The following is a 56,046-nucleotide window of genomic DNA, read 5'->3' on the forward strand; positions in this document are numbered from 1 at the left end:
CGCGCAAAGTTCTTGAACATTTCGTATTACGTGGATGAGGTCGAGGAAGTCCGTCAGCAGCTGGGCCTGGACCAGTTTTACCTGCTGGGCCAAAGCTGGGGCGGGGTGCTGGCCATCGAATACGCGCTGAAGTACGGCGCGCACTTGAAAGGCCTGATCCTCAGCTCGATGATCGACAACCTTGACGAGTACATCGATAACATCAACGCGATTCGCGAGAAAATGTTTTCGCCGGCACAGGTGGCCTACATGAAGCACATTGAAGCCGAGCACGCCTTTGATGACCCGAAGTACCAGCAGCTGGTCGCCGAGCTGGGGGAGCACTACCTGCACCACGCCGCGGATCCGCAGCCGCGCCACCTGATCTCGACCATGGCCACACCGGTTTACAACTACTTCCAAGGCGACAACGAGTTCGTGATGGTAGGCGCTCTGAAGGATTGGGACCGGCGCGCGGACATCGGCAAAATCACCGTGCCGACGTACCTGACCTTTGGCGGCCATGAGACCATGCCGCTGGCCGCCGCGCAGCGCATGCAAAAGTCCATTCCGCACGCGACGCTGCACATCACGCCCAACGCCGGCCACGGCCAGATGCTCGACAACCCGGTCGATTACTTCCAGCACCTGGGTGAGTGGCTGGCAGCGCAGAATCGCTAACTCGGCTGGGTGAAATAGTCAGCCGTTAGCGGTTACATTTGCCGGCGAGATTGGTATGATGGACTCAGGAGGCGATGCACATGTTCAAGGACACGAAGGCACTCGTGAAACAAATTGCAGATACCGCGTCAGAACCGTTGCACACGTTTGATAACACGATCAAAGAGAATCCTGATCTGGTGATCCCGCTGGCCGTTATTCATGTGGTGCCGATCGCACTGATGATCATCGGCACCACCCAAGTGATCCTGGGCCACCAGAAGCTGAAGGCGGAAAAAGAGCGCACGAAGCAGGCCAAGCTGCGGGCAATGATGCCGCATCACGGCCCGCACTGCGGCCGCCATCACGGCCCGAAACCGCCGATGAAATTGATGGCGGCGCACCACGAGCTGCCAACCGAATAGTGATTCAAAGCCGTCAATTTGGCGGCTTTTTTGTGGCGTCAAGCAACGCAGACAAATTGCCAAGCCGGCCATTTTGCGCGACAATAAATCTACTATTACAATTTTGGGCGGAGGTACATCATGGCAACAATATACGTACGCAAAGGCACAGCAGCAGACATTCCGGCAATCATGGGCATTATTGAGGACGCACGCGCATTTCTGCACGCCCAGCACATCAACCAGTGGCAGGGGACTTATCCGGATAAGCCAGCAGTTGAAGCTGACATCGAAAAAGAGACCAACCGCCTGCTGATCGTCGATGGGGCGGTGGCCGGCAACGCCAGCTTGCTGGAAGGGCCGGACCCCTTCTACGGTAAAATCGATGGTGACGGTTGGCAGGGGAACGCGCCGTACATGATGATCCACCGCTTCGCTGTCTCCGCGAAAATTCGCGGCCAGCACCTGAGCAAGCTCTTCATGTCGAACCTGATCACCGAAGCATACGGCCGCGGGTTCCGCGACCTGCGTATTGACACGCACGCCCAGAATCAGATCATGCAGCACGTCATCTTGGGCAACGGCTTCACGTACCGGGGCATCGTGTATCTGGATGAGCCGGTCCCGGAGCGCAACGCCTACCAGCTGCTGCTGCAGTAAGGAGGACATATGGCCTATTTGGGCACTTTGGCGCTGATTTTGCTCGCCACTCTGGTGCTGAGTCATTTTAGTTTACAAATCGGGATTCCCGCGGTGATCGGCGAACTGCTGGCCGGCATCCTTTTTGGTCCCGCGGTGCTCGACTGGCTCCATCCCAGCACCATGATCACCGAGTTTTCGGAGATCGGGGTGGTGCTTTTGATGTTCATCGCCGGGCTGGAAAGCGACCTGACGCTGCTGAAAAAGTATTTTCGGCCAGGGGTGCTGGTCGCGGTGATCGGCGTCATCGTGCCGGTGGTGACGATTTTTGCCTTTGCCGAGCTGTGGGGCTTTTCGTTTGTGGCCGCCGCGTTTCTGGGCATTACCTACGCCGCGACGTCGGTATCCATTTCCGTCGAGGTGCTCAAGGAGCTTAACGCCTTGGATAGCAAAAGCGGCGCGACCATCCTGGGCGCCGCAGTGGTCGATGACATTTTGACGGTGATCATCCTGAGCGTGGCCGTCAGCGTGTTCGGCACCGGCAGTGCAACGAGCACGGCGCCGCTGTGGCTGACCCTGCTGGAAGAGGTCGCGTACTTTGGCCTGATTTTCCTGGTGGTTAAGTGGCTCGCGCCGTTTGTCATGCACATGGCCGAGCGGCTGCTGCCAAGTTCCTCGGTGACGATCGGGTCACTGCTGCTGTGCCTGGGGATGGCGTACTTGGCCGACCTGTTCGGCCTGTCAGCGGTGATCGGCGCGTTCTTTGCTGGAGTGGCCGTCAGCGAAACCAAGTACCGCGCAGAGGTGGACAAGGCGCTTGAGTCAATTGGCTACGCGGTGTTCATTCCTGTGTTCTTTGTCTCGATCGGCATGAACATGCGCCTGGACAGTATCGGCCGCGACTTCTGGTTCATCGTCATCATGACGGTGCTGGCGCTGCTCACCAAGTGGATCGGCTGCGGTGCCGGGGCTAAGCTGTCGGGAATGTCTTGGCACGAGGCCAACATCATCGGCGCCGGCATGGTCAGCCGCGGCGAAATGGCACTGATCGTCGCCCAGATCGGGTTTGATGCGAACCTGCTGCACCGTGATTTTTATTCCAGCGTCATCATTGTGATTATTTTGACCACGCTGATCGCTCCGTTCATGTTGAAGGACGCCCTGAACCGCCACCGCGCACTGGAGGAGAAAGCTTGAAGACTCTGTTTTTTGACCTAGATGGCACCATCGCCGATTCCCAAGAGGGAATCATCAACAGCATTCACTACATGATCCAAAAGCAGCACCTGCCGCTGCTCGATGATGACACCTACCGGCAGTTCATCGGTCCGTCGCTTGGCAGCAGCCTTAACAAGTATTACCCGGCGCTGTCCGAGGCCGAGGTCGACCAAACCATTCAGTACTACCACGAGTTCTACCTGGCCACGGGAATCTTCCAGCAGAGCCTGTATCCCGGCATTCTAGAGGCCCTGGACCGGCTGATGCGGGCGGGGTATTCGCTGAACATCGCCTCAGCCAAGCCCGAACCGATGGTGGTTCAAATTGCCGAGCGCTTCGGGCTGAACCGCTACTTCACCGGGCTCTACGGCGCCACCATGGACGAGCGGGTGCGCTCGTCGAAAACGGCGGTGCTGGAATACGCGCTGAAAGAAAGCGGCGCCGACCCGCAGCAGGCGCTGATGATCGGCGACCGCGACACCGACATGATCGGCGGGGCGAACAACCACGTCAAGACCCTCGGGGTTACGTACGGCTTCGGCGATGCGGCCGAGCTGGCCAAGGCGCACGCCACGGCCGTCATCGACGCGCCGGGAGAGTTGCCGCGCGGCGTCGCGTCATTGTTGTAAAAAGTGAGCAACCGCGTCTGGTGAGCGATCGCCAGGCGCGGTTTTATGCCTAAAAAGTGAATTTTGCCTCAGTTATGCGACATTTTCATGACAATAATACAAATTTTCCATGATTCGTAACGTGGCTGTGGTATCCCTGTGACCTTCAATCGTTAACATGGTGAGTGTTGAATTGATACTGGACAAAACTTAGGAGTGAATAATTATCAAAAACTCACATTTAGCATGGCTCTTCACAACGGCAGCAGCCTTAAGCACGGCAGTGGTCATGGGTCACACCACCACCACGACCGATGCTGCTACCACAGACGAGTACGTGGTTAAAGCGGGTGATACTCTGTCTGCGATTGCCGCAGCTATCAACACGAACGCCGACAAGCTGGCCGTTGCCAACAACTTGGCCAATAAGAATCTCATCCACGTCGGGCAGATTCTGAAGGTGACTGAAGCAGCTGCTAAGCCTGCCGCCCCGACGACTTACACCGTCAAAGCTGGCGATACGCTTTCAGACATTGCCAAGACCACCGGCGTCAGCCAGGCGACCCTGGCTTCTCTGAACAACATTACTAACCCTAACCTGATCGCGGTTGGCCAGGTCCTGAAGCTCACCGGCTCCGCCGCACCGGCCACCACGCCTACCCAAACCGCAGCGCAGACTAGCGCTCAGCCGCAGGCCCGCAGCTACACGGCGCCGAAGAGTTACAGCGCGCCGCGGACCACGACCAGCTACACCAGCAGCGCCTCTGGCAATGAGGCCGCCGCGAAGGCTGCCATCGCCCAGCGCGAATCAGGCGGTTCCTACAGCGCCCGCAACAGCCAGTACATCGGCAAGTACCAACTGACCAATTCCTATCTGCACGGCGATTACTCCGCCGCCAACCAGGAACGCGTCGCCGATCAGTACGTCTCCAGCCGCTACGGCAGCTGGTCCAAGGCCCTGGCGCACTCGAACGCATACGGCTGGTACTAAACTTAAACACGCATCCGCTTTGACACCGCCACCGCATTTTGGCCGCGGTGTTTTTTTATGCCCTTGCGCAAAAAGGCCCCGCCGGTGAGCGGGGCCGCAGGCAGGGCAATCAGCGCGGGGTTTGTGCCTGGTGAAGTTGATCTTCAGCGTCTTGCAACATATTTAGCAGGGCCAGCAGCTTATCCTTGCCAAGGATCTGAACCCATTGGTCAAAGGCGGCGTTCGAGGCTTTGATGGCCTCAGCCTCGACGCGCTTACCGAGCGGGGTGAGCTGCAGCAAGCGGCGCCGGCGGTCGTCCTTGGCCGTCGTCTGGGACACGTAACCCAAGTCGCGCAGCACACGCAGCTGGCGGGCAATCGCGGGTTTAGTGACCTTGCGGCGCTTGACGATGTCAGTCAGCGTGGTGGCCTCATTACTGGCGAGGTCGGTCATTATCTGGTATTGTTCAAACGATAGCTTAAAGTCTTCCAGCGGGCGGGAAAGATCTGCTTCAACGTGTTTGATCAGGCTGAAATAGATATCGATAAAGCCAGCGCGTAACGCTTTTTCGTTCATGGGTCGGTGCCTCCTCCGTATCATTACCATAAGTCTAACCTATATTGCATTGCGCGCCAACCATTAACGCCTGAAAATTTAATTGATTGGAGAACCTCATGAAACGCAAATGGACAATTCTGTTGAGCGGCCTCGGGATGGTCATCGTGGCGGCCATCGCCGGCGCGTCCTTGTACTTCTACAATTATGCTTTTGTGCCGAGCCACAAGACCTTCCTCAGCAGCACGACCGAGCCGGCGGTCCGCAAAGCGCAGGCCTGGCTGAAAACAGTGCCCAAGGAGACCTGGCACGAGCAGGCGGCCGGGGCCAACTTGCGGCTGGTCGCCGACTGGGTGCCGGCTTCGCATGACACCCCCAAAACGATCGTGGTCGCGCATGGCTACATGAACACCAAAGAAGACATGGCCCGGCAAATCAAATTTTTCCACGAGGCCGGCTTTAACGTCCTAGCCCCGGATGACCGCGGCCACGGCCAGTCCCAAGGCAACTACATTGGCTACGGCTACGCGGACCGGTTGGATTACCTCAAGTGGCTTCAACAAGTGATCCGGCGCGTCGGGCCCACCAGTCAGATTGGGTTGTATGGCGTCTCGATGGGCGGGGCCACAGTGATGTACCTGAGCGGCGAAAAACTGCCCAAGCAGGTGGTTTCGATTGTTGAGGACTGCGGCTACACCAGCATCATGGATGAACTGGCCGCCCAGGGCCAGGCGTTGTTTTCATTGCCGCGTTACCCGCTGATCCCGGCGGTGGCCCTGACGGCCAGCCTCAAGGCCCACTACAACGTGTTTGCCGCGTCGACGATTGTTGCGCTGAATCACAACACCAGACCGCTCCTGTTCATCCACGGGGCCAAGGACGCCTTTGTGCCAACCAGCATGGTGCACCGCGAGTACGCCGCAGACCACAGCGAAAAAAAGCTCTGGATTGTGCCCAAAGCCGGGCATGCCCAGAGTCTTAAGCTGCAGCCAAACCGTTACCAACACCGCGTGGTAGGCTGGTTCAACGCCCACTGGCGTTAGGCCTGGTTGACTTTCACCAAAATGTCGTAAATGCGGCTGGCGTCTTTGGCTGTGCCGCGCAGCTCGTAGTCAGCCAAAAATGGCACATTGAATTCCTTGCAGTATTCCTTGGCCGTCAGGCAGTACTGCTCGTTGAAGTTGCGGTTGCCGGAGCCGATGATGCCGCGGCACCATTCGGCGTTGCCGGGTTCGCGCAGGTAGTCGCCCATCGCGGTGGTCATCAGCTCGTGAAAGCCGTTGTCGATGCCGTTGCCGCCGTCCAGGTAAGTGGGGATCATGACGAAATACGGCGCAGTCTCGCCTTCGTTTTGGGTGGCATCCGACACCTCTTCCAGATGAATCAGCGGCTGCTCGACGTTTGCCTGGTGCTGGGCCTTGGCGTATTCAGCGAGGTGCTCGGCGAACGCGCGGGTGTTGCCTGAGATGGATATGTATAACAAATTGATCACGGTGAGGGCTCCTTTTCTGACAGGTTCTGGGTCTAATGTAACACGAACCACCCGCAACCGGTAGTAGCGTTTTTGCGATGAGCCACTACATATGGTCCGACATTGGTCGGCGAACTTCGGTATAATAGCCGTGGAGGAAAACTTATGGCAAGGACTCGATACACGGCGGTCAGCCGCGGCTGGCTGATGGTTTTTGGCTTAATCTACTGCGTGATCCTGGTCATTTTTGGCGTGGGCTTCGGGTTCGCAATCACGTTTGGCAACACGGATCAAATGATCCAGACGGTCACCAACCCTCAGAGTTTGACCAACCTGCAGCAAACGTTGAACAACAGCGCCTTGCGCCAGACAGCCAAGGCCGGTGTGACGCTGCCGCCAACGACTGAGCTCATTGACCCGCAGGCGCTCAGACGCGGGGTGGCGACCGGCATTGCCATCAGCGCCAATTTTGGCGACGTGCCGCAGCGAAGCAAGTGGGTCGACCAAGCTTACATCAGCAAAACCGACCCCAGCCACATGACGTTGAAGCCGCTGCTGAAGCCGCTGAATTCGCGGCTGGCGGCTGCCGCCAAGGCCATTGACCCCAATTACTCCGGTGAGGTGCGCGTGTCGGTCGAAAAGGCCATCGCGGCACACTACAACGAGGTGATCCTGGACACCATGATGCTGCACGGCATCGGCATCGCCTACCCGATGATGGTGCTGATCTGCCAGACGGCCGCGATCGTCGGCGCCATCCTTGGTGTCATCGTGCTGGCCGTGATGCGCGTTTGCGCGCACTCCTGGGAGCGGTGGCTGCGCGTGACCGGCCGGCTCACTTACAGCATCGCGATTCTCGCCGGCCTGGGCGCGCTGGTCGTGTCGATTCCAGCGCTGGCGCAGTACATCAGGCTCGGCGGGGTCAGCCAGATCGTGGTCGAGCAGATCCAGGCCGCCGTCACGCCCACCTGGCGCATTGTGGCCGGGTTGATTTTGCTGATTGGCATCGGCATGTCGGTCGCGGCCGCCGTGATGCGGATGCAGGCCCGCAAGCAGGCGGAGAAAGTGGCGGCGCAGCTGGAAAATGCCGTTGACACGATGAAGAAAAGAAATTAGGATAGCCACATAGTTGATTTTCATTCACGTGCTTTGCGGAGAAGAGTAACCGAAATCAAGCGCTAAAGAGAACCCGGCTGGTGAGAAAGGGCGCGCAACGAGTCGGTGAAGATGAGCTCCAAATAGCTGTTCAGCGGTTCACGCCGCTGGACCGGGCGCAACCGTTACCTTGCCGGGTATCAACTGGTACTCAAGAGGCGGAGCATTCCGCAAACAAGGGTGGCACCGCGCGCAAACGCCCCTTGGCTTAGGTTAACGGCTAAGCCAAGGGGCGTTTTTTTCTCGCAATGTGTGAAGATCAACTCACCGGCTCTGCGTCGGCATCAGTTTCGGCAGTTTGGCATTTAAATTTTTTAGGAGGCACTAGCTATGGCTAAAGTTGAAAGTTTCACATTGGATCACACGAAAGTTAAGGCACCATACGTCCGGTTGATCACTGAGGAACACGGGCAAAAAGGGGACACCATTTCCAATTACGATCTGCGCCTGGTGCAGCCAAACACGGCCGCGATTGACACCGCGGGTCTGCACACCATCGAGCACTTGCTGGCCAGCCTGCTGCGCGACCGCATGGATGGCGTCATCGACTGCTCACCGTTCGGCTGCCGCACCGGGTTCCATTTGATCACCTGGGGCGAGCACAGCACGACCGAAGTGGCCAAGGCGCTGAAGTCGAGTCTTGAAGCCATCGCCAATGACATCACCTGGGATGACGTGCCAGGCACGACCATCAAGTCCTGCGGCAACTACAAGGACCACAGCCTCTTTTCCGCCAAGGAATGGGCGAAGCTGATTCTCAGCCGCGGCATCTCCGATGATCCGTTCGAGCGTCACGAGGTTTAACCGTTAGCTGCTTCATTCAGGCGTCACCGTTCGCGGTGGCGTTTTTTTGTGCGCAGGAACGAAAGTGCTTAATTATTTGACAAAAATGAGCAAAAGATTAGTTATCCGTTGTATAATGAGAAAAATTCTTATTATTGGGTGCCGGGTCAACGGGGGACGTGCGATGGCAAACAACGTGGGGCTGGAATGGAAAAGACAACCTTGGCAGCTGGGGCTGGTCGGCCTGTTGCTGGGCTTTTTGGTGTTGATCGTGCCGCTGATTCACTGGCAGCCGGCGCCGCTCTTGCTTCGCGATGCGAGCTGGCCTCAGCTTTCAGTTGGCGGCGGGATCGCGGTGTTATTGGGCTGGACAGCCGGGCTGTTAGGGCTGTGCTGGCTGCGGTTAAAGTGGCATCCAAGGGGGCAGGACCAGTGAAACGACAAATTCGCTTCGAGTGGCTGCGCGTGGTGCGCGACTGGGGCTGGCTGGGCTTCGCGCTCGTGTTCGCCTTGCTTCTCATGTGGCCCAACACCGCGCGCCTGGCGCCGAGCAGCGGTTACGACGCGGAAGTGCCGGCACTCCAAGAACTGATGAAGGCGGATGCTAAGCTTCAGAAGAAGGCTCCGGACAAAGCCGATGCAAAAGGGGCCCGGCCGAATCAGGAGGACCTGCGCAAGGAACAAGACCAGCTATACGATCTGACCTCGGCCATTGAGAATCAGGCGTCGCCATGGCGCCTCACCCAGCTGATGTACCGCCTGCGCCGCTCGATGGTGGCGCAGATCAACGCCGGCCGGGTCTATGTGGATAGTGGCGGCACACCGATGGACGTACTGCCGGTCCGAGAAGACGATGTGGTGCTAAAAATCTTGATCGAGCGCCATCAGGTCTTTATGCCGCCGGCCGCGACTAATCTGCCGGCTAGCCTGGCCCTTGCGCGCACGCTCCAACGCGGGGTGCCCGCACTTTGGCTACTGCTGTTTGTCGCGGTGTGGAGCAGCTATTACCTGATTTGGGATAAGCGAAGCCGCGTCGGCGAGTTCACGGCGCTGGTGCCGGTGCGGCAGGGGACAATCCTTTTGGCCAAGCAGCTCGTGTTTTGGGTGATTGCTGCTGCCACCACGATTGCGGTGTTCGCACTGGCACTGGTGATTCCTGTGCTCACCAGTGGCTTTGGGGATGCGCGCTATCCGCTGGCCTTCGCGCCGGCGGGTCAGGCCATCCAAGTCATGACGGCCGGCCGGTTCGTGCTGTTGTTTCTGCTCAACATCTTGGCGCTGTTAGCCTTTATGGCGGCCGTCAACAGTTTGCTGCAGCAGTTTATCCGCAATTACTTCGTGGTGTTACTGCTGCTCGCGGCGCTGTGCGTGTTTGGTCCAACACTTCAGCTTGGTCCGTGGGCACCGTTTCCGTACCTGGACCCTGCAGCGACTCTGCTGCCCCAAGGGACCTTAGGGATTCTTGCGCCGGGCTGGGGACCGGTGATACTGGCCGGCTGGGCCGCAGCGCTAGGCAGTTTAAGCCTGATCATTGCGGCGTGCCGGCAACGACTATAAAAGGAGAACGCGATGAAACAACAAAAATGGGAGTGGCTGCTCGCCCTTAAGCGGCCGGTGATCTGGCTGATTCCGCTGGTGATCACAACGCTGTTCATACTGCCGATGCTGCGTGGGCGGATGGTGGCCCGGGGCACTACCGCCGCCGTCCTGCGCGACGATGCCAGCACTGTCATGGAATCGCGTGATTTAGCAACGATCCGGCGCGTGATCAAAGCCGGCCCCAAGGCCCAACCCACGGTCATGACCTACCAGCAGGCCAAGAAGCTCTTGCCGCTGGCAAAAAAAGTGACCGCGGCGGTCAACGCGGGTGATCGAGTCGCGTATCCCAAGGCGGTGACCGCCTTTTTTTCCGCTACTGACATGCGCGCCCCCAAGTACGAGTACCTCGCGGCGCATCACGTGCCGTTCTATGATTTTGTTGATACGCAGACGCCGTTCACCAATTATCTGCTGAACCAAGTGATGTATTTTGGGAACACCACGTACGTCGTGCTGGCGCTTGCGGTGCTGGTCGCTTTCTTGACCACCATGGGACGCGGCAAACGTGATGAGTTTGCCGCTCTCCTGCCAATGCGGGCGAATCAGGTACTGCTCAATCAGCAGGTGGTCATCGGCCTGACCACGTTTGGCATGGTGCTGTTGGCATTGATACTGATGGCGGTGCCTGTCATCGTACGCGGCGGAATGGGCTCGTGGCAGACCGCATTCTTCTCGGGCTCTGGGGTCGACTTTAAAGCTGATACGCGTGCCATCATCGTGCCAGTGCTCAAGGCGCTGGCCTTCTACCTGCTGGGGCTGCTTGCAGTGAGCTTGATGCTGACGGGGCTGGCGCTGCTGCTCAAGCAGTGGCACGCCAATTTGATCACCACAGCGCTTGCCTTGGCCGCCGTGGTCATGCTGCCGAGCCGGGCCGTCTTGCAGTGGCTGCCGTCGCTTGCAGGAGTCTTGCAGGTCTTGCCTGGCAGTCACACGGACATCAGTATGATGCTGATGATGAGTCAGGAGACCTATCCTGCCGGGCCATTCGGCGGCCAGGGTTTGCTCGGACTAACGGTGTTATTTGCCTGGGCGGCGGTCTTCCTGATTGCCGGCCACGTTGTCGTCCACCGGCGCCAGGCCGCGTGAAAGGAGTGAGTCTCTTGCTTGAAGTGAAAAACCTTTCCTTTAATTATGGTAAGCAGCCGATTCTTGATGACCTGAGTTTTACGATCGAGGCAGGCACCATCGTCGGGCTCGTGGCCCCAAACGGTACCGGCAAAAGTACGCTGCTGCGCAATGTGACCGGGTTGCTGCGCGCCAAGCACGGCACCGTGAGCCTGCTAGGCCACGATTCCTGGCACGACCGGCAAGCATTTTTAAAGCATCTCTTTTTCCTTGAAGATTCTGCGCGGCTGTACGAGGGTCTCAATCCCAACGAGCTGTTCGGTTACGTGAAGGACGTGTGGGGCGGGCCGCTGTCAGTCGACCGCGTCGTCAAGGTGCTGCGCATGGAGAAGTACCGCAAAAAGCGGGTTGCCAGCATGTCGCTGGGGATGAAGCAGCACGTGCTGCTGGGGATGTACCTGATTTCGGGAGCGGACCTGCTCTTGTTTGATGAGCCCCTGAACGGGCTTGACCCGACCAGCATTGAGCTGTTCACGCGCATCTTTTCGCAGCTGAAGGATCAGGGCAAAAGCATTTTGATGTCGTCGCATCAGCTGGGCAATGTCACGACCATGGCTGATTCCGTCATGTTCTTGAGGGAGGGACACTTGCAAACTTATCAGACAGCGGCCATCGACCTGCAGCAGAAGTACGATGAATTGTATGCCGTGGATGAGACGCTGCTAGAACCCTAGGCCATACGAAAAGCCCGGCAAGGCGCCGGGCTTTTATGATACGGCGGTCAATTTTCTTCAGCGCGACCGAGGAACTTGTCGAGCGCCACCGGGACACCGTCGTGGTCCAGGTCAGCGGTGTGAAACTTGGTGGCGGCCTTCACCTGGTCGTTGGCGTTCCCCATCGCGATGCCGTAGTGAACAGTTTGCAGCATTTCGAGGTCATTGGAGCCGTCGCCGAATGCCATGGTGCGTGCCAGCGGCTGGATAAGCTCGCGGCACACCCGGAGGATCGCCGTCGCCTTGTTGACGCCATGGGCTGTGATCTCAATGTTGTTGATGTAAGAACTAGAGGCGTCAACGTCAGCAAGCTCGTTCATTTCGACGCGAGCGCGGGCGACTTTTTCCAGGTCCGGGTCGATGGCGATGGCATTGATGATCTTGCCGCTGTTGGCCCGCAACTGCTCAAGCGTGTCAATGGCGACATACTTGCTCGGGTCCTCGCCGGCGATGCGGTTCTTGCCATCGCCGGAGACTTCCTCAGGCAGCGGCGTGAGGTAGAGCACTTTGTCCAAGGTGAAAAAATACTGCGGGAGCTGATACTTTTTGGCGACGCGCCAAATGCCTTCCAGCGCGTTGGTGGAGAGGTGCTGCGCCGCGATTTTGCCGCCGATGCGGGTGACCGTGCCGTTGGAGCAGATAATGTCCAGGTCCGGGCCGATGCGGTCGGCCATCATGCTGGCGGAAAACAGCGGCCGGCCCGAGGCGATGAAGAAGCGGTGGCCCTGTGCGCGGTACTTGGCGATCGTCTCAACGACGCGCTTGGTGGGATACTGGCTTTCGCCGACCAGGGTGCCGTCGATATCCATAAAGACAGTGTATGGTGACATGAGTGACCTTCCTTTAGCAGTTGTTGTGGGAACAAATCTAAGCGGTTTCATTATACCAAATTCCGTCTCTAATTGATGAGGCCAGACACAAAAACAGTCTCACACAACCGTGAGTTTCACGATCGCATGAGGCTGTTTTATAACGTAAACTGACTAATTCAGCGGCACGTCTTCACTCTTGACCTTGCCCTTGACGCCCAGTGAAATGACGAAGGCGACGATGGCGATGATCAGAACGAAACCGAAGCCGAGGTGAGCGCCTGTGGTCAAACCGGCAACGCCAGCCTGGCTGGCACTCCCCAAAGCGAGCATCGAAGTGGCAATGGCAGTTGCCACGGCGCCAACGATTTGCTGCAGGGTGTTCAAGATAGCACTGCCATCAGCACTCTGTGAGCCAGGCAGCGAATTGAGACCGTAAGTCTGAGCAGGTGACATCGCCAGTGGCGCACCGATCATTAAGATGATGTGGCCGGCGATGACTTGTGCCAGGCTGCTGTGGGCGTTCGTCGACATCAAGATTACGACGCCGATTGCGGCCACGATGAAGCCTGCGCGGGTGAGCCACTTGGCCCCGAAGCGATCGTACAAGCGACCGGCAACGGCAGAGACTGCGGCGTTGACAATCCCGCCTGGCAACATGGCCAGCCCGGTCATGGCAACCGGCAGACCCATCACGTTTTGCAGGTATTGTGGCAGTAAGTACATTGAAGCGAGAATGACGCCGAAGTCAAGCATGACCAGCAAGGTACCGGTGGTGAAAGCGCGGTTTTTGAACGCTTTCAGGTTCAGCATTGGCGCGCTTTGGCTCAGCTGACGGCCGGCGTACAAGGCCAAGGCCGCGATGCCGACGACCAGTGCGAGAATCACGCGCACTGAAAGCCAGCCGGCGTCACTGGCCATCGAGGTGCCGATGACGATACCGCCAAAGCCGATGGTGGAAAGGGCAATCGATGCCCAGTCGATTGGGATACTTTTCTGTTCAAACGCGTTGTCCAGCGCGATGGCAGTGAGAATGAACGCAACCGCCAAAAACGGCACGAGCAGCCAGAAAATGGCGTGCCAGGAAGCAACCCCCAGCAGGATCCCGGTGATGGTCGGGCCGATGGCAGGGGCGAACATGATGACCAAAGCGGCCAGCCCCATCACCGTGCCCAGACGGTAAGGCGGAAAAATCTGCATGGCGACCGCGAACATCAGCGGCAGGACCAGCCCGGTGCCGATTCCCTGCAGCATCCGGCCGAACAGCAGGACGGGGAAGGCCGGCGCCATGGCGGCGATCACAGCGCCAATTAGGAAGGCACCGAGGCCGAACAGGACGATTTTCTTGGTGTCAAACCGCTTGGTCAGCATACTGGACAGCGGCATGCAGATGCCGATTACCAGCATGTAGCCGGTGACAAGCCATTGCACGGTGCCCTGGGTGACGTGCAGTGACGCCATCAAAGACGGCAGTGCGATATTCAGCGCAGTTTCTGAGAACATGCCGACGAACGCGCCGATCATGAGGCCCAGCATCGCAATTGCGGGATGGGCGATTTGCACACGCGCTTTTGGCAAACTTTCTGACATTTCCATAAAATAAAAACTCCTTACCAATTAGATTGCCCTTACCAAACCGACAAAAAAATCCCCACAGCGAAGGCCATGGGGACTTGGCAGCACCATAATAGGCGGAATGGCGCTGCGATTTGTTCTGTTCTGGGGCCGAAGCCCAACGTCTGGTTATATTACACGCTCACCCGGGCCAAAGTCAATTGTTTTCTGAAAATGAGGCGAACCAGCCACCGCCGCGATGGCCCTGATTTGAACCCACCAACGGATTACGCTAAAAAGTTTTGCGTGTGTTTTAGTAAATGTTTTAGCCGCTTCCGGATTTAAACGAATCTCATTGGAATGCTGATATGACAGCCATCATATTCGTGACCGCCGACTAGGAATATTTTTTGAACCACCTAGAAATATCTACGAAAACGCTGAATGCGCTTTACTTTTTACCGGTATTCAGTAAAATTGGAGAAAGAGAGGAGGCGTGTGCATGGCAACACTTAAAGATGTGGCCGCAGCCGCCCAAGTATCGATTACGACTGCCAGTCGCGTGCTGAACCGCGACGAGAGCTTTTCCGTCACGGATCAGACCCGGCAAAATGTCCTGAAGGCCGCGGCCACGTTGGGCTATGCGCGGCCCACGGTCCGCCATAAGAATAGCGGGACGGTCGTGCTGTATCAGTGGTACCCAGACGCCAAGGGCATGAGTACCGATTACTACAGCACGATTCGCCAGGCCGTGGAGCAGGAGCTTAGCGCCGTCGATCTCGGGGTCGTGCGCTTTTTCCCAGGCGACACGATGCCGTCCTTGGCCCGGTATGATGGCGTATTGGCCCTTGGCAAGTTTAGCCCCAGTCAGCTGGCCAAGCTCACCTCGCGCGACCAGCCGCTGATTGTCATCGACCAGGACGTGCTTTCGCGGCAGCTGTCCTGCGTCGTCCCAGATTTTGAAGGGGGCGTGGCGCAGGTGGTCGCCCACATGAAGCAAACCGGGGTCAAGCACCCGCTGTTTTTGGCAGGCCAGGAACACGCCAGCGACGGCTTTGCCTTGGCGGACCCGCGCACCCGCTTCTTCCCGCAACTGGCGGCAGAGGCGGGGCTGAGCCTTGCGACCACGCTGACCTCAGATTTCACCATGAACGACGCGTACAAGGTCATGGCGCAGTTTTTGGATCAGCCAAAAGCGTGCGACTTTGACGCTATTTTTTCCGCCAACGACGAAATGGGCATTGGCGCGCTCAAGGCCTTGCAGGAGCGCGGCATCAAGGTGCCCGAGCAGGTTGCCGTGTACGGCTTCAACGACCTGAACATGGGCCGGTTCGTCAGCCCGGCGCTGACGTCGGTGCGTGTGCGCAGCCAAGAGCTCGGCGCCGCGGCGGTGCAGCTGCTGCAGGCCAAGCTCGATGGAACCTTGGCGTTCCCGCTGCGCATCACGCCGGAAAGCGAACTGATCCTGCGGGGCAGCACCAATTAATTAGTTAATTAACTTTAAGGAGGAAACAACGATGAATGTAGAGGAATTGAAGGCAAAATTTGCGGCAGTGTTCGGCGAGCCGGCTGCAGCGGCGTACTTTGCGCCCGGCCGGATCAACTTGATCGGCGAGCACACTGACTACAACGGCGGCCATGTTTTCCCTTGCGCGATCAGCCTGGGGACGTACGCGGCGGTCGCCCCAAACGACGCGAAGGCGCTGCGGCTGTACTCGGGCAACTTTGACGAGGTGGGGATCGTTGAGGTGCCGCTGAGCGACCTGGCCACGCCTGCAGACAAAAAGTGGACCGACTACTTCAAGGGCATGGCCCAGCTGTTGCAAAAGGACTATCCTGCCTTCACCCAAGGCCTGGACGTCTACATCTTCGGCAATCTGCCAAACGGCGCCGGCCTGTCGAGTTCGGCTTCTTTGGAGCTGCTCGCCGGGACGATTCTCAAGGACCAGTACGGCCTGAAGGAGTCCATGCTGGATCTGATCAAGCTGGGCCAGAAAGTCGAAAATGGTTACATCGGCGTCAACTCTGGCATCATGGACCAGTTCGCGATCGGCATGGGCAAGGCCAACCACGCGACCCTGCTGGACACGAACACGCTGGAGTACGAATCCGTGCCGCTGGATCTGCAAGACAACGTGATTCTGATCATGAACACCAACAAGCGCCGCGAGCTAGCGGACTCCAAGTACAACGAGCGCCGCAGCGAATGCGAAGAGGCGCTGCGCCGCTTGCAAACCAAGCTGGATATCAAGACGCTCGGCGATTTGAACGAGGATCAGTTCGACCAGGCCAGCTATCTGATTTACGACGGCACGCTGATCCGCCGCGCCCGTCACGCCGTGTTTGAAAACCAGCGCACCATCAAGGCCGCGGCCCAGCTCAAGGCCGGCGACCTGGTCGGCTTTGGCCACCTGGTTTCCGCTTCCGGTGTCAGCTTGGCGTATGATTATGAAGTGACTGGCCCAGAGCTCGATACGCTGGTTAAAGAAGCGGTCAAGCAGCCCGGCGTCTTGGGGGCCCGCATGACCGGCGCCGGTTTTGGCGGATGCGCAATCGCGCTGGTGGCCAAGGACCACGTCGAGGCGGTCAAGGCCGCAGTCGGCGCCAAATATGAAGAAACCATCGGCTATGCACCATCGTTTTACGTCGCAGAGATTGCCGATGGGCCAAAGCGGCTCGACTAGTTTTCAGGTTCACACAGTGCGGATATCAGAAAGGAAGTTTTGTTGATGACAATTGCAGTTTTAGGTGGGGCCGGTTATATCGGCTCGCACACCGTGGCACAGCTGGTCAAGGCCGGCGAGGACGTCGTAGTGCTGGACAACTTGATTACGGGCCACCGTCAGGCCGTGGACCCGAAGGCACGCTTCTACCAAGGCGACATTCGCGACTACAAGTTCCTGAGCAGCGTGTTTTCGCAGGAAAAAATCGAGGGAATCATTCACTTTGCGGCGTTTTCCATCGTGCCGGAATCGATGAAGGATCCGCTCAAGTACTTCGATAACAACACGGGTGGCCTGATCACGCTGCTGGAAGCTATGCACCAATTCGGCATCAACAAGATCGTCTTTTCTTCGACCGCCGCCACGTACGGCGAGCCCAAGTCGATTCCGATCAAGGAAACCGACCCGCAGGTGCCAACCAACCCGTATGGCGAGTCCAAGCTGGCCATGGAAAAAATCATGCACTGGAGCGACGTCGCGTACGGCATCAAGTTCGTCGCGCTGCGCTACTTCAACGTCGCCGGTGCGATGCCGGATGGCAGCATCGGTGAGGACCACCACCCGGAGACTCACCTGATCCCGATCATTTTGCAGGTCGCCGCGGGAACGCGCACCGGGCTGCAGATCTTCGGCGACGATTACCCGACCAAGGATGGCACCAACGTCCGCGATTACGTCCACGTGGTCGACTTGGCTGATGCGCACATTCTCGCGCTCAAGTATCTGCGTGAAGGCCACGACTCCAACGCCTTCAACCTGGGCTCCGCGACTGGTTTCTCGAACCTGGAAATCCTGAACGCGGCCCGCAAGGTCACCGGCAAGGAGATTCCGGCCAAAATTGGGCCACGCCGCGCCGGCGACCCGAGCACACTGATCGCCGCTTCGGACAAGGCTCGCGAGATTTTGGGCTGGCAGCCAAAGTACGACGACGTGGAGAAGGTCATCGAAACCGCCTGGAACTGGCACGAAAGTCACCCGAAAGGTTACGGTGACCGGGCATGACAGCAGTCGAGCGGCAAGTCGATTACATTCTGGAGCTGAACACTGGGTATTCGGAAATGGATCGGGGCTATTTAGTGAATCGCATCCTGAACCTGGTCGGGGATGCCGCACGAGACCTACCTGAACAGGCGGCGCCGCTGGCCAACCTGGATCAGCTGGTTGACGCCGCGGTGCAAAACGGCAAGATTGAAGACCGCCTGAGCGCCCGGCAGATCCTTGAGGCCGAGCTGATGGCTTTGGCCACGCCGACCCCGAGTCAGGCCAATGCCGTCTTTTGGCAGAAGTACCAGGCCTCGCCGAAAGCGGCGACAGACTGGTTCTACGGGTTGTCCCGGGCGAACAACTACATTCAGACTCGCGCGATTGCCAAGAATATTGGCTTCACCACCAAGACCGACTACGGCGACCTGGAGATCACCATCAACTTGTCTAAGCCGGAAAAAGATCCCAAGGACATTGCCGCGGCCGCGCATGCCAGCGCTGATGCGACGTATCCGGCCTGCCAGCTCTGCATGGAAAACGAGGGGTACGCCGGCCGCAGCGACTATCCGGCGCGCGGCAACCATCGCATCATCCGCTTCAGCCTGGGCGGCCGCACCTGGGGCTTCCAGTATTCGCCGTACGCGTATTTTGGCGAGCACGCGATCTTCCTGGACAGCGTCCACGAACCGATGAAAATCACCCGTACCACGTTCACGAATCTGCTCGAGATATTGACGCTGTTCCCGGATTATTTTGTCGGCAGCAACGCCGACCTGCCGATCGTCGGCGGCTCGATGCTGGCGCACGAACACTACCAAGGCGGCAAACACGTCTTTGCGATGAACAAGGCTGAAGTCGAGAAGGCGTTTAAGCTGGCGCAGTGGCCGAGCGTTTCCGCCGGGATCGTGAAGTGGCCGATGAGCGTGATTCGCCTCGAGTCGGCCGACAAAGAGGCGCTGGTCGAAGCGGCTGAGCACGTGCGCGCAGCCTGGGCCGAATACACCGATGAATCAGTTGATGTGCGGGCGCACACCGATGGGGTGCGCCACCACACCGTGACGCCGATAGCCACTCGCGATGGTGAGACGTTCCGGTTGGATCTGGTGCTGCGCGACAATCAGACCTCTGCCGCATTTCCCGACGGCATTTACCACCCACACCAGGACGTGCAGCACATCAAACGCGAAAATATTGGCCTGATCGAAGTCATGGGTCTGGCCATTTTGCCGGCGCGGCTCAAAACCGAGTTGGTTGAAGTGAAAAAGTACCTGCTGGGGCAGCCCAACCAGATTGCGGCCAGTCATAAGCCGTGGGCGGATCAGCTCAAGCAGCAGGAGACCTGGACGCTGGCCAACGCCGATGCCCAGCTGAACGATGCGGTGGGCCACGTGTTCGCCCGCGTGCTCGAAGACGCCGGCGTGTTCAAGCGCGATGACAACGGGCGCGCCGCGTTTGGTCGGTTCATCGCTAGCCTTTAAGGAGGAATCTCATGACCATTAAGCTGCAAAAGTATGGCACCTTGCGCGGCGAGCCCTTGTACGAGTTCACGCTGACCAATCAGGCGGGGATGGCCGTGCACCTGCTCAATTACGGCGCGACCTTGGCCCGCGTGGTCGTGCCGACCGCCCGCGGCCCGCTGGATCAGATCCTGACGCTGCCGAGCGTTGCCGACTACGCCAAGGAACGCAACTTTTTAGGCGGCACGGTCGGCCGCGTGGTCGGTCGGCTGCCGGGTCATGTCTGGCACCGCGAAGGCCGCGACGTGACGCTGCTGCCTGGTGAAGGCGATAACGCGATTCACGGCGGCCCGGAAGGCTCGGACACGCAGGTGTTTACCGCCACTTACCGGGAAGGCGACACGGAAGATCAGGTGACCTTCACCTTCGTCGATCCGGCCGGCCACAACCGCTTCCCGGGTAGCGTCAAAACGACCGTGACCTACACGCTGCACGCGAGCAATACGCTGACCTATGCGCTGCATGCCGTGACCGACGAGGAGACGCTGTACAACCCGACGAATCATGTTTACTTCGCGCCGGATGGGCTGGAAGCCGGCATTGCCGACACCACCGTGACCCTTGCGGCCGATTACTACGCGCCGCTCGATGAGCACCACCTGCCAAGCGGCGGCTGGGCGAGCGTGGCCGGCACGCCGTTTGATTTCCGCAGCGGCGCCAAGCTCGGCGACCGGATGCCGCAAGTCCTGGCTGGCCAGGGCTTCGACCACCCGTTTTTGATTAAAAAGGCGCAGGCCGTGCTGCTGACCGGTAAGTCTGGCCGCAAAATGGCCTTGACCACCACGGCGCCGGCAATTGTCATGTACACCGCCAACCACTTTGACCACACCGGCGTCCCGCACAACATTGGGGCGCACAGTGGGGTCGCGCTTGAGGCGCAGATCGCCCCGCCAAGCGGCCTTGACTGGTCCAGCATCACGCTGATGCCGGGCGAGCCGTACGACCTGGAAACCAGTTGGCGCTTTTTTGAATAATGGTGTCACCCCTTCGCCGCAACGGAGGGGTTTTCTTGACTGTTAAAAAGTCATTTTTTACCATGGGGAATCACTGCGAAAAATTCATAATTTAAACCTAATTGGCCGATAATCTAATCTCTGTCGTGAAGACGAAATCATTCAGATTGGAGCATCGACCATGAACTTTATTAAACGTGCGTGGCTTAACCTGATTGCCAGAAAGAGCCGCAGCCTGTTGCTGATTTTGGTGACCGGCGCCATCATGCTCTTCGTTATGGCAGGCCTGTTGATCAAATCGGCGGCGGGTCAAGCCGTTGCGAACGCCAAAGCCAGCGTCGGGGCCACCATCACCCTGACCGCCAACCGGCAGGCGGCTTTCAAAAAAATGCGCAGCAGCAGCGCTCCCAGCGGTCAGCCAGGGAAGCGGCCCAGCCTGACGCTGACCCCGGTCAAGCTGAGTACGGCTAAGCAGATTGCGAAACTGAACAACGTTTCCGGTTACAGCATCGCCGTGTCGGCAGCGGCCAACGCCAAAAGCTTTGACGCTATCAGCACCACTTCTTCCAGCAGCCAGGGGCCGGGCGGCATGGCGGCCAGCACCGGTGACATCAGCATCTCTGGGGTGTCGAGCACCAGCAGTAGCAGCAGTTTTGCCGATGGGACGGATAAGATTACGCAAGGGCGGGGCCTGAAGACCAGCGACATTGGCACCAATCACGTGGTGATCGAAAGTGAGCTCGCCACGCAAAACAGCCTTAAGGTCGGCGACGCAATCACGGTCAAGGCGACGAGTGGAACCAAGAAGACGCATAGCCTGAAAATCGTCGGCATCTATAAGGCGAAGAGTACCGCCACGGCGGGCATGGGTCCCGGCGCCAGCGACCCGGCCAACACCATCTTTACGAGTTACACGCTGGCCAATACGCTTAAAGGCAGTAAGTACCAAGGCACGGCGGATTCGGTGGTCTTCACTGTCAGCGCCCCGAGTCAGGTCGCCGCAGTCAAGAAGCAGGCGAGCAAGCTGGTCTCCAGCAAGTACAGTTTGAGCCTGGATGACCAGAACTATCAGATGGTCAAATCCTCAATGAGCAGCGTGACGAGTTTTGCGGACAAGGTCTTGTGGCTCGTCGCGATCGCCGGGACCATCATCCTGGCCTTGATCGTGATTTTGATGATTCGCGAGCGCCGTTACGAGATTGGGATTTTAATGGCGATGGGCGAAAGTCGCTTTAAGATCATTGCCCAGTTCTTCGTTGAACTGTTTGTCGTGCTCCTGGTCGGCGTTGGCATTGCGGCCGCTGGCGGCGCGTTCGTTGGTAACAAGTTGGCCGCCCAAGTGACGGCCAGCGCCTCGAGCACCAGCACCGGCCAAACCGCGAGCCAAATGCTCGGCGGCAAGGGCGGCGCGCCGAGTGGGCAAGCACCAGCTGGCGGTCCTAGCGGCCAAATGCTTGGGAGTGCACGGACTGGTGCGGCCACGCAGCAAAAGCAGACCAAACTGGCGGTCAAGGTGACGGCCAAAGACGTCGCGCTGCTGTTCGGGCTAGGGCTTGCCATCATTTTATTGGCGATTCTGGCTGCGGCTGCGGGCATCTTACGGCTTCAGCCCAAGATGATTCTGATCCAATAGACTGGAGGGTCAACGATGTTAGAAACTGAGAAGATGACTTACTGGTATACGACCGCATCGGACTACTTGTTCAAGGACGTCGACCTGCGGTTTGAGCCCGGGCGCTCTTACGCCATTGTCGGGCAGTCTGGCACTGGCAAAACCACCATGGTGTCGCTGCTGGCGGGACTGGACGCACCCAAGGCCGGGAAGATCAAGATTGCCGGTCAGGACATTGCCAAAATGGGTCTGGGCACTTATCGCAGGCGGCAGGTCAGTGTCGTGTTTCAAGCGTTCAATCTCTTCACCTACATGTCGGCGCTGGAGAATCTGATGACCGCGATGGCCATCACGAAGTCCAAACGCCGCGGTGATCAGAAATTTGCGCGGGACATGCTGCGCAGGCTGGGCCTCACGGATGAACAGATGAGCCAGAATGTCCAGCGCCTCTCGGGCGGTCAGCAGCAGCGCGTGGCCATCGCCCGCACGATGGTTTGCGATGCGCCGCTGGTGGTCGCCGATGAGCCCACTGGCAACTTGGACGAGGCCAACACGGATGAGGTGATTGCCTTGTTCAACCAAATCGCCCATGAGCAGGGCAAGTGCGTGATCATTGTCACCCATGAGCCCAGCGTGGCCGAGCAGTGCGATGGCGTGCTGCGCCTGGCTCAGCGGACCTTCAGGTGGGAGAAAACGCCCACCGCCGCAGACGTGTGACGGGTGAACATAGGAATTAACCTGACAAAAAAGCTCAACCCGCTGAGGTTGAGCTTTTTCGCTAGATTTACTTGCGCTCGCTGACGCGCCAGGATTGCGGAATGGCGAAGTCGTAGGTGGTGTTCAGCACCTGGCCATTTTGGCCGGAGCCGGCGAAGAGGAAGGCAGCAAAGGTGTCCTTGTAGCGCAGCTCGGTGCGCTTGATGGTCACATGCGCTTGCTGAGAGTTGGTGCGGTGCAGCTTCACGTCAGTATTGATGCCGGGCTTTGCCACGGCAACTTTTTTGCTGAGCAGATTTTTGCGATAGACCACCGCGAGGTTTTGCTTGGCGGTGCCAATCGGGGCGGTCATGATCGTGTGATCAGCCGCACCAACAATTTCAGTGGTTTGAGTGAGCACCTTGGTGGTCATGCCGAAGCGCGAGGCGTCGTTGGCCGCAATGGCGCCGACGCTGGCAATCAGCAAGACGCCGAGCACCGCAATCCAGACCCGGCGGCGCAGGGATTTTTGCCCCAGCACGGCGACGAGAAACAGCGCAAACGCGGCTATCACTAAGATAACGAGAATCATGAGCGGTCGCCTCCTTGATCAATCGTATCGTTGGTTAGGCGCAAGCTAAGCAGAAACCCGATGGCGGCAAAAATCAGCGACACCACGAAGGCGGCGCGGTAGCCGGCCACGGTCGCGGTTTGCATCTGGCGCGCAAAGGCAATTGGGTTGCTTTTGGCTAAGCCGGCGGCTGGCGTCTGGCCCTTAGTGACCGAGGCCAGCACAGAAACCAGAATTGCGGTGCCAATTGACGCGGCGATTTGGCGGACGGTGTTGTTGACGGCGGTGCCGTGATTAATGAGGTTGTCCGGTAGGGCGTTCATGCCGCTGGTGGTGACAGGCATGGTGACCATGGTAATACCGAACATCCGGACCGTGTACAGCACCGTCACAAACAGGATCGGCGTGTCAGGGGTCAGGGTGATCAGCGGGAACGTCCCGACCAAAAGCAGGAACAGGCCGGTCGTGGCCAGCCGCTTGGCGCCCATCCGGTCAAAAATCCGGCCGGTGATCGGCGACATGATCCCCATCATGATGGCCCCAGGCAGGAGGATCAGCCCGGAGTGGAAGGCGCTTTGGCCGCGAATCGTCTGGATGTACATCGGCAGGACCATTTCCACGCCGACCATCGACATGAAGGCGACGGCCGTCAGGATCACGGACAGGGTGTAGGTTTTGCTGGTGAACCCGCGCAGCTCGAGCAGCGGTTTGTCCAGGTGCAGCTGGCGGTAAACAAAGGCCGCCACGACCACAATGCCGAGGACTAAGCTGCCGATGACGATCGGCGAGCCCCAGCCGGCATCGCCGACGCTGGAGAAGCCGTACAGCAGCGAGCCAAACCCGATGGTGGACTCAACGACGGACAGCACGTCGATCTTGGGATTCGTCGTGGTCAGCACCTTGCGCATCGAATACGAGGATAGGATGAGCACCAGCGCGGCGATCGGCAGAATGACGGAAAACAGCGAGCGCCACGAGTGGTTAAGCAGGATCCAGCCAGACAGGGTCGGCCCGACCGCCGGTGCCAGGCCGATGACGATGCCGGCTAGGCCCATCGCCGAGCCCCGCTTGTTGGGCGGGAAGACCGAGTACATCACGGTCTGGAAGGTCGGCGCGGACATGCCGACGCCCATCGCTTGAATCAGCCGCCCTGCCAGCAGCATGGGGAAGCTGATGGCAAAGCGCGAGATCAACGTCCCGACGAAAAAGATCGAAATGGCGGTCATGTAAAGGTATTTGACGTTAAATTTACTGAGCAACCACGCTGAGACCGGGATCATGATCCCCATCACCAGCATGAAGCCCGTGGTCAGCCACTGAACCGCCGAAGCGTTGATGTGAAAAGTCTTCATCAGCGTCGGAAAGGCCGTAGTCAGGATGGTTTGCGTTAAGAACGTGGTGAACGTCCCAATCAGCATTGTGACCACGAGCAAGTTGCGGTTGTACGGCTTGCCGTTGACATCTGTGGGCTGTGTCATGAAATTTTCATTCCCTTCGATAATTAAAATTGCAAATAATAATTCTATCACTAATTTCTGGTAAGTGCCACCGCTTGATGGGGCCTAAATCAGCCCTGTGCCTGCGGGCCGTTGCGCTGCGCAGGCAAAAAAATAGACCTGCAAGCAGGCCTAGGTTATTTTCTGAAATTTAGACAGGCACTTCTTCATCCTCGCCGTCGCCGTCCACGTCCATGGCCTTCGGAATCTCCGGACCCACCGTGACGTTGAACCAGTTGGCAAAGCCGCGGCTGTAATCCGTCACGGTCAGGTTGAAGCGGTCGAGCACCACCGAATCGTTGAGCTTGAGGTCAGGGTAATCTTCCATCAAAAAGCCGGCGATGGTGACGATGTTGGCATTTTCGAACTGCTTGAGGTCGACGTGGAAGAAGCGCTCGAAGTCGTACAGCGTGGTTTTCCCCGAGACCTTGAAGACGTTCGGCTGGGCGGTTTTAATAATGTACTCGTCGGACACGTCGTCGATTTCGTCCTTGACGGTCCCAAACAGCTCCTCGTAAATGTCCTTGTCAGTGACAATCCCGCTGGTGCCGCCGTATTCGTCGACGACCACGACAATCGGCGTCTGCTTTTTGATCATCTGCTGCAGAATCGAGTTGATCGGCGTGGCTTCAGGCACCGTGACCATGGCCCGCAGGAGCTTGGACACATGGACCGAATCGTCGACCTGGGCTTGCTTGACCAGGTCATAAATGTAGACATAGCCCAGCACCTTGTCCTTGTCGCCGTCAGCCACGACTGGGAAGCGCGAGTAGCCTTCCTGCAGGTAGTCGCGAATGACTTCGTGGACCGTGGCGTTGATGTCGATGACCACCAGACTGGTGCGGTCGACCATGATGTCATGGGCGGTTTTGTCGTTGAGGTCAAAGGCCCGCTGCATGTAGGTGACATCGTTTTGCTCCATGTCGCCGTTATCGATGGCGGCCTTGGACAGATTCAAAATCTCGGCCTGGCTGAAGGCCTCGTTGCTTTCGTCGGCCGGCTGCATGCCCATCAGGCGCACTAAGCCGTTAGCGCTGACGTTCAGCAGCCACACGAACGGGTAGAACAAGCTGTGAAAATAGTGCAGCGGGGTGACAACGACCATCAGCACCTTGATTGGGATGTCGATCGCGATGTTTTTCGGCACGATTTCGGTGATGACGACTTCCAGGTAGGTCAAGACGATGACCCCAAGGACGGCCCCGATGGCGTGCAGACTCCCGTTGGGCAGCTGCAGGTGTGTCATCTGCATCACGTCGATCAGCAGGAAGGTGACAAAATCTTCGCCGATCCAGCCCAAGATGATCCCGCAGACCGACGTGCCCACCTGTGTCGTGGACAAATATTCGTTCAGCCGCTGGACCATGCGCAGCGCCCGCTGAAGCTTCTTGCGGTTGCCCTGGCCCTTATCGATCATGTCCTCCAGCGCGCTGGGGCGGCTTTGCACCAAGGCAAACTCCGCCGCCACAAAAAAGATGGCAAAAATGAACGTAATGACTAACACAACTAGACTAGAGGCAACTTGGCCACTATCCATTGATTCGATTCCTCATTTCTTGGTATTCTATGAAGCTATTGTAGCATTATACACGTACCAGTGAGTTATGCTAGGAAAAGAGGGGAGTGATTCATCATGGATCAAATCGAAATGCTGCGCCGCAGTCTGGCCGCCTATCAGCAAGATCCGCGCAAGCCGCACAGCCAGCTGATCAGTGCCCGCTTGCCGCAGACGCCGGCCATAGGCAATACGTCGGCGCAGTGGACCGTCGTCAACGAGGATGTCGTCAAGACTATGGCGCGCTTGCCCGGCCGCATCGGCGTGATGAACTTCGCCAGCCCAACGACCCCTGGCGGCGGGGTGGAGTATGGCGCCCGCGCCCAGGAGGAAAGCATCGCCAAGTGCACCTATTTGCTGCCGGCGCTGCGGCAGTTTGAGGCGACCTACTATCAGCCCAATCGGCGCGATCCCAATTCCGGCCTGTTCAGCAGCGCGCTGATTTACTCGGCCGAGGTGCGGCAGGTGTTTGACGAAACCGGCCGCGAGCTGTCAGACCATTTTGTGGACGTCGCGACTGTCGCTGCGCCCAACCGCAGTGCGTACCCGGCACTGACCGAGGCGGCAACCGGCCCTGACATCACCCTGAAAATCAGTCAGACGCTGCGCGCGTTCAAGCAGCACGGCGCCGATCACCTGATCCTGGGCGCGTTTGGCGGTGGTGTCTTCGGCAATCCACTGAAGCAGGTCGCGCAGATTTTTCGCCAGCAGCTGCTGCGCCCAGAGTTCAACGGCGCGTTTCCGGTCATCGTGTTTGCGATTTACGATCCCGACGGCGGCCGGGTGCAGACCTTTGAGAATGCGTTAAGTGGGCGCTCAAACTAAAAAAGTTTCCTGCGTGCGACTGCTTGCAGGAAACTTTTTTGGTTGGTTTACTGGCCGCGATTACGCCGCCGTTTGGGCGCCGGCGGCGTGATTTTCGCCCGGTGCGCCACCACGACGAACAGTTTGGTGCCAGCGGGCTGCTGGCTCGGCGCAAAGCATTCGCTGACGGCAATCAGACTGGACAGATTCGCCTTGACCTGACTGGCATCGGCGGCGCCGGTGACGGCCAGCACCATTTCGCCGCTTGGCCGCAGCAGCTTAGCCAGCTGGTGCGTGCCTCGGCGCAGGTCCTCAGCCGGGTAGGCAAACGGCCCAATGACCAGGTCGTAAGGGCCGGTCAAGAGGTCGAAGCGGCGATCTGGCATGATGCGGTAGCGCAACCGATCCGAACTGGCCACGTCGCGCGCGGCACTGATGGCGTAACGGTCACGGTCGACGCCCAGCACGGCGATCGCGCCGGCGTTGATCGCGCCGCGGCAGAAGGCACCGTCGCCGGAATGAATGGCCAAAACGCGCTTGCCGGAAAGGTCTGGTGCCTTTTGTGTCAACACCTGCCACAGGGGCTGGTTGCTGCTGGTCGGCAAATCGCCGCCAGCTGGTTTCATCGTGGGATAGGGTTCCATTTTTGCACAACCTTTCGCCATTATTATAGAAGAACCGGCCCCTGGGCGCCAGACCGGCCGCTAGAGATAGCTCAGGTCATTGCGGGTCAAGTCGGCGTAGCTTTCGCGTCGCACGACCAGCTTGGCTTGGCCATTTTCGGCGAAGACGACCGCCGGGCGCGGGTTGCGGTTGTAATTGGACGCCATCGAGTAGCCGTACGCGCCGGTGGCGAGCACCGCGACCACCGCGCCGGCTTCAAGGTGCGGCAGCTTCGCTTGGTCAATCAAAATATCGCCGGACTCGCAGTATTTGCCGACCAGACGGACCGTTTCGGTGCTTGCCGCGTGCGGGTCGGCCGCCGCGACCGCCTCGTAGTCGGCCTGGTACAGCGCGGGCCGAATGTTGTCGCCCATACCACCGTCCACGGCGACAAACGGGGCAAGCCCAGGCACGTCCTTGCGGCTGCCGACGGTGTAGAGCTGGTAGCCGGCAGGGCCGACAATCGAGCGGCCGGGTTCGATCCAAATGGCCGGGGGGTCAAACGGCAGGTCAGCGGCTGCGATCGCATCGAGAATCGCGGCAACAAACGCTTCCGCTGGCAGCGGGTCGTCTGCATCGGTATAGGCAATGCCAAAGCCGCCGCCGAGGTTGAGCACCGTGGGGGTGAAGGCCAGGCTGTCGTGCCAGTCCGTCAAGATGGCGAGCAGGCGCTGCGCCGCGGCCACAAAGCCTTTGACCTCAAAAATCTGGCTCCCGATGTGGGCGTGGATACCCAACAGGTGCAGCTGCGGGTTGGCCAGCGCGCGGGTCGCTGCGGCCTTGGCCTGCCCGGAGTCGACATCAAAGCCGAACTTGCTGTCGGTTTGGCCGGTTTGATCATACGCGTGGGTGTGAGCGGAAATGCCCGGGGTTACCCGCAACAGGATATTCTGAACGCGGCCTGCCTGCTGCTTGAGCAGACTCTCAAGCAGGTCCAACTCGTGAAAATTATCCACGATGATGGTGCCGACATGGGCGTCAAGCGCCTGCGCCAGTTCCGCTTCGCTTTTGTTATTGCCGTGAAAAGAGACATGGGCCATCGGAAACTGCGCGGCCTGGGCCGTGTACAGCTCGCCGCCGGACACGACGTCGACATGGGCGTTTTCCTGGGCCGCGACCTGGTACATGGCGACCGTCGCGAAGGCCTTGCTGGCGTAGCTGACCGCATATTTGGCGCCATGGTCCTCAAAGACCTTGGCAAACGCGCGAAACTGCGCCCGAATCTGCCCGACGTCATACACGTACGCCGGCGTGCCGAACTGCTGCGCCAGCGTCAGCGCATCACAGCCGCCGATGGTTAAGTGGCCTGCCGCATTGGTTTCAATCTTCATGGTAATGCCTCCCGAGGTGAGTTTAAGCAAAGTCTAGCCTTTGCCGGCCGGCCGGTCAATCATCGATGGCGAGGGGCGGCCGCTTGTGCTACAATTTAGCCACTATTTACTGGGAGGCTTTTGGATGGCTGAATTAAGACGCGTGCACGGCTCGGAGAACACTTTTTTTCTCATGGATCAAACCACGCTTGATCACAAATTGTCTCATCAGGAGCTGGTGGCGCTGACCAAACGGCTCAGCAGCCGGGACAGTGGGCTGCTCGGCGGGGCCGACGGCATGCTGATCGTCGACGACGCGCCAGGCGCTGTGGGCCGCATGACCGTCATTAACGCGGATGGCAGTCTGGCCAAGATGTGCGGCAACGGCCTGCGCACGGTGGCCCGCTACCTGAGCGAGAAAACCGGGCAACAGCAGTTCACCGTCCAAACTGAGGAGGCGCCACTGCGCGTGCGTCACGTGGCCGATTTTGCCGCCGGCGTGCCAGGCTATTCGGTTGAGATCTCACCGGTCAGCTTTGATGCTGCTGCCTTGCCGTTTGCGGCGCTGGACACGGCGAAGATCGTCGATCAGGTGCTGCCGGCGCTGGACCCGGCGCTGCGTTTCACGGCGGTCGCAGTCCCGAACCCGCATCTGATCGCCTTTGTTTCGGAGGCCGAGCTGAACGGCGAGAAAATCGGCGCACTGGGCCGCAAGCTCAACGCGGCCAACCCGTACTTCCCAGAAGGCGTCAACGTGACGTTTGCCGCCATTGAAGGACCCCACACGCTGTTTGCCCGCACTTACGAGCGGGGCGTCGGCTTCACCAACGCGTGCGGCACGGGGATGGCGGCCACGAGCCTGGCGTTTGTGCTGACGCATCCCGAAGCCGCAGCGCTGGACCAGCTCAACACGGTTTACAACCCGGGCGGCGTGGTTCAAACCAACGTGCACGGCAGCGGCGGTGACTACTGGATCGAGCTGATCGGCAACGCCACGACGACGCACTTGATCGACGTGCCAGAAGCCCAGCTGCACGAAGGTCAATTTACCGGTGCGCAAATCGCCGACACCGGTGAGGAAGCGGCCTACCAGCAGTTTGTGGGCACCTTGCCGTACCGCGACGTGATTGCCGCCATTTAATCTGCAGTCGAAAAAACGACCCGGTTCAGGTGTTCATGCCTGAACCGGGTCGTTTGCGTTTGGTTAATCCACAAAGACGAGCTGGAATTCGTTCTTCTTAGTGTCAATGTTGACGGCAACGTGGCGGTTGAGGTCCTGCACCATGTTGCGCGCAAAGTTCATCTTATCTTCGAAGTCCTTGTAGGCCTTGGTTTCCGGAATACTACTGTAATCGAAGTTTTCGCCGATGAAGGCGGGGTCGGTGACGAAGCGCAGATTGTTCTGGTCGTGCCGGCTGCCTGGCTTCAGCACGCTGTCAATGTAGTGGAAAAGCGTCGTCGGCGCAAAGTTGAGCGGCTTGTCGAGCTCCGTTTGAATGGTGAAGTTCGGCGCATCGTCAACCAGTGAGTCGTTCACCTGCACCTGGGTCAATCCTTGGTATAGTTTCATAAGCGCACACTCCTTTCCGCTTTGACTTTATTATAACGCAGATGCGCTTGAGCGGGTTTGTCCATCACTTGAGGTAAAGCGCGCGTAAATCGCGCCGCTGCGCATCGCTGAGTTGCAGTTCAGTTTTGAGGTAATTGGGCAGGTTCCCGTACTCGCGGTCAATGGTGTAAAGCGCCGAGTCCAGATACTCGTTGGCCACGCCGCCCAGCGACCGGTAGGAGGCCTGAAGGGCCGGCGAGCCGCCGGCCTCGATCACTTCGTCGACCATGCGCTGGCCTTCTGCTACCAGGTAGAGGTTTGAGGCCAGGTAGTCCTGGCGAATGGTGATCGGATCAACGCCCAGCGCCGTCAGCAGGTACACCGCGCCCATGCCAGTGCGGTCCTTACCGGCACTGCAGTGAAACAACGTCGCCCCGTCATCATCCGCGGCCAGCAGCACGTCGAAAAACTGGCGGTACGCCTTTTTTGCGCTGGGCTGGACGACGATGTCGGCGTAGGTGCTGACCATGCTGCGAAAGCCGGCCAAGGGGTCCTTGGCGAGCTCCGTGTGCCGCTCTTGTTCCGCATCGGCTGTGACTTTGGTCTCATCGGTGGGAAACACGGGGTCAAACACGTCCCGGGCCGCAGCCGGGACCCGGTCCGGGGCGTCGGCGCGTTCCTGCGGTGAGCGGAAGTCAACTGCGGTTTGCAGCCCGTAATCGGCCAAGTACTGCAGATCGGCGGCGGACAGCTCGTTCAGCCGGCCTGACCGAAGCAGCCGGTGGTCTTGCACCGTTTGCCCGGCCTTAGTGCGATAGCCGCCCAGGTCGCGAAAGTTGAAACCGTGGTGGATGGGAAGAACAATGGGTGTCACGATAATACCTCCTCAGTGGATTCGGTTTCAGTATACCGGAGGCGGACAAAAGAAAAAAGCCGCCTCAAAGGCGACTCTTTCACCGAAGCTAGTCCTGTTCTGCGGCACTGCCGATAATTAAACCAGCGGTGAAGGACGCCACGAGGTCTTTTTTGGCCTGCGGCAAGCGGGAGCCGTTGTAGGTCAGGATCGTGTTGTCTGCAAGCAGATCTTCAACACGGATCACATTGTACTCATCAAGGTCGATCGCATCCCGATCGGTCGCATACTTGTCCGGGTAGGCAAGCGCGAGAATGTTGTTCGGGTCGGTGTTGTAGTATTCCGCAAGCTTGCGGATACTGCGTTCACTGGGGATCGTTTGATCGTTTTCCCACTTGGTAAAGCTGGCCGGGGAGGTGTGCGTGGCCTTAGCGACTTCAACGATGGACTCGCCGCGGCCCTTGCGAATCTGACGCAAGGCACTGCCAACTGTTTCTGTCATGTTTTCACCACATTCCTATAAATTAGAATAACTAAACCAATTGAAATCGGTTCACCGTTTAATTTAGCTTTTTTGCTTGGTAAATGCAATTATTAGTGGGCAATTTTATCGATATTTTTATTGTCAACATTCAATAGAAACCCTTTGAAAATCTGAACTGCCGCGTTAGACGTTTTTTTATTCCCAAAAAAGCTTATTCGGGCTGCGACGGAGCGGCCCGATCATGATGCTTCTGCTTGTTTTTGGCCGGCTGATGATTTACGCTTGAGAAAAGAGAGGGTGTGATCACATGGATCAAGAATATACCACGATACTGGTTCCAGTTGATGGCTCCGATGAGGCTGAGCTGGCATTCAGCAAGGCGGTCAAGGTCGCACAGACCAACCACGCCCACCTGGACATCTTGAACGTCCTGGATACAAAGCAATTTATTGGTGGCTATGGCGGCATGATCTCTGGCGATGCGATTTACCAGCTGACCCAAGATGCCGAGAAGTATTTGGATGGCTTGCAGACCCGCGCTGAACAGGCTGGTTTGACCGACGTCGCGATTCACGTGCGCTTCGGCAACCCGAAGAATGTCATCGCGACCGACTTTCCGCACGACCACAAGACGGACCTGATCATGATCGGGGCCACCGGGCTCAATGCGGTCGAGCGTGTGCTGGTCGGCTCGGTCACCGAGTACGTCAACCGCACCGCGCCGTGCGATGTACTGATCGTCAAAACTGAAGCTTAAAGTTTTTGCAAGGGCTCGCTGCGGCGGGCTCTTTTTTCGTGCCAAAGAGCACAAGCCGCTGCCTTGACGACAGGCCGCGTCCTTTTTAAAGTAGGGGGCAAGAAAACTGAACTTTGGCGGCGTAATCTATCCGCGGAGGTGCTAAGATGGAAGAATCAGTTTGGTGGGCCAAAAGCCCGGTGTTAAAAGACTATCACGATCATGAATGGGGCGTGCCCAAGCATGATGATCGCCAGCTGTTCGAGCTGCTGAGCCTGGAAAGTCTGCAAATCGGACTGAACTGGGAGCTGGTGCTGAACAAGCGGGCCGCGTTCAACGAGGTGTTTCACGATTTTGAGATTGACGCTGTTGCGCGCATGACAGATGCGGACATTGAGCCGCTCATGGCAGACGCGCGGCTCATCCGCAATCGGCGTAAGCTCGCGTCGATTCCGCACAATGCCCGCGCGGTTCAACAGATCCAGCAAGCCTTCGGCAGTTTTGCGGCGTACGTGTGGCATTTTACCGCGGGTGAGCAGCTGGTTAACAAGCCGCGCCGCTGGGCCGACGTGCCGGCGTACACGGACCTGTCGACCGCGGTCGCCAAGGACATGAAAAAGCGCGGCATCACCATGATTGGGCCGACTTCGGCATACAGCTTCCTGCAAGGGGCTGGCGTGATCGATGACCATTTGGCCTGACTGAAAAAATTTATTGCTGGTAGGACAATCATGCACAATAAACGGTTACTTGGGTTAGGACTGGCGATTTTCGGCTCGTGCCTGTGGGGCGTGTCGGGGCCGGCCAGTGAAGTGCTTTTTCAACAGGGAACCGACGTGGCCTGGCTGATTTCGGCCAAGATGCTGATCGCCGGTATTTTGACGATGGCATTTGCCTGGATGCGTGAGGGCAAGCAAATTTTTGCCCCGTGGCACAATAAACATGACGCCTGGCAAATGACGATTTTTATCCTGTTTGGGATGATCACGATGCAATTCATTTACTTTAAGGCCGTGGAGGTCGCTAACGCCCCGACCGCGACGACGCTGCAGTACCTGTCGCCAGTGGTGATTTTGCTGATCTTGGCGGTTCAAACGCGCCAGCTGCCGCGGCGGATCGATGTGCTGGTGATCGCCCTGGCGATGTTTGGCACGCTGCTGGTGGTCACCAAAGGGCATCTGACGACGCTGGCAATTTCGCCCAGCGCGCTTCTTTGGGGGCTGGGCGCGGCACTGGCCGCCGCACTGTACACACTGCTGCCGGCGGGACTGCTTGCGCATTACTCCCCGCTGGTCGTGGTTGGTTGGGCGCAGCTGATCGGCGGGCTGCTCATGACCGTGTATCGGCCGCTGTGGGTCGGCGTGCCGCACCTCAACTCGCTGGGCTGGGGCGCGTTCGGATTCGTCGTGATTTTCGGCACGCTGATTGCCTACCTGTCGTACTTGGCCAGCCTGCGCTACATTTCGGCGACGGCGGCCGGGCTGCTGGACGCCTTTGAGCCGATTGGCGCTACAATCACCTCGGTCCTGTTTTTACACCTGCACCTGGGGCCCGCCGAGCTGCTTGGCACCGCGGTGATCATTGGGACAGTATTTTTGATGGCGGCCACTGGTCCCAAAGCGCCCAAAACCGCGAAGACGCGGCGCACGCCGGCCTGACGAGATGAGTTAATAAAAAGATCACGCAGCCAGGCCGCGTGATCATCACCCCTTATTTGGTGTGGGGACTGTGTTCATGTAATTTGACGAGATTCGGTAAGCGGGTTTGATGCTGGTTGGATGTCAGCGCCAAGATGTAGCCATTTTTCACGCGCAGTTTGTACGTGATCCGGGGCTTTAGACGCAAGGGCCGGCCTTCCGCATCAAACACCGGCAGTGGCCGTTTTTTGATGTCAGGCATAATCATCCCTCCTTAGTTCTATTATAGCAGGGGTGGCAAGTCACCTAACCTTGGGCTGAAGCTTTGACCATGGTACAATGTTTTTGATGTTTTGACTCTGCCGGAAATTATCGGCACAAACACGTGGAGGTCATAATGGATCAATTTGGAATCAGTGAACTGGCGGACTGGCTGGAGGCCAATAACGATCAACTGCTCGATAAGGCAGAGTTGATGCCCACGGACAAAGTGTTGGCCGCCGTGGACTACCTCAAGGTACTGGCCCAGCCGGCCGCGGCATACTTGCCGATGAAGCAGGGCACGTTTGACCGGGAAGAATCCGATCACAAGCTGAACCTAATGGCCGACGACCAGCCGCTGTCGCAGGTGGAAGACCGGATCATGGTCAACCACGTCGATGGTTCCATCACCAAGGATGAGCTGAATTTCACCTACAACCATGAGCCGGTGTTTGAAGACGGCTACCAGGCCAAAAAGGACCTGAACATTGTGAAGTTCGGCCTTGAGGTCATCGGCGCTGTGGCCACCTCTGGTCACTTGGAAACCGTGACCGCTGCGCTGTCCAAGGATGCCGCTGTGACGCTGATTGTCGCGGCTGCGCGCTTCCGGCAGTGGCAGGAAGCCAAGTAGCCTTCAGGCGGGATCGGGCATCAACCAGTCGGAATCCATCAGTTGATGCAGGCGCGTCGACACTGGGACCCACAAACGAGCTTTGAGAATAGCGCTGATGGCCTGCCAAAATGCGGGGTCGTCGCGCTGTTTTTCGTTGGTCTCAACCGTCAGCGTCTTCCCGGTCTCGGTGCGGGCGATGATCTGCGGGTACTTGATGGTTTCGAGCTGAGCGGCAACAACGTGGGTTTGATTCAGTTCCATGACGATCTCCCTTTCTTGATGCGATAAGTTCAGGATAGCGGGGAGATGTGCACTTTTCTCAGCGAGATTGTGAAGGTTGTGCGCTTTTACACATAAGAAAAGGTGACGGTGATACGGTATACTGAAGGCACTAAGATTCTAGGGAGGACAATTATGGTCGCAGTTGCTCGGTTGACCGCTTCAGATGAGGCCGCGTACTACGCGCTGGCCCGTTACGCCTTTAATTTGCCGCAAAGTGAAAGCCGTGATCGCGCTTTTGCCAGCCTGTACGCGCATTCCCAGGCCTGGGGCAGCGGGGAGCCGCTGGAAAGCGGAGTCTTGGGGACGCATTTTGAAGTCGACTTTGCCGGAACCACGTACAAAATGAGTGGTATCGGCTACGTGGCCTCGTACCCCGAAACCGCCGGTAATGGCGGGATCAGTGCCATCATGAAGGAAGCCTTCAAGGACATGCGCGCTGCCGGCGAGACCTTATCCTACCTGGCGCCGTTTGCCAGCACGTTTTATCGCCGGTTCGGCTATGAAGGGGCCTTCGACCAGGTCGATCATGTGCTGCCGGCCGCCGCGTTTCCCAAGGTGCCGCAGCGCAGCAATGAGGTCACCGTGCACCGCGTGCCGTTTCGCGCGGCGATCGCGGCTATGCGGGAGGTTTACGATCGCAGTTCAGATGCGACGCGCGGCGGGCTGCGGCGAGCGGACTGGTGGTGGCAAAACCTGGCCGACCATTATCCGGACCGCGAAGTGGCCGTGGCCACGCTGGGGGAGCGGCCGACCGGCTACGTGATCTACCAGCGCGAGGCGGCCACGTTTCGTATCATCGAGCAGTTCCACGATGACTTGGACACGCTGCTGGCGCTGGCCCGCTTTATCGGCGGCCATCGCACCGCGTACCAGCGGTTTGTTTACACTACTGGCAACCCGGAGTCGCTGCACGACTTGCTGCCGGATCCCAGTGTGCTAACCACTTCGGTGCACGCCTATATGATGGCACGAATCGTCGACGTGGCGGACTTCATGCGCCGCTATCCGTACCAGGTGACCGACCTGGCGCCGGTCTTGATCGGCATCACAGACGATTACATTCCGGAAAATGCCGGGGTCTGGCGCCTGGCGCTCGACGACGGCCAGGCGACGTTTGAAAAGGCGACGGGCAAGCCGCAGATTGCCTTGTCGATCCAGCAGCTGGTCAAGGCAACCTTCGGGGTGCGGCCGCTTCAGGACGCTTATAACCTGGGCCTGATCGATGGTGATCCGTTCACCATCACCAGCGTGGGGGCGGCCTTCATCACTCGCCAAGCCCAGCTGTATGATTACTTCTAAGCACACTGACAGACCGCTGCACTCAGGCGGTCTTTTTTGCGGCTTCATCGCATTCTCATTAGATTTTGAGGGCTGATTCACCGAATTCTCCACTCGGTTTTCGTACACTGAAAAGACGAGTCTGGTCTTTGACCAACAAGTAGGGGGAATTCTCATGGAAGAAAGCAAAAAACTGCGCTGGTACAACGTTGCCTTGATCGCATTTGTCGCCGTTTGGGGCCTCGGCAACGTGGTCAACAACTACGCCCAGCAAGGCCTGTCAGTGATCACCTCATGGATTTTGATCATGCTGCTGTACTTTGTACCATATGCGCTGATTGTCGGCCAGCTGGGCTCGGCGTTCAAGAACGAAAGCGGCGGCGTGTCCAGCTGGATCAAGCGGACGTCAACCAAGCGGCTGGCGTATTACGCCGCCTGGACCTACTGGGTGGTGCATGTGCCGTACCTGGCGCAAAAACCGCAGGGTATCCTGATTTCTTTAAGTTGGCTGTTTAAGGGTAACGGGAAATTCGTCAACGAGGTTTCGTCGATGACGGTGTCGTTGATCTGCCTCGTGCTGTTTCTGGCGTTCTTGTGGCTGTCGTCGCGCGGACTGGCGACGCTGAATCGCATCGGGTCGGTCGCCGGGACGGCCATGTTTATCATGTCGCTGCTGTTTATCATCCTCGCGGTGTCCGCGCCGTTCATGGTGAAGGGGACGCCAATTGCGACGCCGCACATGGACCGGCTGAGCACGTACCTGCCAAACTTCAACCTAAACTACTTCACCACGCTGTCCATGCTGGTGTTTGCCGTCGGCGGCGCGGAAAAAATCTCGCCGTACGTCAACAGCACCAAGCACGCGGCCAAGGAGTTCCCGCTGGGCATGCTGGTGCTCGCCGGCATGGTCGCCTTGTGCGCGATTCTCGGGAGCTTTGGGATGGGGATGCTGTTCAACTCGCGCCACATTCCCCAGGACTTGATGGCTAACGGTGCCTACCTGGCCTTTGCCAAGCTTGGCGGTTACTACCATGTTGGCAACCTGTTCGTGATTCTATACGCCTTGGCGCAAACCATGGCCCAGATCTCGGCGCTGGCCTTTTCCATCGACGCGCCGCTGAAAATCTTGCTGGGCGATGCCGACCCCGAATTCGTGCCGCGCGAGTTGCGCAAGCTGAACCAAAACGGGACGCCGGTGAAGGGCTACTGGCTGACCGGGGTGCTGGTGAGCGTGCTGATCGTGGTGCCGGCTTTGGGCATCGGCAACATGAACATGCTTTACAACTGGCTGCTCAACCTGAATTCGGTTGTGATGCCGCTGCGCTACCTTTGGGTGTTCCTGGCATACATTCTATTGAACAAGCATCTCGACCGGTTTAAATCAGACTACGAATTCGTCAAGAATCCCAAGGTGGGGATGGTCATCGGCGGCTGGTGCTTCTTTTTCACCGCTTTTGCCTGCGTGATGGGCATGATGCCAAAAATCTCGTTTGAAGCGGATCCTGGCACCTGGTGGTTTCAGATGGGCCTAAACGTCGTCACGCCGCTACTGTTCTTGGCGCTTGGCCTGATCCTGCCTGCCATCGCGCGGCGGCAGCAGCCGACACATTAACCGAAGGACTTAGGACGCAAAATGTGCCACCCTCAAGCATTCTGAGGGTGGCACATTTTTATGGCTGGTGGCGTTATAGGTATCGCCGATAATCCTTCTCCAGCCGCGCGTGCAGCACGGCTTTTTGCGTTTCAGTGCAAAATGACGCGTCGACCGCAGTGTGGTTAAAGGCCAAGAGATCGGCAATCGTGACGCCAAAGTTTTGAATAAATAGCCAGTACTCGCGGGTCAGCGTGGTGTTGGAGACGGTGCGGTTATCGGTGTTGATGGTGATCTTGGCGCCAGCGTCGTGCAGCGCGCGGTAGGGGAACTCCTTAAGACTGCGTGCGGCCTTAGTTTGCAGATTCGAGGTCAGGCAAAGCTCGGCCGTGGCTCCGGCGTTCACGAACTGGTGGATCAAGGCCGGCTGATCGTAAATTGCCGTGACATGCCCGATTCGTTTGATGCCCAATTGCAGGGCCTTTTCGATGTTTGCTGGCTCATGGCACTCACCGGCGTGCAAGGTCAGCGGCACGCCCAGCTGCTGGGCGCGCTTGATGGCGGGCTGGATCGCAACTGGCGGAAAGGCGCCTTCGTTGCCAGCAAAATCGCCGCCGACTAGGCCGTGGGAAAGCAGCGGCGCGGTTTGCTCAAACATGCGCTCACTGGTGCCGACCGGCAGCTGGCGCATGCCACACACCAACGCGCGGGCGATGATATCGAACTGACTCATCCCGCGGTGCAGGCCGGCAATCACGGCGGTCGTCGCCTCAGCAACAGTCAGCCCTTGGTCGGTCGACTGGTCTGGGGCAAAACGCACCTCAATGTAGCGGACGTTTTCAGCAGCTGCCTGGGCCACCACTTCGTACGCCGCCATTTCTAGCGCTTCTTGCGTTTGCAACAGCGGCCGGATGAAGTCGAACGTTTTCAGGTAGTCCATCAAATTCTCGCTCTCTGGCGGGGCGGTCACCAGTTTTCGCAGAGCCGAATCGCTTGCCGGCACGGGCACGCGGCTAAGCTTTGCCAGCTTGCGGATCATCTCCAGGCTCAGTGAGCCGTCCAGGTGACAATGCAGCTCGATTTTTCCGATATGGTGCAGCACTTTTTCGTCCATGATCGCCCTCCTTAGCTAACTGAAGTGTAACATAATGGGCCGGTCGGTAATCGGTTTCAACGCGCATTTGTTAGTCTGCTACAATAGAATTATCTCAACAGGAAAGCAGGGATCGCGATGCGCATGGTGGATCTGATTGCGAAGAAACGCGACGGGCAGACATTGACCAAAGAGGAAATCAACTGGATGATCACGGGATACGTCAAAGATGAGATCCCCGACTATCAGATGAGTGCCTTTTTAATGGCGACCTATTTCAAGGGCATGGGAGAGGCCGAGCAGGCTGACTTGGCCATGGCGATGCTCAACTCGGGGGACCGGCTGGATCTGTCCGACATCCCCGGCATCAAGGTCGATAAGCACTCGACCGGTGGGGTCGGCGACAAGATCAGCATTCCCCTGACGCCGCTGGTGGCCTGCCTGGGCGTGCCAGTGCCAATGATCTCGGGCCGCGGCCTTGGCCACACCGGCGGGACACTTGATAAGCTGGAAAGCATTCCCGGTTTTCGCGTTGACCTCTCCGAGCAGGAATTTAAGACGCAGGTGGCCAGCATTCACCAGGCCATTGTCTCGGCGTCCGGTGACCTGGCCCCGGCGGACCGGCGCCTTTACGCCCTGCGCGACGTGACCGCCACTGTGGAGTCAATCCCACTGATTGCCAGCTCGATCATGTCCAAAAAAATCGCCTCCGGCACCAGTGCATTGGTGTTCGACGTCAAAGTCGGCAATGGCGCCTTCATGAAAACCGAGGCGGACGCAGAAAAGTTGGCGCAGGCACTGGTGACTATCGCCAAGCAGGCGGGGGTTAAGAGTGTGGCGCTACTTACCAACATGGACCAGCCGCTTGGCATCACGATCGGCAACTCGCTTGAAATCGCTGAAAGTATCGCCATTTTGCGCAATCGCGGGCCGAAAGATGTCCGTGACCTCACTGTGACGCTGGCCGCCCACATGCTGGTGCTCGGCGGCAAGACGCAAAGCCTTGAGCAGGCAATCGGCATGGCAGAAGACGCCCTTTGCGACGGCCGGGCACTGAACGCATTCAAGCAATTGATCAAGGCGCAAGGTGGTGACCCAGCGGTGGTGGATGACCCAAGACGGTTGCCACAGGCCAAGTACCGGGTCGACGTGAAAGCGACGCAAGCTGGCGTAGTGACCGGTATCGACACCAATGCACTGGGGCTAGCCGCGATGCAGCTGGGCGGCGGGCGCGCCAAAAAAGGCGACCAGCTCGACCTCGCAGTGGGGCTGGTGCTCCATAAAAAGCTGGGGACGCCAGTGTCTGTTGGCGATACGCTGGTGACGCTGCATGCGGATAGCCAGGAGACCGCCGCCATCGAGCAGGCCGTTCATCAGGCGTTCACAATCGGTCAATCGGCCCCGGCCAAATTTCAGCTGATCAAAAAAGTGATTCAAGGATAAGCTCAACGCGGTTTCCGGCGGGGAAACCGTGTTTTTTTATCGGCCTGGTGCTAAACTAGAATCGTACTAGTGTAAGTGCTTTTTTCGACGTGGGGGACGTCGCAAATTTCGGTGCCAAAGCGGCACCGCAAGGAGGTTATGGCGATGATTGCAGGGTTATCTGTTCTTGGTCTTGCACGGTTCCAATTTGCCATGACGACTGTTTTCCACTTTTTCTTCGTTCCATTCTCCATCGGGATGGCGCTGGTCACCGCGATTATGGAGACCATGTACGTCCGGACGAAGGACGAGATGTATAAGAAAATGACGAAGTTTTGGGGCAGGATCTTCCTGTTGAGCTTCGCCGTTGGGGTCGTCACCGGTATTATTCAGGAATTCCAGTTCGGGATGAACTGGTCGAATTACTCCCGGTTCATGGGAGATATTTTTGGGGCACCACTGGCGATCGAAGCGCTGCTGGCATTCTTCATGGAGTCGACGTTTATCGGCCTGTGGATGTTCACCTGGGACCGCTTCAAGCCGGCTGACCACGCCGCGTTGATTTGGTTTGTGTGGCTGGGCACGACGCTGTCGGCGATCTGGATCCTCAGCGCGAACTCGTTCATGCAGCACCCGACCGGGTTTGCCATCAATGAGGCGACCGGGCGCGTCAAGCTGGTCAACTTCATGGCGGTGATCGGCAATCCGCAGCTCTGGGTCGAATTCCCGCATGTGGTCTTCGGGGCCTTTGTTACCGCGGCGTTTGCCGTGGCTGGCATGTCGGCCTGGCGGATTCTCAAGCATGACCACGTGGACTTTTACAAGAAGTCCATGCGCATTGGCCTCACGGTTGGGCTGATCGCGTCGATCGGCGTCGTCTTTGTCGGCGACTTGCAGACGCGATTCATGATGAATGACCAGCCGATGAAGTTCGCGGCAACTGAAGGAATTTACAAGGATACCAAGAGCCCGGCCTCGTGGGCGGTGGTTGAACTGATCAACACCAAGGATCACACGGTCAAGGGCAACATTGAAATTCCTTACCTGCTGAGCCTGCTGTCTTATCACAGGACGACCGGCGCGGTTAAAGGCATGGATACTGTCAACAAGGAACTAGAAAAGAAGTACGGGGCCGACAAGAACTATTACGTGCCGGTGAAGACGCTGTTTTGGTCCTTCCGGGTCATGGCCGGGATTGGCACTGGCCTGATCATCGGATCTGCCGCCGTGCTGTGGTTCTCCCGCAAGAAGAAGGACACGATTGAAAATAAGCGGTGGCTGCTGTATGTGACCGGCTTTGCGCTTTGGATGCCGTTTATTGCCAACACTGCCGGCTGGTTCATCACCGAACTGGGCCGGTATCCGTGGGTCGTGTACGGGTTGTACACGATCGCCGATGCGGTTTCGCCAACCACTACGGTCGGCCAGCTGCTGTTCACGAACATTGTGTACTTCCTGATCTTCACCCTGCTGGGCGGCGTGATGATTTACTATAGTCACCGCGTGCTCGTCAATGGGCCAGACGGACCGCTGGACACCAATTATGGGGTTGCCAAGGATCCGTTTGCTAAGGAGGCGTTCGCAAAATGAGCGGCTTACAAATTCTCTGGTTCTTACTGCTTGCCGTCCTGTTCATCGGCTTCTTCTTCCTGGAAGGGTTTGACTTCGGGGTCGGTATGGCCTCACGCCTGCTTGCCCACAACGAGGACGAGCGCACCCAGCTGGTCGCCACCATTGGGCCGCACTGGGACGGCAACGAAGTCTGGCTGATCACGGCCGGCGGGGCAATGTTTGCCTCTTATCCGCTGTGGTACGCCAGCCTGTTCTCTGGGTTTTACATCATGTTCTTCCTGGTGCTGTTTGGCCTGATCATTCGCGGCGTGTCGTTTGAATTCGCCGCCCACGCGGAAACCGCGCGCGGTCGCAGCATCTGGCGCTGGGCACTGTTTTGCGGCTCAGTGATCCCGCCGTTCATCCTCGGGATGATTTTCACCGCGATCATGCAGCCGCTGCCAATCGACGCGCAGGGCAACGTTTTTGCGACCCTGGGCAATCAGATCAACCTGCTGACGATCGTCGGCGGGGTGGCGGTCACCTTGATGTGCTTCATGCACGGGTTGAACTTCATCCGGCTGAAGACCACCGGCCCGCTGCGGGCCCGTGCGCGTCAGTACAACCAGGTGCTTTCCTGGGTGCTGTACGCCGGGGAAGTCGTCTTCGCGCTGTTGGTGTTCTTCTTCACTGACTTCTTCGCGAAGCGGCCAATTTCCACCACGCTGATCATTTTGCTGATTGTATGCGTGGCGGTGATCCAGCACTTCGGGGTGCTCAAGGACAACGAACTGGTGTCGTTCATCGGCTCTGGCCTGGGGCTTGCTCTGGTGGTCGGGCTGATTTTCAACGGCCTGTTCCCACGGGTGATGATCGCGCAAAATGCGGCCCACTCAATCATGATCGCCGACGCGTCGGCCAGTCCGTTGACGCTTGAAATCATGACCGGCGTCACCTGTGTGCTGCTGCCGATCGCGCTGGCGTACTTCATCTGGAGCTACGTCGTGTTCCACAAACGCGTCGCGCCAAAAGGCAATGCCTGATTTCTGAGACAACAAAGGAGTAACAGTATGATCGACAAACGACTTATGCGTTTGCCGGGAATGCGGACGATTATGACAATGCTTGCCGGGCTCGCGCTCGTGCAAGCATTTGTCATTTTAGGCCAAGGTCATTTTCTGGCCGCCGGCATCGTGCACGCCTGGCAGCGCAAACCACTTTCTGGGCTCTGGCTGTTCGTGATCGGCTTTGCCGCAGCCTACACGCTGCGCCAGCTGATCACCTGGCTGCGCAATGTGATTGCCGAACGCTTCGCCCGCAAAACTGCCGGCGCTTTGCAGCAGCAGCTGCTGGCCAAGGTGTATGCCTTGGGTCCGCAGCTGGCCGCCAGCGAAGGCACCGGCAACCTGGTGACGATGGCGCTGGATGGTATCCCAGAAACGCAGAATTACATTGAATTGATTTTGAACAAGATTCTCAACATGATGATCATTCCTTGGGTGTTGCTGGTGTACATCTTCATGCAGCAGCACCTGGCCGGGATCGCCCTGCTGATCATGTTTCCTGTGATTATTTTATTCATGATCATCCTGGGGTATGCGGCCCGGGACGAATCCGAAAAGCAGTACGCCGGTTTTCAGTCGATGTCGAACCAGTTCATCGACTCGCTGCGCGGGCTCAAGACACTGCAGCTGATGGGCATCTCCAAGCAGTACGCGGATAACGTTTATCAGGTCTCCGAACGTTACCGCAAGCAAACCATGAACGTGCTGAAAATTGCGATGCTGTCGAGTTTTGCAATGGACTTTTTCGCGACGCTGTCTATCGCGGTCGTCGCCGTGTTCATGGGCATTGATCTGCTGAACGGCAGTCTGGCCCTGTACCCGGCGATGGTCGCCTTGATCCTCGCGCCTGAGTACTTCATGCCGATCCGCGAGTTCGGCAATGACTATCACGCCACGCTCAACGGCAAAAATGCGATGAACGCGGTGCTGACGGTACTGGCCCAGCCGGTGCCGACGCCAGTTGAAGGACTGCCAGAGCTGACCGGGTGGGATCAGGACGCAACGCTTTCTGCCGAGCACCTGAATTTCACCTACCCGGGGCGCGAAACCGGCGTGTCTGACGCCAGTTTTACGCTGCACGGTGGCCAAAAGGTGGCCATCATCGGGCCCAGCGGCTCGGGCAAATCCACGCTGCTGAACCTGATTGGCGGCTTCCTGCAGCCGGATGCCGGTACCACGCCATTTACCGCCAATGGTCACGCGTTGCCGCACATGGCGCAGCCGGCCTGGCAGGATCACCTGTCCTATATTCCGCAGGCGCCTTACATTTTTGCGACGTCGATTGCCGACAACGTCCGCTTTTATCGGCCGGACGCGACCGCTGATGAGGTGGCCGAAGCCGTTGCCCAAGCTGGGTTAACTGACTGGATCAAAACGCTGCCCGACGGGCTGGACACGCGCATTGGGGAAGGCGGCCGCGGCATTTCCGGCGGTCAGGCCCAGCGGATCGCGCTGGGCCGCACGCTGCTGGATGCTAAGCGGCAGGTCTGGCTGTTTGATGAACCGACCGCGCACTTGGATATTGAAACCGAGGCGGCGCTTAAGGCCACGCTGGTGCCACTGTTCAAAGACCGGCTGGTGATTTTTGCCACGCACCGGCTGCACTGGCTGAATCAGATGGACTGGGTCATCGTGATGGCGGAAGGCCGGATCGTGGCGCAAGGCACGCCGGCCGACTTGCAGGCCCACTCAAAGCCTTATCAGGAGCTGGTCGCGGAAATGCGAGGTGAGTTCAATGTTCAAGCATGATACCTGGGTCAAACCAGACCTCAAACGCTACAAAAACCTGCTGTTTTGGTCGCTGGCCCTTGGGGTGCTGACCTATTTCTGCGCAGGGGCCTTGATGTTCACCTCGGGCTATTTGATCGACTTTGCGGCCACAATGCCGCTGTTTGCCGCGATCTATGTACCAGTCGTTTTGACCCGTGCGTTTGGGATCGGCCGGCCGGTGTTCCAGTACCTGGAACGCCTGACGTCGCACAACTGGGTGCTGAAAATCACCAGTCACATGCGCCGCAAGCTTTATCAGGTGCTGGAAACCGATGCCGCGTTCGTCCAGGAGCATCACCAAACCGGTGACATTCTGAGTCTGCTCAGCGACGATATCGGGCACATTCAAAACATGTACCTGCGCGCGATTTTTCCCACCGTAGTTGCCGGCGGTTTGACGCTGCTGATCACGCTAGGGTTGGGCATCTTCGACTGGCGTTTTGCCCTGTGGGTCCTGCTGCTGCTGTTGGTGCAGATCGTCCTGATCCCCTGGTGGGGGCTGTTAATTGAAACTAAGCGCAAGCTGCGGCAAAAGGAACTGAATCAAAAAGCCTATGTCGATCTGACCGATGCCGTGCTGGGCCTGTCCGATTGGGCCATCACCCACCGCCAAGAGCAGTTTGTCGACCAGGCCACGACGACTACGGCACAGCTGGCTGCTTCCACGCACCGGTCGAAAATGTTTGAGTGGGCGCGGGATTTTGTCGCGAACCTGTTTTTCGGCGCAGTGCCGGCCAGTTTGATGGTGTGGGCGAGCTGGTACTTTGCCGGCACGCAGCTGACTGCCGACTGGATTGGCTCGTTTGTCCTCGTGATGTTCCCACTTTCTATGGCCTTCTCCAATGTGGCGCAAGGCATCGGCGAGTGGCCAACCTATAAAACGGCGCTTTCCCACCTCAACCAACTGAAGCCGACGACGCGTGCCTTGCCTGAGCAGCTCGCCGCGCCGGCCACGGTGGGCGCTTTGACTGTGCAGGACTTGGCCTTCCAGTATGATGCCGAAAGCGAAGTCCTGATCGATCACCTGAACCTGATGCTCAAGGCCGGTCAGAAACTGGCAATCTTGGGTCCCAGCGGCATGGGCAAAACCACGCTGCTCCAACTGATCTTGGGCGACCTCACGCCGACCCGCGGTACCGTGACCCTCGACGGCGTCAATGTGCTGCAGTATCAGGACCAACGCACCAGGCTGTTCGCGGTGCTGGATCAGAGTCCATTTTTGTTCAACACGTCGATTCTCAACAACGTGCGACTCGGCAATGAAGCGGCCAGCGATGAAGACGTTCAGCGGGTGCTCAGGGAAGTGCAGCTGGACGAGCTGATCGCCGGTTTGCCAAAAGGCATGGACACGCCAGTCGAAGAGGCGGGCTTTGGCTTTTCCGGTGGCGAGCGGCAGCGGCTGTCGCTGGCGCGCATCCTGCTTCAAGACGCGTCAATCGTGCTGCTGGATGAGCCCACGGTCGGGCTGGATCCAATTACCGAACAGGCGCTGCTGGACACCATGTTCCGCGTTTTGGCGGGAAAGACTGTCCTGTGGGTGACCCATCACCTGCAGGGGGTCAGCCAGTGCGACCAGGTTATTTTCCTAGAAGATGGGAAGCTGACCATGGCTGGCAGCCCGGCTGATCTGATGGCCAACAATGAGCGGTACCGGCGGCTTTACGCGCTGGATGCCGGTCAGGCCTAATAATAGACTGCGACATCAAGCGGGTTTAGCCCAAAACACAAGGGCCTCTGTGCCACGATTCGTTTTTAGAATCGCGGTGCGGAGGCTCTTGTGTTTTGGGCGGTGCTTGATGGAACGCGACCAGGCCAGTATGGTGTGCGCTCGTTTTGATTGATTTCAAAGTTAGTTACTCCGTGTCAGGAGGTGCTGCGTCAGGTGGTGAAGTTCGTCCCGTTTGGAACCGGCGGGGAAGGCATTTAATGCTGCCAGGGCCTTATCAGTGTACGCGGTTGCCAGCCGTTCAGCCTCAGGAATGCCGGTAACACTGATCAGCGCAGCTGCCGCGGATAAGGTCTTTGGGTCCTCAGTCCTGCGCTCAAGCAGCGCCGCTAAGGTCCCGTCATCTTCGCGCAGCGCGTACAGTACCGGCAGGGTATAGATGCCATTTTGCAGGTCTTCCAGGCGCGGTTTTTGCATTTTCTCCGGTCGGCCCGTAAAGTCCAAGAGGTCGTCAATCATTTGAAAAGCCATCCCAACGCACCGGCCGTACCGGTAGGCGGCGGTTTGCTCGGCGGCTGAGGCCCCGGACAAGGTGGCGCCTTGATAGGCTGCGAGTCCAAACAAGGCGGCGGTTTTGCCGCTGATTTGCCGGAGATACTGGTGAACCGTCAGCTTGGTGCCGCGGCTGACGGCGTTTTGGTCGAGCTCCCCCATAAAAATCCGATGCATGATGCGCGCGTTGGTCCCCACATTTGCCACCGTGGGAGCCGCCTCGGCGAGCAGTTCGAAGTACACGGAAAATAGAAAATCGCCGGCGTAAATTGCGGCTTTGTTGCCATCAGTGGCCGTAAGTGTCGGCAGGCCGCGGCGGATGGCTGACGTGTCCAGCACGTCGTCATGCTCAAGGGTCGCCAAATGAAGAGCCTCGATCGCCGCCCCGGCGGAGATCAAAGACGGATTGTCAATGTTATGGAAACGCGCTAGCATAAACATAAGCCCACTACGAAGCATTTTGCCCCCAGCTGCCACCTGTGCCTGCACGCGGGCATTAACTGTCGGCACGCGCAGACGCGTGCGGTCTGCTAGGCGGGTCTGCACCAGGGTGAGTTTTTGATAGACTTCGGGGTATTGCTGCCACTGCGGCTGGACCATAACGTTGACCTCCACTTGTACGTCAACTCTACCCCAGCATCTTTAACAGTGTCAACGCAAAGACCGAGGATTAGGGGGAAAGCCTGTGAAGGCGAAAGTGTTTTTTGAATTAGTCGAAATTAAAGCTAAAACCGCGTCCGTATTTCCTTTCCTGATGGGGACACTGTACGCCTGGTACCATTATCACACGCTCCATCTACCTGAGCTGATCGTGTTTTTTATTGCGATGCTGCTGTTCAACATGGCCGTGGACGCGAATGATAACTACCAGGACTACCGGCGGGCCCAGCGTGTGGAGGCCGAGGCGTTTCGGCAAAAGACCAACATCATCGGCCGCGAGCACCTGAATCCAAGCGCCATCGGTTGGCTGATTGTGGCCATGATGGCCGCCAGTGCCGTTTTGGGGCTGTGGATGGTGAGCCGCACCGGCTGGCCGCTGCTGTGTCTGGGCCTGTTCAGCTTTGCTGTCGGGTACTGTTACGCCGGCGGCCCGCGGCCAATTTCCACCACGCCGACGGGGGAATTTTTCTCCGGCTTCACCATGGGGTTCGTGATCTTCCTGATTGCCGTCTATGTCAACGCGTTTTCGGTCGCAGCGTTTAACTGGGCGTTCATCTGGCCGGTCCTGCTGGCTTCCGGGCTGGCGCAAGGCGCGATTGCGGCGCTGCTGTTGGCCAACAACATCGCCGACGAGGAAGAGGACAAGCAGCTCAACCGGCGGACCATCGTGTACTACTTGGGGCGCCGGCGCAGCCTGATTTTCTTCGCCGGGCTCTACACGGTCGGTTTTTTGGCGCTCATTGTCGCTGTGTGGCTGCAGATTCTGCCGAAGCTGTCGCTGCTGACTTTGGTGACCATTCCAATCGTGGTCAAAAATGTGCGCACGTTTGCCAAACGCCCAGTGAAAACCGAGACGTTCCCGCTTGCGATTAAGAGCTTGTTTCTCACTACGCTGGCCCAGGTCGTGTTCATGGGCCTGGCTGTGTGGCTTAATTTCTGATAGAACACCAGTGGTGCCAATTGGGCATCGTCAGGAGGGCATCTATGCTGCTGCGTCCAAATATTTCTATTCGCCGCTTTGCCAAGGCGGATCTGACCAAGTTTGCCGAGTGGGTACGGCCCCAGCTGCCGGCTTCGGCCCTGAATTTTGCGGTGATCACGGACACCCATGACCGCACCGCCTTTTCGCGGACGTATTACGGGCCCAATGGCTACTGGCACGTGCAGGAGCAGCATTGGCTGGCAGGAGAGCTGCCGGTGTCCTGGCGCATTCACCTGGGCGACCTGGTGGACGGCTCGGAGCCGGCGTTCATGACCATGTGGCGGCTGCGCAACATCGCCGCGGATTTCAAGGCGGATGATCTGCCGTTTGTGATTGCCAAGGGCAACCACGACGACAACGATAAGTACGCCGAAAAAAATCGCCGGTTTGCGGGCAGTTTTCACCCCTGGGTGTTTAACGACACCGTGTTTCGGCCGATGACCCAGCAGGTCGGCGGGCCTTCAGTGACGCGCCACGGACTGTCCTTTTTCGATAGTGGGACCGTGCGGGTGATCGTGCTGAACACCTCTGATGTCCCGGTGCGCTGGATCGGCGGCCGCCGCAACTACGACCTGAAAAAAACGCTGGCGGTCACCGCCGAGCAGCTGCAGGAGCTCTGCGATGCGCTGGCTGGTGCAGGCACCCGCGACGTCTTGATCATGGCCCACGCGCCGGCGATGGTGCGCAGCGGCAAGCCCGGACTAAAGTTCAACGGGCGGCCGCTGCACGAGGTGCTGCGGGCCTTTAACGAGAAGTATGCCGGCCGGGTGGAATGCGGGACGCATCCCGATTTCGGCGGGAGCGCCCGGTTTGATTTTTCTCAGACTTCCGGCACCATCATCGGCTACCTGGCCGGCCACTGGCACACCGAAGAGGATTACCGCGTCAACGGGATTCACTACAGCCTGCTGAACTGCTCCGCGCTGATGGGCCGGCTGCACGGGTTGACCACCAATTACAATCGCAAGTGGAATCGCCTCATCAATACGCCCAGTGAGTATGCCGGGTACGTGGTGTCCATCGATCCAAACCGGCGGATGTTGCGGGAATTTGGCTACGGCGCAGCCAGTCCGCTACGGCAGTTTAAGTATTAAAAGACGACCTGATTTTTCTTTTAAAAATAACGGCGTAAGCGCTTGCACCATTCTGCGGACCATGGTATATTATAGATGGAGTTAAGGGAGGTCACTCGGAGAGATCCAAGAACTTGATCCACCAAGACCTGCTCGAAAGTGCCGGTTGTCCAACACATGATTAGAGCTAAGGCACAACTGATTCTGTGCCACCAAGTGAACTACCTGATAGAACCAGAAAGTTGTCAGTTTAATGGAGGTGTGAGTCTGCTAAAGAGACTCAATAATCCAAGCGGAATGACGACGAGATAAAGGTGCATATCGGTTGAATAAAGTAACAACACACAACGCCAAGTTATCTGGCAGCACCAAAGTACTTCAAGTTGTCTAACCGTACAAGTGAATAAGAGATATTAGAGGTGTCGCAGTATCCAAGTTTCTAGTAAGCAACTTCGCAATACCGAGGATCACCTTAACTCTTAAAGGGCTTCGAATCGTGATTAGTGCAAGATCCGATTTGAAGCCTATTTTTTTGCGCTTTTGCGCGTGTTCAGGGGCCCGGCGGCTATGCTATGATGTGGCCAAAGAAGGTGGTTGCACATGCAGCAGGAACTGGAACAAAAACTGACGCAGTCTGATCCGCTGACTTTTACTGATGCCGAAGTGACTTGGCTGCTGGCCCATGTCGGCGACCTAGACGGGCATGTGCGCGACGAGGTGACTTTCACCCTGATGGCCCGCGGACGGCTGGCCAGCGGGTTCACGCTCGCCCAGAAGGCGCAGATCAACCGGACAGTGGTTGCGGCAAAACCAATTTTGCAAGGCATCGATCAGCCGCAAAATGACCAGGTCTTTTTGCGCAGTTTTGCCGCGTTGCTTGGCAGCTTGATTCTGCGGGCGGATGCCGAGACGCCATTTCTGAGCCGCGATGATCGCGGGCTGTGGTTCCAGTGGGCGCTTGAGTACCTGTACCGGGAGCACGACTGGCGCGGTTATGTTCAGGGCCGCGGCTGGGCGCATGCGCTGGCCGAGGGTCGCGTGGCGGCGTTTTTGCCGGCCTGGCCGCCGGGTATCGCCTCAGCGCCTGGCATCGGGTGGTTCAAACGCTGTATTTTCTGGCGCCAGCCGTGCGCGATGCTTGTCAGCCGTTGATCACGCGCTACTTCCGCGAAACTGGCTGTCTGGATCGGTGACTGGCCGCGACAGGCAAATCAACGCCTAAAGTCCAAGACTGCGGTATAATCAATGGGAAAGCTGTTACCCGCGGCGCGCCGCGGTCAGACATAGGAGGCATGCACATGGCAACTGAACAGGATTTTGAAGTTGAGTCGATGCATTATAACCGCCTGCTGCTCGCGGTCGACGATGATGACGATGATTCTTCCCACAAGGCGTTTAACTACGCGGCCACACTGGCCAAAATCTACAACATCCCGTTGGGCATTGTTTCGGTTCTGGAAACTGGCGATTTGAACATTTACCAATCGCTTTCTCCGGACCTGTTGGCCGACCGGCGCAGCCAAATGGCCGCCCACCTGAACACCTACGTTGAAAAGGCGGAGGCTTTTGGCGCCCAGGACGTCCAACCGCTGATTGGCGAGGGCAAGCCGGCCGCTGTGATTCTCGACGAGATCGTGCCGGCCTTCAAGCCGGACCTGATTATTTTAGGCTCGCACGAACGGCGCGGGCGCTCGCGCCTGGGGCACGTCGCCGCGGAAATCGCGCGCGAAGCCGACGCCTCGGTCATCATCGTTCGTTAAGCCAAAGCCGGCAGTGATTGTCGGCTTTTTTGTCTGGAGGATAGCGTGAAATATTCAAATGTGGTCATCGGGCACGTGATCAAACGGATCAGCCGCTTTACCGTCACGGTGCAGTTGGCCGACGAACCAGTTGCCGCGCACCTCAGCAACACTGGCCGAAACAAGGAGCTGCTGCTGCCCGGCGCGCCGATCAGCGTTCGCAAGGCGGATAACCCCGCTCGCAAAACGCCGTACGACATCATCGCAGTCCAGCGCGACGGCCGGTGGATCAACATTGACAGTCTTGCGCCCAACCGCGTGGTCAATGCGGCACTAACTGATGGCAGCTTGGTGCTGCCCACCTGCGAAGAGCCTTACCAGGTGCGACCAGAGACGACCTACCTTGACAGTCGGTTGGATTTTGCCGGGCAGGACGCGGCCAGCCATGACTGGTTTGTCGAGGTCAAAGGTGTGACGTTGGCCAATGGGGAACGGGCCGCGTTTCCCGATGCCCCGACCACGCGCGGGCTCAAGCATGTCCACACGCTGACGCACGCGGCGCAAAGCGGCTACCGTGCGTTTCTGGTATTTGTGGTGCAGCTGCCTGGCATCGCCAGCATGACGATTTTCAAAGCGCGATTTCCAGAGCTGGCACCGGCGATCACCGCGGCCAAGGCGGCTGGCGTCCAGATTATCGCGCTCACGTGCCGCACGGGACCGGATGAAATCACGTTGGACCAGCCGATTTTGTTTGACGAGCGGCTGCCGTTTGAAGAAATCCAGTTGGACTAAAAAAGCTCGCTGCCGCTGTCTCAATTTGCTGAGACCAGCGGCAGCGAGCTTTTTTATGCTTCTCGTTTGCCTGGCATGGTCAGACCTAATAGCAGGCCGACGGCGCCGACGAGCGCAAAGGCGAAGAAAGTGGCGGTGAAGCCGGCATTTTGACTGCCGGTGGCCGTCTGCACGGTGCTTAAGATCATGGTGGCGACGGCGACCCCGGTGGAGCCCAGCAGCTGGCGAATGGTGGTGGTGACCGCAGTCCCATCGGAGATCAGCGCCTTGGGCAAGGCGTTCGCGCCGGCCGTGACCGCCGGCATCATCACAAATGCGTTACCGGCTTCGGTGAACATCGCGCCGATGATGGCGACGATCAGCGGCATGCGGCCGACAAGCAGACCCAGCAGCACAAACCCGATGACGATCAGACTCATGCCGATCGTGACGACGCGGCGCGGGCCAATTTTATCCAGCAGGGCCCCGGCGCGGGGGTTCAGCAGGCTGAGCAGCACCGCCGCCGGCACCAGGGACAGGCCGGAGATCAGCGGTGAGACTTTCAGGACATCTTGGAAGTACAGCGGCATGACGATGGTGGTGACAATCAGTGCGATGTAGGAAATGCCGGTCATCAACACCGCCTTTGTGAACAGCGAGGTCTTGAACACCTGCAGCTCGAGCAGCGGCTTTTTCATTTTTAGCTGGCGCGTGGTGAACCAGACCGCAGCCAGTACCGAAATGATCAAGATAGTCCACAGCGCGGTGTTCATGCCCGCGTGAGTGGCTTCAGACAGCACGTACAGCAAAGCAGGGAAGCTGGCAGCGAGGATGACCGACAGCCAGTCAAGCGCGGACAGCGCCTTGGGCATGACGTCCGTGATCGTGACGGTGGACGCCGCCAGGACTGCTAGGGCGACAATCAGAAACAGGGCAAACAGCGCCTGCCACGGGAAGAAGCTGAGCAGCACGCCCGAGATGATCGGCCCAACCGCCAAGGCGGAGCCCATTACCAGCCCCGCCAGGCCCATGGTCCGCCCGCGCGCGGCCCGCGGCGTGATCGTCAGCAGCACGGTTTGGTAGCTGGGGAAGATGATTCCGACCGCGAGGGCCTCGAGCAGCCGACCGACCATCAGCACCGTGAAGCTCGGGGCCCAGATGCAAAAGACCGTGCCCATGGCGAACAAAGCAACGATGCTTTGAAACAGTTTTTTAAACCCGACATTGTTCAAAAGCCATGGAGAAACGGGAATCATCAGGCTCATCACCAGCATGAACCCGGTGGTCAGCCAGGAAACAGTACTGGCACTGAGCCCAAAGCTTTTCATGAACGTCGGATACGCGGTGCTTAGTGAGGACTGCGAAATCGACATGGAGAACGTGCCAGTCAGCAGCGTGGCGATAAATGCGGTGTGTTTGGAACGACTGATTGATGATTGCGACTGTGACAAAAAACTCATCCTCTCTAATGGCAGGCTTGGGGGCTTATTAGGCAACCCTTAACCTCTGTCCCAATTATAAACGTTCCAATTTATGGCGCAAGTCGCTCCGTTGTGCTCAATTAATTTACGGGTTATAATTAGCACAAGATTCAGATTTAGCGCGTTTACAGGAGGTAGCAAGATGGCGAAAGCCCGGAAGCACTCGAAGAAAAGTTCAAGGGCCAAGACCTGGGCCTGGCGGGTGTTTTTGACGCTCGGTCTCGTGGTCGGGTTAGCACTGGTTTTTAATGAACAAATCAAGCTGTTTGTTGTCGATTGGATGAGTCGGTCGACTTTGAGTACGCTCGATCAAAAGGTCGTCGCTAAGAACAATAAGAAGAAGGCCACCTATGATTTCTCTAAAGTTAACGACCTCGATTTAGGGACTGTGGGCAATGCGGCCATGAACACTAAGAACGCGATCGGCATGATCGCGATTCCAAAGGTGTCCCTGCACCTGCCGATTATGAAGGGGCTGGCCAACGATAACCTCTCAGTTGGGGCTGCAACCATGACGGCGGACCAGAAGATGGGCGAGGGGAATTACGCCTTGGCAGGGCATGACACCTCCCACAAAGGCGTGCTCTTTTCCCCGCTGGGTTACGTGAAAGCTGGCGACAACGTCTACCTCACTGACATGAAAAATGTGTATCGATACAAGGTGACCCTGAAGAAAAACGTTGATCAGTACGAAGTCCACTGGGTCGATCCGGTCCCGAACCAAAAGTTGATCACCCTGATCACCTGTGAAGTGAACACAGCGACGCGTGCTGATCGCATTATGGTGCGTGGTGAGTTGACAAAAGTTTCGAAGGCCACGAACAAGCGGCTTAAAGTGTTTAAAGCAGATAAGTGATGCAGGTTCAGGCGTCGCCCGAGGGGGGCGGCGCCTTTGTTCATCTGGGGTATAATGATAGCTGACGGGAGGGGTTTGATGACCAAGTACGAACGGTTTGTGGCCAATGTGAAACTGCGCCGCTGGGTGGTGCTGGCCAGCCTGGTAATCATTTTGTGGCTGGTGCGCGCGGTGATGAGCACGATTTTGTTGACGTTCATTTTCTCATTTTTGGTGACGCGGCTGATCAAGGTCATCAGACGCCATGTGCACCTGCCGGCGATGGTAGTCGTTGTGCCCTTGTACCTGCTGATTATCGCCGGGATGGCGTATGCGGTGATCCACTACGTTCCGGCGGTGGTTAATCAAACCATTCACCTGGTCAACTCGGTGAGCGACTTTTACAACAGCAAGGCCTTTGCGAACAATCAGGCCATGCAGTGGGTCGTGCAGGCCGCCAACCAGATGAATTTGAACGATCAGATCAAGACTTCGGTGACTGCGCTGTTGCAGTACGCTGGCAGCTTGACGGCCATGGGCGTGACGCTGGTTTTATCGCTGATCCTCAGCTTCTTTTTCTCGATGGAAATCGATGAGCTGAGACACTTTGGCCACAACTTCACTAATTCCACGTTTGGCTGGTATTTTCAGGACGTCGCGTACTTTGCAAACAAATTCATTGCGTCGTTCGGAGTCGTGATCGAGGCGCAGCTCTTTATTGCGCTGGTCAACACGACCATTACCACCATCACGCTGATCTTCCTGAAAATGCCTAACATTCCCAGCTTGGCCGTCATGGTCTTCCTGCTGTCGCTGGTGCCGGTCGCCGGGGCCTTGATCTCGGTCGTGCCGCTGGCCATCATCGCCTACACGGTCAGCGGTTTGCGGGGCGTGATCACGATCATCGCCATGATCATTGTGATTCACCTGCTGGAAACCTACGTCCTGAACCCGAAATTCATGAGCAGCCGGACCA

57 protein-coding genes (2 of these 57 only partly in view) are annotated in these 56,046 nt (G+C 58.1%); 40 read left to right on the forward strand and 17 right to left on the reverse strand.

The window, feature by feature from the left end; genetic code table 11:
* From JUF21_RS03375 to JUF21_RS03400, 6 genes are all read left to right on the forward strand, one after another.
* Positions 1-660 carry the 3' portion of a proline iminopeptidase-family hydrolase gene (locus tag JUF21_RS03375; protein WP_125756088.1) on the forward strand. It extends 240 nt beyond the left edge of the window, so the window shows 660 of its 900 coding nt (coding positions 241-900); its start codon lies off the left edge, out of view; the stop codon is at positions 658-660.
* Positions 661-740: 80 nt separating this feature from the next.
* Positions 741-1,064 carry a hypothetical protein gene (locus tag JUF21_RS03380; protein ID WP_203623542.1) on the forward strand — a complete coding sequence of 108 codons (324 nt, stop codon included), beginning with the start codon at positions 741-743 and terminating at the stop codon, positions 1,062-1,064.
* A gap of 120 nt (positions 1,065-1,184) precedes the next feature.
* The gene (locus JUF21_RS03385) at positions 1,185-1,703 is read left to right on the forward strand and encodes a GNAT family N-acetyltransferase (RefSeq protein WP_203623541.1); all 519 of its coding nucleotides are present in this window, start codon (positions 1,185-1,187) and stop codon (positions 1,701-1,703) included.
* A gap of 9 nt (positions 1,704-1,712) precedes the next feature.
* On the forward strand, positions 1,713-2,879 hold the full coding sequence (locus tag JUF21_RS03390; RefSeq protein ID WP_125756082.1) for a cation:proton antiporter: 1,167 nt from the start codon (positions 1,713-1,715) through the stop codon (positions 2,877-2,879).
* Complete coding sequence (locus tag JUF21_RS03395; protein ID WP_125756080.1) at positions 2,876-3,529, forward strand: HAD hydrolase-like protein; 654 nt, start codon at positions 2,876-2,878, stop codon at positions 3,527-3,529. The genes JUF21_RS03390 and JUF21_RS03395 overlap by 4 nt, the downstream gene beginning before the upstream one ends.
* A 268-nt stretch (positions 3,530-3,797) precedes the next feature.
* On the forward strand, positions 3,798-4,499 hold the full coding sequence (locus JUF21_RS03400; RefSeq protein ID WP_239061424.1) for a LysM domain-containing protein: 702 nt from the start codon (positions 3,798-3,800) through the stop codon (positions 4,497-4,499).
* A gap of 109 nt (positions 4,500-4,608) precedes the next feature.
* Here JUF21_RS03400 and JUF21_RS03405 read toward each other — a convergent pair whose 3' ends face one another.
* Positions 4,609-5,055, reverse strand: a complete 447-nt coding sequence (locus tag JUF21_RS03405) for a MarR family winged helix-turn-helix transcriptional regulator (protein ID WP_203663093.1) — start codon at positions 5,053-5,055, stop codon at positions 4,609-4,611.
* A 98-nt stretch (positions 5,056-5,153) separates the two neighbouring features.
* On the opposite strand from JUF21_RS03405, the gene JUF21_RS03410 reads away from it, so the two are divergent.
* Complete coding sequence (locus JUF21_RS03410) at positions 5,154-6,077, forward strand: alpha/beta hydrolase (RefSeq protein WP_203623540.1); 924 nt, start codon at positions 5,154-5,156, stop codon at positions 6,075-6,077.
* On the opposite strand, the gene nrdI is transcribed toward JUF21_RS03410, so the two are convergent.
* Positions 6,074-6,526: a class Ib ribonucleoside-diphosphate reductase assembly flavoprotein NrdI gene (gene nrdI / locus JUF21_RS03415; protein ID WP_191988014.1), complete on the reverse strand. Its 453-nt coding sequence runs from the start codon at positions 6,524-6,526 to the stop codon at positions 6,074-6,076. The two genes, JUF21_RS03410 and nrdI, sit on opposite strands and share 4 nt — an antisense overlap.
* 144 nt (positions 6,527-6,670) lie before the next feature.
* On the opposite strand from nrdI, the gene JUF21_RS03420 reads away from it, so the two are divergent.
* The 6 genes from JUF21_RS03420 (at position 6,671) to JUF21_RS03445 (ending at position 11,841) form a co-directional block, all read left to right on the forward strand.
* Positions 6,671-7,621 (forward strand): hypothetical protein, encoded by a 951-nt coding sequence (locus JUF21_RS03420; RefSeq protein WP_203663095.1) that lies wholly within the window; start codon positions 6,671-6,673, stop codon positions 7,619-7,621.
* A 369-nt stretch (positions 7,622-7,990) separates the two neighbouring features.
* A complete protein-coding gene (locus JUF21_RS03425; RefSeq protein ID WP_125756070.1) occupies positions 7,991-8,464 on the forward strand; it encodes an S-ribosylhomocysteine lyase in 474 nt (157 codons plus the stop codon).
* Between the two features lie 163 nt (positions 8,465-8,627).
* Positions 8,628-8,879: a hypothetical protein gene (locus JUF21_RS03430; protein ID WP_203623539.1), complete on the forward strand. Its 252-nt coding sequence runs from the start codon at positions 8,628-8,630 to the stop codon at positions 8,877-8,879.
* Positions 8,876-10,000: a hypothetical protein gene (locus JUF21_RS03435; RefSeq protein WP_203623538.1), complete on the forward strand. Its 1,125-nt coding sequence runs from the start codon at positions 8,876-8,878 to the stop codon at positions 9,998-10,000. Before JUF21_RS03430 ends, JUF21_RS03435 begins: the two co-directional genes overlap by 4 nt.
* A 12-nt stretch (positions 10,001-10,012) precedes the next feature.
* Positions 10,013-11,128 (forward strand): hypothetical protein, encoded by a 1,116-nt coding sequence (locus JUF21_RS03440; protein ID WP_203623537.1) that lies wholly within the window; start codon positions 10,013-10,015, stop codon positions 11,126-11,128.
* Between the two features lie 23 nt (positions 11,129-11,151).
* Positions 11,152-11,841 (forward strand): ATP-binding cassette domain-containing protein, encoded by a 690-nt coding sequence (locus JUF21_RS03445; protein WP_239061349.1) that lies wholly within the window; start codon positions 11,152-11,154, stop codon positions 11,839-11,841.
* Between the two features lie 47 nt (positions 11,842-11,888).
* Here JUF21_RS03445 and JUF21_RS03450 read toward each other — a convergent pair whose 3' ends face one another.
* Together JUF21_RS03450 and JUF21_RS03455 are read right to left on the reverse strand one after the other, a co-directional pair.
* Positions 11,889-12,710 carry an HAD family hydrolase gene (locus tag JUF21_RS03450; RefSeq protein ID WP_203623535.1) on the reverse strand — a complete coding sequence of 274 codons (822 nt, stop codon included), beginning with the start codon at positions 12,708-12,710 and terminating at the stop codon, positions 11,889-11,891.
* A 153-nt stretch (positions 12,711-12,863) separates the two neighbouring features.
* Positions 12,864-14,285: a DHA2 family efflux MFS transporter permease subunit gene (locus tag JUF21_RS03455; RefSeq protein WP_203663097.1), complete on the reverse strand. Its 1,422-nt coding sequence runs from the start codon at positions 14,283-14,285 to the stop codon at positions 12,864-12,866.
* A gap of 460 nt (positions 14,286-14,745) precedes the next feature.
* Here JUF21_RS03455 and JUF21_RS03460 point away from each other — a divergent pair, with 460 nt between their 5' ends.
* From JUF21_RS03460 to JUF21_RS03490, 7 genes are all read left to right on the forward strand, one after another.
* Positions 14,746-15,729 carry a LacI family DNA-binding transcriptional regulator gene (locus tag JUF21_RS03460; RefSeq protein WP_203623533.1) on the forward strand — a complete coding sequence of 328 codons (984 nt, stop codon included), beginning with the start codon at positions 14,746-14,748 and terminating at the stop codon, positions 15,727-15,729.
* Between the two features lie 31 nt (positions 15,730-15,760).
* Positions 15,761-16,927, forward strand: a complete 1,167-nt coding sequence (locus JUF21_RS03465; protein ID WP_203623532.1) for a galactokinase — start codon at positions 15,761-15,763, stop codon at positions 16,925-16,927.
* A gap of 45 nt (positions 16,928-16,972) precedes the next feature.
* A complete protein-coding gene (galE, locus tag JUF21_RS03470) occupies positions 16,973-17,968 on the forward strand; it encodes a UDP-glucose 4-epimerase GalE (protein ID WP_203623531.1) in 996 nt (331 codons plus the stop codon).
* Positions 17,965-19,428 carry a UDP-glucose--hexose-1-phosphate uridylyltransferase gene (locus tag JUF21_RS03475; RefSeq protein ID WP_203663098.1) on the forward strand — a complete coding sequence of 488 codons (1,464 nt, stop codon included), beginning with the start codon at positions 17,965-17,967 and terminating at the stop codon, positions 19,426-19,428. The genes galE and JUF21_RS03475 overlap by 4 nt, the downstream gene beginning before the upstream one ends.
* Before the next feature lie 11 nt (positions 19,429-19,439).
* Complete coding sequence (locus JUF21_RS03480; protein ID WP_203623529.1) at positions 19,440-20,441, forward strand: aldose epimerase family protein; 1,002 nt, start codon at positions 19,440-19,442, stop codon at positions 20,439-20,441.
* Positions 20,442-20,601: 160 nt separating this feature from the next.
* Complete coding sequence (locus tag JUF21_RS03485; protein WP_203663100.1) at positions 20,602-22,053, forward strand: ABC transporter permease; 1,452 nt, start codon at positions 20,602-20,604, stop codon at positions 22,051-22,053.
* A gap of 15 nt (positions 22,054-22,068) precedes the next feature.
* The gene (locus JUF21_RS03490) at positions 22,069-22,749 is read left to right on the forward strand and encodes an ABC transporter ATP-binding protein (protein ID WP_203623527.1); all 681 of its coding nucleotides are present in this window, start codon (positions 22,069-22,071) and stop codon (positions 22,747-22,749) included.
* Positions 22,750-22,816: 67 nt separating this feature from the next.
* Here JUF21_RS03490 and JUF21_RS03495 read toward each other — a convergent pair whose 3' ends face one another.
* The 3 genes from JUF21_RS03495 to JUF21_RS03505 form a co-directional block, all read right to left on the reverse strand.
* Positions 22,817-23,320 carry a DUF4811 domain-containing protein gene (locus JUF21_RS03495; RefSeq protein WP_203663102.1) on the reverse strand — a complete coding sequence of 168 codons (504 nt, stop codon included), beginning with the start codon at positions 23,318-23,320 and terminating at the stop codon, positions 22,817-22,819.
* Entirely contained in the window at positions 23,317-24,777 is a 1,461-nt protein-coding gene (locus JUF21_RS03500) for an MDR family MFS transporter (RefSeq protein ID WP_203663104.1), read from the reverse strand. The genes JUF21_RS03495 and JUF21_RS03500 overlap by 4 nt, the downstream gene beginning before the upstream one ends.
* Before the next feature lie 169 nt (positions 24,778-24,946).
* Complete coding sequence (locus tag JUF21_RS03505; protein ID WP_203663106.1) at positions 24,947-26,332, reverse strand: hemolysin family protein; 1,386 nt, start codon at positions 26,330-26,332, stop codon at positions 24,947-24,949.
* Positions 26,333-26,428: 96 nt separating this feature from the next.
* On the opposite strand from JUF21_RS03505, the gene JUF21_RS03510 reads away from it, so the two are divergent.
* Positions 26,429-27,175, forward strand: a complete 747-nt coding sequence (locus JUF21_RS03510; protein ID WP_203623524.1) for a TIGR02452 family protein — start codon at positions 26,429-26,431, stop codon at positions 27,173-27,175.
* Between the two features lie 47 nt (positions 27,176-27,222).
* On the opposite strand, the gene JUF21_RS03515 is transcribed toward JUF21_RS03510, so the two are convergent.
* Positions 27,223-27,798 (reverse strand): bifunctional 2-polyprenyl-6-hydroxyphenol methylase/3-demethylubiquinol 3-O-methyltransferase UbiG, encoded by a 576-nt coding sequence (locus JUF21_RS03515; protein ID WP_203623523.1) that lies wholly within the window; start codon positions 27,796-27,798, stop codon positions 27,223-27,225.
* Positions 27,799-27,858: 60 nt separating this feature from the next.
* On the reverse strand, positions 27,859-29,148 hold the full coding sequence (gene lysA, locus JUF21_RS03520; protein WP_203623522.1) for a diaminopimelate decarboxylase: 1,290 nt from the start codon (positions 29,146-29,148) through the stop codon (positions 27,859-27,861).
* Positions 29,149-29,272: 124 nt separating this feature from the next.
* Between lysA and dapF the strand changes: the two genes are divergently transcribed.
* Positions 29,273-30,268 (forward strand): diaminopimelate epimerase, encoded by a 996-nt coding sequence (gene dapF / locus JUF21_RS03525; protein ID WP_203623521.1) that lies wholly within the window; start codon positions 29,273-29,275, stop codon positions 30,266-30,268.
* Positions 30,269-30,331: 63 nt separating this feature from the next.
* On the opposite strand, the gene JUF21_RS03530 is transcribed toward dapF, so the two are convergent.
* From JUF21_RS03530 to JUF21_RS03540, 3 genes are all read right to left on the reverse strand, one after another.
* A complete protein-coding gene (locus JUF21_RS03530) occupies positions 30,332-30,697 on the reverse strand; it encodes a hypothetical protein (protein WP_203623520.1) in 366 nt (121 codons plus the stop codon).
* Between the two features lie 64 nt (positions 30,698-30,761).
* On the reverse strand, positions 30,762-31,550 hold the full coding sequence (locus JUF21_RS03535; RefSeq protein WP_203623519.1) for a tyrosine-protein phosphatase: 789 nt from the start codon (positions 31,548-31,550) through the stop codon (positions 30,762-30,764).
* Between the two features lie 88 nt (positions 31,551-31,638).
* On the reverse strand, positions 31,639-32,031 hold the full coding sequence (locus tag JUF21_RS03540) for a helix-turn-helix domain-containing protein (protein ID WP_203623518.1): 393 nt from the start codon (positions 32,029-32,031) through the stop codon (positions 31,639-31,641).
* A gap of 289 nt (positions 32,032-32,320) precedes the next feature.
* On the opposite strand from JUF21_RS03540, the gene JUF21_RS03545 reads away from it, so the two are divergent.
* The 3 genes from JUF21_RS03545 to JUF21_RS03555 all read left to right on the forward strand — a co-directional run bounded on the left by JUF21_RS03545 (position 32,321) and on the right by JUF21_RS03555 (position 34,407).
* The gene (locus JUF21_RS03545; protein ID WP_125756028.1) at positions 32,321-32,770 is read left to right on the forward strand and encodes a universal stress protein; all 450 of its coding nucleotides are present in this window, start codon (positions 32,321-32,323) and stop codon (positions 32,768-32,770) included.
* Between the two features lie 146 nt (positions 32,771-32,916).
* The gene (locus JUF21_RS03550; protein ID WP_203623517.1) at positions 32,917-33,450 is read left to right on the forward strand and encodes a DNA-3-methyladenine glycosylase I; all 534 of its coding nucleotides are present in this window, start codon (positions 32,917-32,919) and stop codon (positions 33,448-33,450) included.
* A gap of 30 nt (positions 33,451-33,480) precedes the next feature.
* Positions 33,481-34,407 (forward strand): DMT family transporter, encoded by a 927-nt coding sequence (locus tag JUF21_RS03555; protein ID WP_203623516.1) that lies wholly within the window; start codon positions 33,481-33,483, stop codon positions 34,405-34,407.
* A gap of 52 nt (positions 34,408-34,459) precedes the next feature.
* Here JUF21_RS03555 and JUF21_RS03560 read toward each other — a convergent pair whose 3' ends face one another.
* Positions 34,460-34,648 (reverse strand): hypothetical protein, encoded by a 189-nt coding sequence (locus JUF21_RS03560; RefSeq protein ID WP_125756022.1) that lies wholly within the window; start codon positions 34,646-34,648, stop codon positions 34,460-34,462.
* A 135-nt stretch (positions 34,649-34,783) separates the two neighbouring features.
* Here JUF21_RS03560 and JUF21_RS03565 point away from each other — a divergent pair, with 135 nt between their 5' ends.
* Positions 34,784-35,278 (forward strand): hypothetical protein, encoded by a 495-nt coding sequence (locus JUF21_RS03565; RefSeq protein ID WP_203623515.1) that lies wholly within the window; start codon positions 34,784-34,786, stop codon positions 35,276-35,278.
* A gap of 3 nt (positions 35,279-35,281) precedes the next feature.
* On the opposite strand, the gene JUF21_RS03570 is transcribed toward JUF21_RS03565, so the two are convergent.
* The gene (locus JUF21_RS03570) at positions 35,282-35,521 is read right to left on the reverse strand and encodes a hypothetical protein (protein ID WP_203623514.1); all 240 of its coding nucleotides are present in this window, start codon (positions 35,519-35,521) and stop codon (positions 35,282-35,284) included.
* Between the two features lie 153 nt (positions 35,522-35,674).
* Between JUF21_RS03570 and eis the strand changes: the two genes are divergently transcribed.
* A complete protein-coding gene (gene eis, locus JUF21_RS03575; protein ID WP_203623513.1) occupies positions 35,675-36,841 on the forward strand; it encodes an enhanced intracellular survival protein Eis in 1,167 nt (388 codons plus the stop codon).
* Between the two features lie 154 nt (positions 36,842-36,995).
* Positions 36,996-38,432: an amino acid permease gene (locus JUF21_RS03580; RefSeq protein ID WP_203623512.1), complete on the forward strand. Its 1,437-nt coding sequence runs from the start codon at positions 36,996-36,998 to the stop codon at positions 38,430-38,432.
* Between the two features lie 73 nt (positions 38,433-38,505).
* Here the strand turns inward: JUF21_RS03580 and add are convergent, their stop codons facing one another.
* Positions 38,506-39,525: an adenosine deaminase gene (gene add, locus JUF21_RS03585; protein ID WP_203663108.1), complete on the reverse strand. Its 1,020-nt coding sequence runs from the start codon at positions 39,523-39,525 to the stop codon at positions 38,506-38,508.
* Between the two features lie 117 nt (positions 39,526-39,642).
* Between add and JUF21_RS03590 the strand changes: the two genes are divergently transcribed.
* The 5 genes from JUF21_RS03590 to cydC all read left to right on the forward strand — a co-directional run bounded on the left by JUF21_RS03590 (position 39,643) and on the right by cydC (position 46,998).
* Positions 39,643-40,947, forward strand: a complete 1,305-nt coding sequence (locus JUF21_RS03590; protein WP_203663110.1) for a pyrimidine-nucleoside phosphorylase — start codon at positions 39,643-39,645, stop codon at positions 40,945-40,947.
* A gap of 144 nt (positions 40,948-41,091) precedes the next feature.
* Positions 41,092-42,516 (forward strand): cytochrome ubiquinol oxidase subunit I, encoded by a 1,425-nt coding sequence (locus tag JUF21_RS03595; RefSeq protein WP_203623509.1) that lies wholly within the window; start codon positions 41,092-41,094, stop codon positions 42,514-42,516.
* Entirely contained in the window at positions 42,513-43,520 is a 1,008-nt protein-coding gene (cydB, locus tag JUF21_RS03600; RefSeq protein WP_203623508.1) for a cytochrome d ubiquinol oxidase subunit II, read from the forward strand. The genes JUF21_RS03595 and cydB overlap by 4 nt, the downstream gene beginning before the upstream one ends.
* Positions 43,521-43,547: 27 nt before the next feature.
* Positions 43,548-45,290: a thiol reductant ABC exporter subunit CydD gene (gene cydD / locus JUF21_RS03605; RefSeq protein ID WP_203623507.1), complete on the forward strand. Its 1,743-nt coding sequence runs from the start codon at positions 43,548-43,550 to the stop codon at positions 45,288-45,290.
* The gene (gene cydC / locus JUF21_RS03610) at positions 45,277-46,998 is read left to right on the forward strand and encodes a thiol reductant ABC exporter subunit CydC (RefSeq protein ID WP_203623506.1); all 1,722 of its coding nucleotides are present in this window, start codon (positions 45,277-45,279) and stop codon (positions 46,996-46,998) included. Before cydD ends, cydC begins: the two co-directional genes overlap by 14 nt.
* A gap of 162 nt (positions 46,999-47,160) precedes the next feature.
* On the opposite strand, the gene JUF21_RS03615 is transcribed toward cydC, so the two are convergent.
* On the reverse strand, positions 47,161-48,129 hold the full coding sequence (locus JUF21_RS03615) for a polyprenyl synthetase family protein (RefSeq protein ID WP_125757730.1): 969 nt from the start codon (positions 48,127-48,129) through the stop codon (positions 47,161-47,163).
* An 85-nt stretch (positions 48,130-48,214) separates the two neighbouring features.
* Here JUF21_RS03615 and JUF21_RS03620 point away from each other — a divergent pair, with 85 nt between their 5' ends.
* The 5 genes from JUF21_RS03620 to sfsA all read left to right on the forward strand — a co-directional run bounded on the left by JUF21_RS03620 (position 48,215) and on the right by sfsA (position 52,775).
* Positions 48,215-49,129 carry a 1,4-dihydroxy-2-naphthoate polyprenyltransferase gene (locus JUF21_RS03620; protein ID WP_203663112.1) on the forward strand — a complete coding sequence of 305 codons (915 nt, stop codon included), beginning with the start codon at positions 48,215-48,217 and terminating at the stop codon, positions 49,127-49,129.
* A 44-nt stretch (positions 49,130-49,173) separates the two neighbouring features.
* Positions 49,174-50,265 (forward strand): metallophosphoesterase, encoded by a 1,092-nt coding sequence (locus JUF21_RS03625; protein WP_203623504.1) that lies wholly within the window; start codon positions 49,174-49,176, stop codon positions 50,263-50,265.
* A gap of 579 nt (positions 50,266-50,844) precedes the next feature.
* On the forward strand, positions 50,845-51,396 hold the full coding sequence (locus JUF21_RS03630) for a DUF2785 domain-containing protein (RefSeq protein WP_203623503.1): 552 nt from the start codon (positions 50,845-50,847) through the stop codon (positions 51,394-51,396).
* A gap of 146 nt (positions 51,397-51,542) precedes the next feature.
* Positions 51,543-52,004 (forward strand): universal stress protein, encoded by a 462-nt coding sequence (locus JUF21_RS03635; protein ID WP_125757739.1) that lies wholly within the window; start codon positions 51,543-51,545, stop codon positions 52,002-52,004.
* 45 nt (positions 52,005-52,049) lie between these two features.
* Entirely contained in the window at positions 52,050-52,775 is a 726-nt protein-coding gene (gene sfsA, locus JUF21_RS03640; RefSeq protein ID WP_203623502.1) for a DNA/RNA nuclease SfsA, read from the forward strand.
* A 53-nt stretch (positions 52,776-52,828) separates the two neighbouring features.
* Here sfsA and JUF21_RS03645 read toward each other — a convergent pair whose 3' ends face one another.
* Positions 52,829-54,184: an MFS transporter gene (locus tag JUF21_RS03645; protein ID WP_255559834.1), complete on the reverse strand. Its 1,356-nt coding sequence runs from the start codon at positions 54,182-54,184 to the stop codon at positions 52,829-52,831.
* A 193-nt stretch (positions 54,185-54,377) separates the two neighbouring features.
* Here JUF21_RS03645 and JUF21_RS03650 point away from each other — a divergent pair, with 193 nt between their 5' ends.
* Together JUF21_RS03650 and JUF21_RS03655 are read left to right on the forward strand one after the other, a co-directional pair.
* Complete coding sequence (locus JUF21_RS03650) at positions 54,378-55,091, forward strand: class A sortase (protein ID WP_125757745.1); 714 nt, start codon at positions 54,378-54,380, stop codon at positions 55,089-55,091.
* Between the two features lie 78 nt (positions 55,092-55,169).
* Positions 55,170-56,046, forward strand: the 5' portion of a protein-coding gene (locus tag JUF21_RS03655) for an AI-2E family transporter (protein WP_203623500.1). Its footprint extends 173 nt past the window's final position; only the first 877 of its 1,050 coding nucleotides appear in the window; the start codon lies at positions 55,170-55,172; its stop codon lies off the right edge, out of view.

The sequence above is a fragment of the Lacticaseibacillus sp. 53-4 genome (genome assembly GCF_016861805.1).
Lineage (GTDB): Bacteria > Bacillota > Bacilli > Lactobacillales > Lactobacillaceae > Lacticaseibacillus.

Bases quoted from the DNA above. Each gene is read 5' to 3' on its own strand.
- JUF21_RS03405 (WP_203663093.1), bottom strand. From the start codon at position 5,055: ATGAACGAAAAAGCGTTACGCGCTGGCTTTATCGATATCTATTTCAGC.
- cydB (WP_203623508.1), top strand. From the start codon at position 42,513: ATGAGCGGCTTACAAATTCTCTGGTTCTTACTGCTTGCCGTCCTGTTC.
- JUF21_RS03530 (WP_203623520.1), bottom strand. From the start codon at position 30,697: ATGAAACTATACCAAGGATTGACCCAGGTGCAGGTGAACGACTCACTG.
- JUF21_RS03545 (WP_125756028.1), top strand. From the start codon at position 32,321: ATGGATCAAGAATATACCACGATACTGGTTCCAGTTGATGGCTCCGAT.
- JUF21_RS03495 (WP_203663102.1), bottom strand. From the start codon at position 23,320: ATGATTCTCGTTATCTTAGTGATAGCCGCGTTTGCGCTGTTTCTCGTC.
- JUF21_RS03410 (WP_203623540.1), top strand. From the start codon at position 5,154: ATGAAACGCAAATGGACAATTCTGTTGAGCGGCCTCGGGATGGTCATC.
- JUF21_RS03450 (WP_203623535.1), bottom strand. From the start codon at position 12,710: ATGTCACCATACACTGTCTTTATGGATATCGACGGCACCCTGGTCGGC.
- cydD (WP_203623507.1), top strand. From the start codon at position 43,548: ATGATCGACAAACGACTTATGCGTTTGCCGGGAATGCGGACGATTATG.
- galE (WP_203623531.1), top strand. From the start codon at position 16,973: ATGACAATTGCAGTTTTAGGTGGGGCCGGTTATATCGGCTCGCACACC.
- JUF21_RS03455 (WP_203663097.1), bottom strand. From the start codon at position 14,285: ATGGAAATGTCAGAAAGTTTGCCAAAAGCGCGTGTGCAAATCGCCCAT.
- JUF21_RS03480 (WP_203623529.1), top strand. From the start codon at position 19,440: ATGACCATTAAGCTGCAAAAGTATGGCACCTTGCGCGGCGAGCCCTTG.
- eis (WP_203623513.1), top strand. From the start codon at position 35,675: ATGGTCGCAGTTGCTCGGTTGACCGCTTCAGATGAGGCCGCGTACTAC.
- JUF21_RS03595 (WP_203623509.1), top strand. From the start codon at position 41,092: ATGATTGCAGGGTTATCTGTTCTTGGTCTTGCACGGTTCCAATTTGCC.
- JUF21_RS03460 (WP_203623533.1), top strand. From the start codon at position 14,746: ATGGCAACACTTAAAGATGTGGCCGCAGCCGCCCAAGTATCGATTACG.
- JUF21_RS03490 (WP_203623527.1), top strand. From the start codon at position 22,069: ATGTTAGAAACTGAGAAGATGACTTACTGGTATACGACCGCATCGGAC.
- JUF21_RS03560 (WP_125756022.1), bottom strand. From the start codon at position 34,648: ATGCCTGACATCAAAAAACGGCCACTGCCGGTGTTTGATGCGGAAGGC.
- JUF21_RS03390 (WP_125756082.1), top strand. From the start codon at position 1,713: ATGGCCTATTTGGGCACTTTGGCGCTGATTTTGCTCGCCACTCTGGTG.
- JUF21_RS03515 (WP_203623523.1), bottom strand. From the start codon at position 27,798: ATGGAACCCTATCCCACGATGAAACCAGCTGGCGGCGATTTGCCGACC.
- JUF21_RS03400 (WP_239061424.1), top strand. From the start codon at position 3,798: ATGGGTCACACCACCACCACGACCGATGCTGCTACCACAGACGAGTAC.
- JUF21_RS03485 (WP_203663100.1), top strand. From the start codon at position 20,602: ATGAACTTTATTAAACGTGCGTGGCTTAACCTGATTGCCAGAAAGAGC.
- JUF21_RS03425 (WP_125756070.1), top strand. From the start codon at position 7,991: ATGGCTAAAGTTGAAAGTTTCACATTGGATCACACGAAAGTTAAGGCA.
- JUF21_RS03430 (WP_203623539.1), top strand. From the start codon at position 8,628: ATGGCAAACAACGTGGGGCTGGAATGGAAAAGACAACCTTGGCAGCTG.
- JUF21_RS03440 (WP_203623537.1), top strand. From the start codon at position 10,013: ATGAAACAACAAAAATGGGAGTGGCTGCTCGCCCTTAAGCGGCCGGTG.
- add (WP_203663108.1), bottom strand. From the start codon at position 39,525: ATGGACGAAAAAGTGCTGCACCATATCGGAAAAATCGAGCTGCATTGT.
- JUF21_RS03540 (WP_203623518.1), bottom strand. From the start codon at position 32,031: ATGACAGAAACAGTTGGCAGTGCCTTGCGTCAGATTCGCAAGGGCCGC.
- JUF21_RS03590 (WP_203663110.1), top strand. From the start codon at position 39,643: ATGCGCATGGTGGATCTGATTGCGAAGAAACGCGACGGGCAGACATTG.
- JUF21_RS03380 (WP_203623542.1), top strand. From the start codon at position 741: ATGTTCAAGGACACGAAGGCACTCGTGAAACAAATTGCAGATACCGCG.
- cydC (WP_203623506.1), top strand. From the start codon at position 45,277: ATGTTCAAGCATGATACCTGGGTCAAACCAGACCTCAAACGCTACAAA.
- JUF21_RS03420 (WP_203663095.1), top strand. From the start codon at position 6,671: ATGGCAAGGACTCGATACACGGCGGTCAGCCGCGGCTGGCTGATGGTT.
- lysA (WP_203623522.1), bottom strand. From the start codon at position 29,148: ATGAAGATTGAAACCAATGCGGCAGGCCACTTAACCATCGGCGGCTGT.
- JUF21_RS03630 (WP_203623503.1), top strand. From the start codon at position 50,845: ATGCAGCAGGAACTGGAACAAAAACTGACGCAGTCTGATCCGCTGACT.
- JUF21_RS03500 (WP_203663104.1), bottom strand. From the start codon at position 24,777: ATGACACAGCCCACAGATGTCAACGGCAAGCCGTACAACCGCAACTTG.
- JUF21_RS03580 (WP_203623512.1), top strand. From the start codon at position 36,996: ATGGAAGAAAGCAAAAAACTGCGCTGGTACAACGTTGCCTTGATCGCA.
- JUF21_RS03555 (WP_203623516.1), top strand. From the start codon at position 33,481: ATGCACAATAAACGGTTACTTGGGTTAGGACTGGCGATTTTCGGCTCG.
- JUF21_RS03505 (WP_203663106.1), bottom strand. From the start codon at position 26,332: ATGGATAGTGGCCAAGTTGCCTCTAGTCTAGTTGTGTTAGTCATTACG.
- JUF21_RS03615 (WP_125757730.1), bottom strand. From the start codon at position 48,129: ATGGTCCAGCCGCAGTGGCAGCAATACCCCGAAGTCTATCAAAAACTC.
- JUF21_RS03465 (WP_203623532.1), top strand. From the start codon at position 15,761: ATGAATGTAGAGGAATTGAAGGCAAAATTTGCGGCAGTGTTCGGCGAG.
- JUF21_RS03635 (WP_125757739.1), top strand. From the start codon at position 51,543: ATGGCAACTGAACAGGATTTTGAAGTTGAGTCGATGCATTATAACCGC.
- JUF21_RS03650 (WP_125757745.1), top strand. From the start codon at position 54,378: ATGGCGAAAGCCCGGAAGCACTCGAAGAAAAGTTCAAGGGCCAAGACC.
- JUF21_RS03565 (WP_203623515.1), top strand. From the start codon at position 34,784: ATGGATCAATTTGGAATCAGTGAACTGGCGGACTGGCTGGAGGCCAAT.
- JUF21_RS03475 (WP_203663098.1), top strand. From the start codon at position 17,965: ATGACAGCAGTCGAGCGGCAAGTCGATTACATTCTGGAGCTGAACACT.
- JUF21_RS03550 (WP_203623517.1), top strand. From the start codon at position 32,917: ATGGAAGAATCAGTTTGGTGGGCCAAAAGCCCGGTGTTAAAAGACTAT.
- JUF21_RS03570 (WP_203623514.1), bottom strand. From the start codon at position 35,521: ATGGAACTGAATCAAACCCACGTTGTTGCCGCTCAGCTCGAAACCATC.
- JUF21_RS03510 (WP_203623524.1), top strand. From the start codon at position 26,429: ATGGATCAAATCGAAATGCTGCGCCGCAGTCTGGCCGCCTATCAGCAA.
- JUF21_RS03385 (WP_203623541.1), top strand. From the start codon at position 1,185: ATGGCAACAATATACGTACGCAAAGGCACAGCAGCAGACATTCCGGCA.
- dapF (WP_203623521.1), top strand. From the start codon at position 29,273: ATGGCTGAATTAAGACGCGTGCACGGCTCGGAGAACACTTTTTTTCTC.
- JUF21_RS03625 (WP_203623504.1), top strand. From the start codon at position 49,174: ATGCTGCTGCGTCCAAATATTTCTATTCGCCGCTTTGCCAAGGCGGAT.